This is a genomic window from Gilliamella sp. HK2, assembly GCF_001690265.1.
In the GTDB taxonomy this organism is placed as follows: Bacteria; Pseudomonadota; Gammaproteobacteria; order Enterobacterales; family Orbaceae; genus Gilliamella; species Gilliamella apicola_C.
In genome coordinates this window covers 1-57,671 of record NZ_LZGV01000099.1, presented here as the reverse complement: position 1 = coordinate 57,671, position 57,671 = coordinate 1, and the positions used below count along the sequence as shown (strand labels likewise).

Annotated in this window: 56 protein-coding genes and 1 riboswitch (1 of these 57 running past the window's edge); of the genes, 24 read left to right on the top strand and 32 right to left on the bottom strand. The window is 35.1% G+C overall.

Annotated features, from left to right (window positions below; genetic code table 11):
• From A9G45_RS12160 to coaA, 10 genes are all read right to left on the bottom strand, one after another.
• On the bottom strand, positions 1-381 hold the beginning of the coding sequence (locus A9G45_RS12160; protein ID WP_065567966.1) for an alpha-2-macroglobulin family protein. 4,773 nt of this gene lie to the left of the window's left edge; only the first 381 of its 5,154 coding nucleotides appear in the window; the start codon lies at positions 379-381; the stop codon falls past the left edge of the window.
• 281 nt (positions 382-662) lie between these two features.
• Positions 663-1,313 (bottom strand): 7-cyano-7-deazaguanine/7-aminomethyl-7-deazaguanine transporter, encoded by a 651-nt coding sequence (locus tag A9G45_RS12155; RefSeq protein ID WP_141673684.1) that lies wholly within the window; start codon positions 1,311-1,313, stop codon positions 663-665.
• 71 nt (positions 1,314-1,384) lie between these two features.
• Entirely contained in the window at positions 1,385-2,041 is a 657-nt protein-coding gene (queC, locus tag A9G45_RS12150) for a 7-cyano-7-deazaguanine synthase QueC (protein WP_065567964.1), read from the bottom strand.
• Positions 2,042-2,069: 28 nt separating this feature from the next.
• Complete coding sequence (queF, locus tag A9G45_RS12145) at positions 2,070-2,543, bottom strand: preQ(1) synthase (RefSeq protein ID WP_065567963.1); 474 nt, start codon at positions 2,541-2,543, stop codon at positions 2,070-2,072.
• 2 nt (positions 2,544-2,545) lie between these two features.
• A riboswitch (PreQ1 riboswitch) is annotated at positions 2,546-2,590 on the bottom strand.
• 84 nt (positions 2,591-2,674) lie between these two features.
• A complete protein-coding gene (locus A9G45_RS12140) occupies positions 2,675-5,632 on the bottom strand; it encodes a bpX6 domain-containing protein (protein ID WP_065567962.1) in 2,958 nt (985 codons plus the stop codon).
• Between the two features lie 3 nt (positions 5,633-5,635).
• Positions 5,636-7,402, bottom strand: a complete 1,767-nt coding sequence (locus A9G45_RS12135; RefSeq protein ID WP_065567961.1) for a hypothetical protein — start codon at positions 7,400-7,402, stop codon at positions 5,636-5,638.
• On the bottom strand, positions 7,392-7,814 hold the full coding sequence (locus tag A9G45_RS13930; protein ID WP_081297920.1) for a bpX5 domain-containing protein: 423 nt from the start codon (positions 7,812-7,814) through the stop codon (positions 7,392-7,394). The genes A9G45_RS12135 and A9G45_RS13930 overlap by 11 nt, the downstream gene beginning before the upstream one ends.
• Positions 7,807-8,901: an AAA family ATPase gene (locus A9G45_RS12125; RefSeq protein WP_065567960.1), complete on the bottom strand. Its 1,095-nt coding sequence runs from the start codon at positions 8,899-8,901 to the stop codon at positions 7,807-7,809. Before A9G45_RS12125 ends, A9G45_RS13930 begins: the two co-directional genes overlap by 8 nt.
• 88 nt (positions 8,902-8,989) lie before the next feature.
• Entirely contained in the window at positions 8,990-9,427 is a 438-nt protein-coding gene (locus tag A9G45_RS12120) for a DUF1090 domain-containing protein (protein WP_065567959.1), read from the bottom strand.
• Between the two features lie 25 nt (positions 9,428-9,452).
• Positions 9,453-10,388 carry a type I pantothenate kinase gene (gene coaA / locus A9G45_RS12115; protein ID WP_065567958.1) on the bottom strand — a complete coding sequence of 312 codons (936 nt, stop codon included), beginning with the start codon at positions 10,386-10,388 and terminating at the stop codon, positions 9,453-9,455.
• Positions 10,389-10,557: 169 nt separating this feature from the next.
• Here coaA and yihI point away from each other — a divergent pair, with 169 nt between their 5' ends.
• The 3 genes from yihI to A9G45_RS12100 all read left to right on the top strand — a co-directional run bounded on the left by yihI (position 10,558) and on the right by A9G45_RS12100 (position 13,781).
• Positions 10,558-11,070, top strand: a complete 513-nt coding sequence (yihI, locus tag A9G45_RS12110) for a Der GTPase-activating protein YihI (protein WP_065567957.1) — start codon at positions 10,558-10,560, stop codon at positions 11,068-11,070.
• A 327-nt stretch (positions 11,071-11,397) separates the two neighbouring features.
• Positions 11,398-12,768 carry an oxygen-independent coproporphyrinogen III oxidase gene (gene hemN / locus A9G45_RS12105; RefSeq protein WP_065567956.1) on the top strand — a complete coding sequence of 457 codons (1,371 nt, stop codon included), beginning with the start codon at positions 11,398-11,400 and terminating at the stop codon, positions 12,766-12,768.
• A 200-nt stretch (positions 12,769-12,968) separates the two neighbouring features.
• Positions 12,969-13,781 carry a hypothetical protein gene (locus A9G45_RS12100; protein ID WP_065567955.1) on the top strand — a complete coding sequence of 271 codons (813 nt, stop codon included), beginning with the start codon at positions 12,969-12,971 and terminating at the stop codon, positions 13,779-13,781.
• Positions 13,782-13,945: 164 nt separating this feature from the next.
• On the opposite strand, the gene rsmC is transcribed toward A9G45_RS12100, so the two are convergent.
• The gene (rsmC, locus tag A9G45_RS12095; protein ID WP_065567976.1) at positions 13,946-14,980 is read right to left on the bottom strand and encodes a 16S rRNA (guanine(1207)-N(2))-methyltransferase RsmC; all 1,035 of its coding nucleotides are present in this window, start codon (positions 14,978-14,980) and stop codon (positions 13,946-13,948) included.
• Positions 14,981-15,073: 93 nt separating this feature from the next.
• Here rsmC and A9G45_RS12090 point away from each other — a divergent pair, with 93 nt between their 5' ends.
• From A9G45_RS12090 to cyaY, 6 genes are all read left to right on the top strand, one after another.
• Complete coding sequence (locus tag A9G45_RS12090; protein ID WP_065567954.1) at positions 15,074-15,481, top strand: DNA polymerase III subunit psi; 408 nt, start codon at positions 15,074-15,076, stop codon at positions 15,479-15,481.
• Positions 15,450-15,911 (top strand): ribosomal protein S18-alanine N-acetyltransferase, encoded by a 462-nt coding sequence (rimI, locus tag A9G45_RS12085; RefSeq protein ID WP_065567953.1) that lies wholly within the window; start codon positions 15,450-15,452, stop codon positions 15,909-15,911. The genes A9G45_RS12090 and rimI overlap by 32 nt, the downstream gene beginning before the upstream one ends.
• Positions 15,912-16,031: 120 nt before the next feature.
• Positions 16,032-16,667: a thiamine diphosphokinase gene (locus A9G45_RS12080; RefSeq protein WP_065567952.1), complete on the top strand. Its 636-nt coding sequence runs from the start codon at positions 16,032-16,034 to the stop codon at positions 16,665-16,667.
• Positions 16,668-16,742: 75 nt separating this feature from the next.
• Positions 16,743-17,552 (top strand): hypothetical protein, encoded by an 810-nt coding sequence (locus A9G45_RS12075; protein WP_065567951.1) that lies wholly within the window; start codon positions 16,743-16,745, stop codon positions 17,550-17,552.
• Complete coding sequence (locus A9G45_RS12070; RefSeq protein WP_065567950.1) at positions 17,553-18,065, top strand: surface-adhesin E family protein; 513 nt, start codon at positions 17,553-17,555, stop codon at positions 18,063-18,065.
• Positions 18,066-18,168: 103 nt separating this feature from the next.
• Entirely contained in the window at positions 18,169-18,480 is a 312-nt protein-coding gene (gene cyaY, locus A9G45_RS12065) for an iron donor protein CyaY (protein WP_065567949.1), read from the top strand.
• Between the two features lie 81 nt (positions 18,481-18,561).
• Here cyaY and uvrD read toward each other — a convergent pair whose 3' ends face one another.
• The 12 genes from uvrD to A9G45_RS12010 form a co-directional block, all read right to left on the bottom strand.
• Positions 18,562-20,793 (bottom strand): DNA helicase II, encoded by a 2,232-nt coding sequence (uvrD, locus tag A9G45_RS12060; protein WP_218057124.1) that lies wholly within the window; start codon positions 20,791-20,793, stop codon positions 18,562-18,564.
• A gap of 204 nt (positions 20,794-20,997) precedes the next feature.
• A complete protein-coding gene (gene yigB / locus A9G45_RS12055; protein WP_065567947.1) occupies positions 20,998-21,711 on the bottom strand; it encodes a 5-amino-6-(5-phospho-D-ribitylamino)uracil phosphatase YigB in 714 nt (237 codons plus the stop codon).
• 2 nt (positions 21,712-21,713) lie between these two features.
• The gene (gene xerC / locus A9G45_RS12050; RefSeq protein WP_065567946.1) at positions 21,714-22,634 is read right to left on the bottom strand and encodes a tyrosine recombinase XerC; all 921 of its coding nucleotides are present in this window, start codon (positions 22,632-22,634) and stop codon (positions 21,714-21,716) included.
• A gap of 9 nt (positions 22,635-22,643) precedes the next feature.
• Complete coding sequence (locus A9G45_RS12045) at positions 22,644-23,378, bottom strand: DUF484 family protein (RefSeq protein ID WP_065567945.1); 735 nt, start codon at positions 23,376-23,378, stop codon at positions 22,644-22,646.
• A 167-nt stretch (positions 23,379-23,545) separates the two neighbouring features.
• Positions 23,546-24,370 (bottom strand): diaminopimelate epimerase, encoded by an 825-nt coding sequence (gene dapF, locus A9G45_RS12040; RefSeq protein WP_065567944.1) that lies wholly within the window; start codon positions 24,368-24,370, stop codon positions 23,546-23,548.
• A gap of 124 nt (positions 24,371-24,494) precedes the next feature.
• Positions 24,495-25,748: a diaminopimelate decarboxylase gene (gene lysA / locus A9G45_RS12035; RefSeq protein ID WP_065567943.1), complete on the bottom strand. Its 1,254-nt coding sequence runs from the start codon at positions 25,746-25,748 to the stop codon at positions 24,495-24,497.
• A 12-nt stretch (positions 25,749-25,760) separates the two neighbouring features.
• Positions 25,761-25,928 carry an LPS translocon maturation chaperone LptM gene (gene lptM, locus A9G45_RS14190; protein ID WP_141673682.1) on the bottom strand — a complete coding sequence of 56 codons (168 nt, stop codon included), beginning with the start codon at positions 25,926-25,928 and terminating at the stop codon, positions 25,761-25,763.
• Between the two features lie 317 nt (positions 25,929-26,245).
• On the bottom strand, positions 26,246-27,154 hold the full coding sequence (locus A9G45_RS12030; protein WP_065567975.1) for an L-ribulose-5-phosphate 3-epimerase: 909 nt from the start codon (positions 27,152-27,154) through the stop codon (positions 26,246-26,248).
• 64 nt (positions 27,155-27,218) lie between these two features.
• The gene (locus A9G45_RS12025; protein WP_065567942.1) at positions 27,219-27,863 is read right to left on the bottom strand and encodes a 3-keto-L-gulonate-6-phosphate decarboxylase UlaD; all 645 of its coding nucleotides are present in this window, start codon (positions 27,861-27,863) and stop codon (positions 27,219-27,221) included.
• A gap of 16 nt (positions 27,864-27,879) precedes the next feature.
• Positions 27,880-28,572 (bottom strand): L-ribulose-5-phosphate 4-epimerase, encoded by a 693-nt coding sequence (locus A9G45_RS12020; protein WP_065567941.1) that lies wholly within the window; start codon positions 28,570-28,572, stop codon positions 27,880-27,882.
• A gap of 3 nt (positions 28,573-28,575) precedes the next feature.
• Positions 28,576-29,049 (bottom strand): PTS sugar transporter subunit IIA, encoded by a 474-nt coding sequence (locus tag A9G45_RS12015; RefSeq protein ID WP_065567940.1) that lies wholly within the window; start codon positions 29,047-29,049, stop codon positions 28,576-28,578.
• A gap of 23 nt (positions 29,050-29,072) precedes the next feature.
• Positions 29,073-30,794: a PTS ascorbate-specific subunit IIBC gene (locus A9G45_RS12010; protein ID WP_442903040.1), complete on the bottom strand. Its 1,722-nt coding sequence runs from the start codon at positions 30,792-30,794 to the stop codon at positions 29,073-29,075.
• Between the two features lie 470 nt (positions 30,795-31,264).
• Between A9G45_RS12010 and ulaR the strand changes: the two genes are divergently transcribed.
• Both ulaR and ulaG read left to right on the top strand, forming a co-directional pair.
• Entirely contained in the window at positions 31,265-32,026 is a 762-nt protein-coding gene (gene ulaR / locus A9G45_RS12005) for an HTH-type transcriptional regulator UlaR (protein WP_065567938.1), read from the top strand.
• Between the two features lie 26 nt (positions 32,027-32,052).
• Complete coding sequence (gene ulaG / locus A9G45_RS12000) at positions 32,053-33,120, top strand: L-ascorbate 6-phosphate lactonase (RefSeq protein WP_065567937.1); 1,068 nt, start codon at positions 32,053-32,055, stop codon at positions 33,118-33,120.
• Positions 33,121-33,221: 101 nt separating this feature from the next.
• Here the strand turns inward: ulaG and recG are convergent, their stop codons facing one another.
• From recG to pmbA, 5 genes are all read right to left on the bottom strand, one after another.
• Positions 33,222-35,315 (bottom strand): ATP-dependent DNA helicase RecG, encoded by a 2,094-nt coding sequence (gene recG / locus A9G45_RS11995; protein ID WP_065567936.1) that lies wholly within the window; start codon positions 35,313-35,315, stop codon positions 33,222-33,224.
• 5 nt (positions 35,316-35,320) lie between these two features.
• On the bottom strand, positions 35,321-37,429 hold the full coding sequence (gene spoT, locus A9G45_RS11990) for a bifunctional GTP diphosphokinase/guanosine-3',5'-bis pyrophosphate 3'-pyrophosphohydrolase (protein ID WP_065572416.1): 2,109 nt from the start codon (positions 37,427-37,429) through the stop codon (positions 35,321-35,323).
• A gap of 18 nt (positions 37,430-37,447) precedes the next feature.
• Positions 37,448-37,738 (bottom strand): DNA-directed RNA polymerase subunit omega, encoded by a 291-nt coding sequence (rpoZ, locus tag A9G45_RS11985; RefSeq protein ID WP_065567934.1) that lies wholly within the window; start codon positions 37,736-37,738, stop codon positions 37,448-37,450.
• A 150-nt stretch (positions 37,739-37,888) separates the two neighbouring features.
• Positions 37,889-39,631, bottom strand: a complete 1,743-nt coding sequence (locus tag A9G45_RS11980; protein WP_141673681.1) for a SulP family inorganic anion transporter — start codon at positions 39,629-39,631, stop codon at positions 37,889-37,891.
• Between the two features lie 8 nt (positions 39,632-39,639).
• Positions 39,640-40,992 (bottom strand): metalloprotease PmbA, encoded by a 1,353-nt coding sequence (pmbA, locus tag A9G45_RS11975; protein ID WP_065567933.1) that lies wholly within the window; start codon positions 40,990-40,992, stop codon positions 39,640-39,642.
• A 77-nt stretch (positions 40,993-41,069) separates the two neighbouring features.
• Here pmbA and yjgA point away from each other — a divergent pair, with 77 nt between their 5' ends.
• The 3 genes from yjgA to cspE all read left to right on the top strand — a co-directional run bounded on the left by yjgA (position 41,070) and on the right by cspE (position 42,801).
• Positions 41,070-41,606, top strand: a complete 537-nt coding sequence (gene yjgA, locus A9G45_RS11970) for a ribosome biogenesis factor YjgA (protein ID WP_065567932.1) — start codon at positions 41,070-41,072, stop codon at positions 41,604-41,606.
• A gap of 64 nt (positions 41,607-41,670) precedes the next feature.
• A complete protein-coding gene (gene ppa / locus A9G45_RS11965) occupies positions 41,671-42,201 on the top strand; it encodes an inorganic diphosphatase (protein ID WP_065567931.1) in 531 nt (176 codons plus the stop codon).
• Between the two features lie 390 nt (positions 42,202-42,591).
• Positions 42,592-42,801 (top strand): transcription antiterminator/RNA stability regulator CspE, encoded by a 210-nt coding sequence (gene cspE / locus A9G45_RS11960; RefSeq protein WP_025315032.1) that lies wholly within the window; start codon positions 42,592-42,594, stop codon positions 42,799-42,801.
• Between the two features lie 145 nt (positions 42,802-42,946).
• Here cspE and gapA read toward each other — a convergent pair whose 3' ends face one another.
• Positions 42,947-43,942: a glyceraldehyde-3-phosphate dehydrogenase gene (gene gapA, locus A9G45_RS11955; RefSeq protein ID WP_065567930.1), complete on the bottom strand. Its 996-nt coding sequence runs from the start codon at positions 43,940-43,942 to the stop codon at positions 42,947-42,949.
• A gap of 905 nt (positions 43,943-44,847) precedes the next feature.
• The gene (locus A9G45_RS11950) at positions 44,848-45,216 is read right to left on the bottom strand and encodes a hypothetical protein (protein ID WP_065567929.1); all 369 of its coding nucleotides are present in this window, start codon (positions 45,214-45,216) and stop codon (positions 44,848-44,850) included.
• Between the two features lie 154 nt (positions 45,217-45,370).
• On the opposite strand from A9G45_RS11950, the gene A9G45_RS11945 reads away from it, so the two are divergent.
• The 10 genes from A9G45_RS11945 to A9G45_RS11900 all read left to right on the top strand — a co-directional run bounded on the left by A9G45_RS11945 (position 45,371) and on the right by A9G45_RS11900 (position 54,012).
• Positions 45,371-46,456, top strand: a complete 1,086-nt coding sequence (locus A9G45_RS11945) for an ankyrin repeat domain-containing protein (protein WP_065567928.1) — start codon at positions 45,371-45,373, stop codon at positions 46,454-46,456.
• A 368-nt stretch (positions 46,457-46,824) separates the two neighbouring features.
• Positions 46,825-47,172, top strand: coding sequence for a ribosome silencing factor (rsfS, locus tag A9G45_RS11940; protein WP_065567927.1), 348 nt, complete (start codon positions 46,825-46,827; stop codon positions 47,170-47,172).
• A 4-nt stretch (positions 47,173-47,176) separates the two neighbouring features.
• Entirely contained in the window at positions 47,177-47,647 is a 471-nt protein-coding gene (gene rlmH, locus A9G45_RS11935; protein ID WP_065567926.1) for a 23S rRNA (pseudouridine(1915)-N(3))-methyltransferase RlmH, read from the top strand.
• Between the two features lie 23 nt (positions 47,648-47,670).
• Positions 47,671-48,138, top strand: coding sequence for an rRNA maturation RNase YbeY (gene ybeY / locus A9G45_RS11930; protein ID WP_065567925.1), 468 nt, complete (start codon positions 47,671-47,673; stop codon positions 48,136-48,138).
• Positions 48,139-48,238: 100 nt separating this feature from the next.
• Complete coding sequence (gene corC, locus A9G45_RS11925) at positions 48,239-49,111, top strand: CNNM family magnesium/cobalt transport protein CorC (RefSeq protein ID WP_065567924.1); 873 nt, start codon at positions 48,239-48,241, stop codon at positions 49,109-49,111.
• Positions 49,104-50,645: an apolipoprotein N-acyltransferase gene (gene lnt, locus A9G45_RS11920; protein ID WP_065567923.1), complete on the top strand. Its 1,542-nt coding sequence runs from the start codon at positions 49,104-49,106 to the stop codon at positions 50,643-50,645. Before corC ends, lnt begins: the two co-directional genes overlap by 8 nt.
• A 228-nt stretch (positions 50,646-50,873) precedes the next feature.
• A complete protein-coding gene (locus A9G45_RS11915; protein WP_065567922.1) occupies positions 50,874-51,782 on the top strand; it encodes a glutamate/aspartate ABC transporter substrate-binding protein in 909 nt (302 codons plus the stop codon).
• A 90-nt stretch (positions 51,783-51,872) separates the two neighbouring features.
• Positions 51,873-52,613 (top strand): amino acid ABC transporter permease, encoded by a 741-nt coding sequence (locus A9G45_RS11910; protein WP_065567921.1) that lies wholly within the window; start codon positions 51,873-51,875, stop codon positions 52,611-52,613.
• The gene (gene gltK / locus A9G45_RS11905; RefSeq protein WP_065567920.1) at positions 52,610-53,290 is read left to right on the top strand and encodes a glutamate/aspartate ABC transporter permease GltK; all 681 of its coding nucleotides are present in this window, start codon (positions 52,610-52,612) and stop codon (positions 53,288-53,290) included. The genes A9G45_RS11910 and gltK overlap by 4 nt, the downstream gene beginning before the upstream one ends.
• Positions 53,287-54,012 carry an amino acid ABC transporter ATP-binding protein gene (locus A9G45_RS11900; protein ID WP_065567919.1) on the top strand — a complete coding sequence of 242 codons (726 nt, stop codon included), beginning with the start codon at positions 53,287-53,289 and terminating at the stop codon, positions 54,010-54,012. Before gltK ends, A9G45_RS11900 begins: the two co-directional genes overlap by 4 nt.
• A gap of 107 nt (positions 54,013-54,119) precedes the next feature.
• On the opposite strand, the gene recD is transcribed toward A9G45_RS11900, so the two are convergent.
• Together recD and A9G45_RS11890 are read right to left on the bottom strand one after the other, a co-directional pair.
• Positions 54,120-55,970, bottom strand: coding sequence for an exodeoxyribonuclease V subunit alpha (gene recD, locus A9G45_RS11895; RefSeq protein ID WP_065567918.1), 1,851 nt, complete (start codon positions 55,968-55,970; stop codon positions 54,120-54,122).
• A 24-nt stretch (positions 55,971-55,994) separates the two neighbouring features.
• A complete protein-coding gene (locus A9G45_RS11890) occupies positions 55,995-57,572 on the bottom strand; it encodes a DUF4139 domain-containing protein (protein WP_065567917.1) in 1,578 nt (525 codons plus the stop codon).
• Positions 57,573-57,671 lie beyond the last annotated feature (99 nt).

The window sequence follows — 57,671 nt, the reverse complement described above, 5'->3', positions numbered from 1 at the left end:
ATTACCCATTTTTTTATCAACTAAACGAAGCAAATTAGAAAAATTAAGATTAGGATTTAAAGGAACAGAAAAGGTTACAACCAACGTGCTAGAACCATCCAGAATGGTTTCGGAACTATCTATGACCGTTAAGGCCTTACCATGATATTTTTCGATTAATTCTGGTGTGGGATTAAAAACCGTTGTTGGTGATTGATCTTGCGCTATTTTATTATTTTCATTAGGCTCACCAATTTTGGTCGTGTTGCTGTTATCAATAACTTCTGTTGCTAATTGCGGTGATGATTGCTCTGCATTTACTGTTTGTTCTATTTCTTTATTGTCACACCCCGCTAAAGCTAACAATAGGCTAAATATAGCTAAATGTTTTACTAATGCCATACTTTGTCCACCTCCCACCTCATATTTTATTATTATTGATATTGATTATATTTTATATATATATTATGCACAGTTCTTCGCTTTTTAGCAAAGCGTGTAGCAACAGATTGAGCAATTTTATTGCAAATACCAGAAAGAAAAACCCAAATAAAATCAATGACTTTTCTGAACGTTTTTTATAATCTTTATTGCATGCATTGAAAATAGAATTAAAACTCATCAAAAATAATTAATGAGTTTTAGTTTATTAAGATAAGTCAATGGAATTTAGGTTATAACGATTAATTAGTTTTGGAGACAAACATTAATTTTTTTAGGATAAAATTTAAAATCACACCATAAAGAGGCAAAAAGAATAAGCCACAAATGATAATTTTAAAACTGTAATCCATTAAAGAAATTTCGACCCAATGATTTGCCATAAATTCATCGCTACTTTGATAAAAGGCAATAGCAAAAAAGACAATAGTATCAATACCATTACCAAAGATAGCCGATGCTGTTGGTGCAACCCACCACGATTTATTTTTTCTTAAATAGTTAAAGACAGTAATATCCATCAATTGTCCAACTAAATAAGCGGCAAAACTTGCTAATGCAATTCGAAAAACAAAACTATTAAATTCCGTCAATGCCGATAAACCAACCCAATGTGTTTCAAAAAATAGTACAGAAATCACATATGAAAATAGCAATGCGGGGAGCATCACCACAAAAATTATCTTCCTAGCTAAACTCGCTCCAAATACCCGAATAGTTAAATCGGTGGTAAGAAAGATAAATGGAAAAGTAAACGCCCCCCAAGTGGTTTGAAAACCAAAAATATCAAATGGAATTTGTACTAAATAATTGCTGGAAGCGATAACCAAAATATGAAAAAACGAAAGCCAGCTTAGAGCCTTGATTTGCTGTGCGTGAGTAAATTGGTTTATATGTTCTGAATTAGCGTTCAGGTGCATAAATTTGTCCTTTTTTAATGGGGTAAGTGAACCCAGTGTTTCAATTAATTTGAATGATTAAGGTATTGTGTTAATCCTTTATCTCGAAGAATACAGCTCGGGCATTTGCCGCATCCACCATCAACTCCGTAATAACAAGTATGAGTATGGTCGCGGACATAATCCAAATAACCTAGTTTATCAGCCATTTCCCATGTTTGAGCTTTAGTCAAATACATCAAAGGGGTGATGAGATTGAAATTATAATCCATAGCAAGATTCATCGATACATTCATTGATTTAATAAAAATATCACGACAATCAGGGTAGCCACTAAAATCGGTTTCACAAACGCCAATAATAATGTCACTAATACCGTGTTGCTTGGCATGGCAACCAGCTAAAAGCAAAAACAGCATATTACGTCCATCCACAAAAGTATTAGGGTAATCGCCTTCTTTGGCTGCGGTGATTTGTTGTGAATCATCAATCAAAGCATTATTGGTCGTCTGTTTAATCACCGAGGTATCCACCACGGTTTGCTTAACGCCAAGATCTTCAACAATCCACTTGGCTTTTTCAAGTTCAATAGCATGACGTTGACCATATTGAAAGCTGATGGTTTCGACGTTTTCACGACCATAATCAGCAATGGCTTGCAGTAAACAGGTAGTAGAATCCTGCCCACCAGAAAATATCACTAGTGCTTTACGAGTTTGCATTGAGAGTTTCCTGTTAGGGTAAATTGAATTAGCGATTATCGACTTTTTCAGGATAAAGATCGTGATTAGCCAAACGGCTCATCGCTATTTGTTCCCAATTAGTGCCGGCTTTACCATAATTTGCATAAGGATCGATAGAGATTCCACCGCGAGGGGTAAACTTTCCCCAGACTTCAATATATTTAGGATCCATTAGTTTAATAAGATCTTTCATAATAATATTGATGCAATCTTCGTGGTAATCGCCATGATTACGAAAGCTAAAGAGATATAGCTTGAGCGACTTACTTTCAACCATTTTAATATTAGGTACGTATGAAATATAAATCGTCGCAAAATCAGGCTGCCCAGTGATAGGACAAAGGCTAGTAAATTCTGGGCAATTGAACTTAACAAAATAATCGTTAGTTGGGTGTTTATTATCGAACGTTTCGAGTATTTCAGGACAATAGGTTGTAGGATAGCGAACAGATTGATCGCCAAGTAGTGTAACTTTATTCATAATTTTCCTTAGTTTTTTAGCGTGGGAGGTTCACGAACCACGTAACAAAGCGCACACCATACTCTTTTTAAATAAAAATGTCTAGTACCATTAAGACGCCATTAATTTACCCAAATTCTCACCTATTTATGTTAGATCGAAAACGAGGTTACTTTATTTTCCTTAACATTAACGTGTAATACTCGACCTTGTTTATCAAAGAAACAATATTCACCATCAATGCACAAACCAGAAACAGGCATTGATGAATGCCAATCAATGATCATTTTTATCTGGTTGCTATCAGGGTGATATAAATGAATATTATAACCAATACTATCTTCTTGATTCACACACAGCGCTATTATCTGACCAATTGCTAAAACATGAAGATTCTTAAATTGTTTCTCACTCATCGTTAATGGAATTACTTCATAGTTAAATTTATTAAAAACATGTGATAATTGATTGGTTATATAATCATATTTTAAATATGATATTCTTAACTCATCACTTAACAATACGTTATCACCATCATTTTCAATATCTCGTCTATTTATTAGTCTACGTTCAGGAATACTATAGTAAAATGCTTCACAACAATTCTCAGGATTAACTGTTAATATTGCCTCTTGATGATCTTTTATTGCTATTTGTAACACAGAATTAGGCGATAAATCGACTCGCCAAACAACCGCTAGTGTATTGCCTATATTAATCACTTCAATACAGTTATTATTAACAATTGTCCAATTGATACCATCAAATGTCCAATGACATTGCTGAAATTGGACAACACCTAAATCAATGAATTTGCCAGTACTTAAATCAAGTTTATGAATACGGTAATAGTTATTTCTTTTTACCAATGCCAAAACCTGTAAACGATTATGAGATATCACTAATCTTTCAGCTGGAATCATAAAATGAGCAAGTTGTTTACCTTGCCTATCAACTTTAATGATGCCTGCTTCACCTAACGCCAATAAATAATTATTATCAGTCAAGACAGCCATATGATAAATTGAACGGTAACCTGCTTCTGGGCAAATATAAAGAAGAAGCCGATTAGATTCTAATAAAGGCTTATGTCTTGCTAAAGTTAACGAAGAATTGGGCATATCAATTTTTAAAGATTTATCTTGAGTGAGCTCAATCAACTTTGCTATATCTACTTTGGTAAATTCATTTGGATAAGTGACTACATCAGCTAGAATATTGTTAATCAATACACGTAACAAACTTCGTAAATTTTCAATATATTGTTGTTGTTCTAATATTTGTTGAGCAATACCTAATCTTTTTTGATAAAAATCTGGGTTATTTTTTATCTCCGTCAAGCGATCTTCAAGTTTATCAATCGACTCAGGCATTAATATTAAACGTTTAACTATTGCTTTTGCATCTATTGCCTGTGCATCTAGTTTATCAATGTTATTAAACCATTCTTCAGCAAGATAACGATATTTTGGTAATGGCCAAATAACATCTATCGCTGCTAACCATTCCGCTCGATCAGCCAATGCATTTGCCCATTCTAATCTTAACCTATCCACTATTTCTGGTTGATCTTTTTCAAGCATCAAAATAGCATTAGCAAAAGCATTATCACGCCTTGCTATCATCACTGCTTTATTCCAATCATTTGCTAAACAGCAAAGTTTTATGATTAATTCAGGTTTTGCATCACGCGCAATAGCTAATTCCATGGCTTGTTTGTAACGCTTTCTTTGCATTAAAAATTCTAAGCCTTCATCCAAATTATTTAACAATTCAACCAAAACAAAAACCGCCTCTTCCACTCGATCTTGTTTGGCTAATTTTTCAAAACTCTGCTGATACAAAACTTGCAAATGCTTTTGTAATTTCTCCTCAAGATAGATTGATGATGAATTACCATAAACCGACTCGCTCAAAGATAATTTATTACGCGGTTTAGGGACACCAAAAGCTTGCCCTTTTGAAGGGCTATTGTTATTAATCGGAATTGCATAGCGTAAAGCGTCTTCTAAGTTGCCTTGCTCAAACTTTTTTAACATGGTTTCGATATAATTACCTTGCCGAAGCGCAATCAAATGGCTTAGTTTAGAAACTATTGAAAATAATGATAAATAATTACGCCATCGGCTTGGTTTTTGTTTTTCGCGATTCTGACGAGCAGGCAAAGGAGAACTATTAGGATTATAAGTTTGCGGCAAATCACTACTCTTTATCTTGTAAGTAAATGTTTTTACTTTAATTTTATTAGAAATCTCTCCTCGTTTAATTGCTTTAGCATATTTGACAGTTTTGATTATCATGCTAATAACCATAGCAAATAAGATAACTCCCCCCAAAGTTAACAATAAAGTAGCTAAAATTTGATAATTATTATTAATAGGGGAGTCTTGCAAAGCCGAAACAGTATCTGAATTTTTATATCTAAAAATCGCCAATAATCTTAACAATATAAATATAAATATAAATGTAAATACAAAATAAATCCATAAGGGAAAAGGCTTTCTTTTTTCCGCTGCATTAGTAGCGCTAGAGTTAGTCTGTTGATCAAAATTTTTTTGCTGGCTTTTTTCCCTTTGCTCATTAATATATCTCATCATTTTAGGGCTTGGAGAGGGTATTTTACCATCAAATATTTGGCCAATGGGTTTACCATCTTCTGTAAAGTCAAGCAAATCATCATAAACAACTTCAATAGTATAATCTTCTGTTTCAAATAATTGATATTTATCTAAATCTACCCACTGAGCAGGATCGATTTTAATTGCATCGTCATAACTGTATGAAGTAATTGCATTACCCGAAACTAACACTAAATCATAATACGCTACTTTTGATTCAAATTTGTCAGGCAAAAAGGTGGAGCACAAAATGCCATTTTGAAAAATTAGTGGCCAACCTTCCAAGCCATCACAATTAAGCATTTTTGTTGTTGAAAATTTCAGTAAATCACCTTGTTTAAATTGATAAATTGAACACCCTAAAAACCAATATTTTATTAATAACCGTCGTCGTTGTACGTTATCAAACCATTGAGCAGGAAACCATATACCAGCAATATTTTGTGTCCCCTTTAAAGTCGGGGTTCGTATGAAGTTAACCGTATTTGTCATATATTAATCAATTTTACTTAATTTTAATCGCATAGATTGTGTTATAAATGAATATAATATTAATTCACCTGCGTCAGTAGTGACTGTAAATGATTTAGCTAATGAGTTATAACTATAACTTACGATCTTATGTGGTGAACGCAAACAAATATTTATGCTATTAGTGACATAATCAAATAGCGCAACTTGCTTTTTATCATGATTTATCACTAAAAAGTGGGTTCTACCATCATACGAGTCATAAAACAATCCAAATACAAGCCATTCATTAGGTACAATAACATGCATCGACTCTTTTTCAGCGGTAAATACACGCCACAGTTGCTCATCACCAATCGCTAAACGACCAAAACCTTTTAGCCATAATTGTTCAGCCGTAAGAAGGTACTGCAAATTAGACTTATGTTTAATTCCAACCAAACGATAAGTATAAGTACCTGCATTATAACCTGTTAAACAGAGTCTATTTTGATCATCAAAATAAAAATAATAAGCAGCACTATCATGCAATTTAAATAGTGCCACAACATTTTTATTAATAGTTTGAAGTGAAATTACTTCATTCTTTTTAGGTAAAAAATATAAAGAACACAACAAACTATTCGAATCAATAAACAAAAAAGTGGACCCATGTACATTATATAATCCCAAAAAGGCAATTAATGGTTTGTCTTTATCTATATTCAGGTTTTCGACTAGCTCAAACTTTTCACTATTGGCCTGCCATAAAAATAGCCTTTGCTGATCGTGAAGCAGTGCCACAATTCGCTTTCCTTTTAAATCCATCCCTAATACAGAGCCACTTAAGTGGTGATATTGAATCCGACAATTTTTTTTAGGCGAATGGATCCCTGTAATGTTAATACAATAAGCCATTGTACTATCAAGGTTTAATGTCAAAATACATTTACCATTTGCCGAAATAATTGGATTAAATCCAATATTTATTGGAACAACAGACTGCTGTATTATTTCTGCATAGTCACTATTGCTAGCAAATTGCCCCGCTAACATTTTTTCACAAAATATTGGAGCGGGTAAGCTTAAACAACAGTGTTTTGACATTATTTTGCTATTTATTGTTACCGATAGCTTTTCAGGTGATTTAATTAATCGTTCAATATTAACTTGGTGTGTTGAAAAAGTTGTAAAAGGCGGATTCGCACCAATTAACCAACATTCATCGTAAAGTTGTTCCGACTGTTCAAAATAATTAGCCCAATGACGATACATTTTATCCGTTGCAAGCGTTGTAGTCCGCTTGTTTAGTAAACATTTTAGATCGCCAATATCTTTAAATAATCTTAAATTAGGCCGATTTTGAATAATGCCCCAATAAAACTGACTTTGGTGATTATGAGAACGAATCTCTAACAATAACATCAAAATTAGGTGAACAAGGCGAGATACACCTACTTGTAGAATACCACAATCAAATAAAGCAATAATAACGCCATTCGCCTTGGACTTTTCTTGCATAGGGGTAAAAAAAAGATGCTCATAACTCACTGCTCGGCGAATAAATTCATCAGGTTCTTCTTCCGCTATTAACCATTCACTTGTCAATAAATGATCATAGCTGCCACGTTTTTTTAAATCCCCTAAACCTGATAAAAATTGTTGATCTTTCCATCGGCTTTCTTTTGTTGGTCCTAACAGGTTATTAAGTTGTAAAAGTAGATCCGCTACTATCGGTTGCAAATTTTCATCGAACCATGATAACCAAGGTTGCCAAGCTCGAAACGGTTTGGGTAATGGATTATTTGACATATTCAAGAAACTCTTTGGTTAATGGCCACTTTTTAGCTAAAGGAATAACTGCTTTAGGCTGATCCCATAAAAGCATCTGCTCACATTTAAACTTATAACCAATAGCTTCAGCCAATAAAAACAAAGATATCGACGGTTTAGCATGGCATGGTAACCAAAGTCGTGGTTCTTGGCTATCAATCATCGCATATTGCACACCATTTACCCATGGTAATAATGAGGATTCACCAATAATCACAACAAAATTATCACCTTTAACAAATTGATATTTAGATAAATCATATTTACTTAAGTTTTGTCTAAGATGATTAAACAAGCGTGGGACAACATCATTCCAAGCGACCACAGCGACAGGTACTACTGGATCATTATTAAGTTGCCAATGCCATTGAATATAAGTATCACTACACATTCTGGGCTATCAATTCAATTAATTGCGTTCTTAACTGCTTTAGTTGCTCTGGAATGGTATCAACGGAATAATTGGCATCAATTTCACGTAAGACACTTTCTATTTGTTGAGCATCATTATTTACACAATGTGTAGCAAGCTCTATCAATCTTTCTAAACGAGCGTTGGGTTGTTGAGCTGCTGACTCCGTAGCATAAAAAAGTTGAGAATTATTAGATAATGTAAAGACATCTTTTAATATCTCTTGCCCTCTCTGCTGCGTATCAATGGTAGGTAAAACATAAAACAGTGGCCATAAATCTTGTTTTTCAGCCTCAAGCCTTCCATTAACCAAAGCTGCTGCTGCAATAAGCTTTAGTGTTTTAACTACACGCCTATCCGATAAGCTAATGCCATTTTGTCGGAGTAATCTAATTGCATCCGCAAACGGCGAAAAAATTTTATCAAGATTAACATTTTTGACTTGCTCACTTAGCTCAGCAAGTTCATCTAAAGATAAGGAAGAATCTATTTCAGCATATTCGGCTTGCCAACCACCAGCAAGCATATCTTCGATGAAGTTATCTGCAACAGGTTCAACAAAAAGATGGAGTAAAAAGCGATCTGCAAAAGCAGCCAAACCATCATCATCAGGCAAGCTATTTGATGCGGCAATACAAATTTTTAACGGGCAGGTGATTTTCGTGTGACCTCGCCGAAATTGGCGTTCATTTAAAATACCTAATAATGTATTTAAAATTGCAGTTGAACCTAAAAAAACTTCATCTAAAAAAACAATTTCTGCCTCTGGTAACATACCACTAGTATCTGTTTCAACCTTTCCTTCACGAAGTTTTTTAAGATCAACGGTTCCAAAAAGTTCTGAAGGTTCGGTAAATCGACCTAACAAATATTCAAAATACTGACCATTCATCGTTTTAGCTATACGCCTTACTACCGCACTTTTCGCTGTACCAGGTGCTCCAATGACTAATAAATGCTCTTTAGCAATTGCAGCAAGGATGATAAGTTCAGCTAGTTGTTCTCGACCAATAAAACCTTGAGTGGCAACCTTAATACATTGCCTAATTTTAGATACGTTTTCCATTATATTTCTTTATATTTTTTAGATTAAAATAATTCAAATCTTATTTTGGTCAATTATAATACAACTATTTTTCAAAATAATACAATTGTTATTTAGCTTTAATTTCTTCATAAAATTCAGCTAATTTAGTTTTAGCTTCGCTCAATTCTTTTTGAGTTTCACTTAATTTTAGCTTTTGTTTAGCTATTTTTTGGGCGTCTCCTTTTGCTTGCGCTTTAGCTAAAGCTTGCTCTTTTTCGGCAACTTTTTTAGTCTTTTCAATTACTTTTTCGGTGTATTTAGCTTTTAAATCATCATCATTACAATATGTATTGATATCATGTAATGCTTTTTCAAGCCCTTGAGCTTGGCGCAAGTTACCCGCCTTTTTTGCCTCATCAATTTGTTTTTCCATAATGTGTTTTTTGCTAAAACAAGTTACACCTTGATATTCGTCATGATTTGCAGCATAAATATTAGGTATAAAAGCGATAGCTGTTAATACTAAAAAAATTAACTTACAAATTGATCTTATTGTTAATTTCATATCGATCTTCTCCCCCCTTTTTAAATTATTTTCTTAATTGAACACAATCAACTTTATGATCTTTGCCTTTGGTTAGGATAAGGCTGGCTCTTTCCCTTGTTGGTAGGATGTTTTCTATTAAATTCAATTCATTAATTTCATGCCAAAGACGGTTTGCGATGTTAAGCGCTTCTTGCTCTGGCAATTTTGAGTAGTGATTAAAATAAGAATTGGGATCGCTAAATGCTCCTGCTCTAAATTTTAAAAAACGATTGACATACCAATTGTGTAATAACGATACATCGGCATCAACATAAATTGAGAAATCAACATAATCAGAAACAAAAACACGATTATTGGCTTGTGCATAATTTACAGCGCCTTGTAACACATTTAATCCTTCAAGAATTAAAATATCAGGGCTATCGAGAATAATTTGTTCATCTTGAACAATATCATAAACTAAATGAGAATAAACGGGTGCTTTAACCTGTGCTTGACCAGACTTAATATCAGCAACAAAATTGATCAGTTTTTTAATATCATAAGATTGCGGAAAGCCTTTTTTATTCATTATTCCACGTTCTTCAAGGCATTTGTTGGGGTATAAAAAACCATCAGTTGTCACCAAAGCCACTTTGCGATGCTCAGGCCAACGAGATAATAATGCTTGCAATACACGAGCTGTAGTACTTTTCCCCACAGCAACGCTTCCTGCTATACCAATGATATAAGGAATTTTTTGGCTTTTGCCTAAAAATTTAGATAAAACAGCCTGCCGACTAAAACTATTGCTAATGTAATAATTAAGCAATCTAGATAAAGGTAGATAGATATCACTTACTTCATCCATTGACAGATCTTCATTAATGCCTTGTAGCGAGACTAACTCATCACAAGTTAATGTCATTGGCTCTGCATTACGTAAACTAGCCCACTCTTTACGACTAAATTGCATATAAGGGCTTAAATGATTGTTCATGTTTTATGTTTCTCTATTGCAATTAATTCTCAAATAGTTGGCTCAGATTATACATAAATCTCATTTTTTACAATCACAAATTAGCATTGATGCTTCATCATAGCTATCTGGTCAAGTTACTGTTAAAATACTAGCTAAATCTTTAACTCTGGTATTAAATTGAGATTGTATGTTAAAAAATAAATCGAAACAAAAAACTAAGAAAAGCCGTCAAGAGATCAATGAAGAATCTCGTGAACTAAAGCGTAAACGCAAACATAAAGGTTTGCCAAGTGGTTCCCGCTTTAATAATCAAGAAAATAACAAGAATAAAAATTCGACAAAAACAGTCAAAGATCCACGTGTGGGTAGCAAAAAGCCCATTTCCTTAATTACGGAAACTTCAAGTAATGTCACACAAGCTAAACAACCTACTAAACCAACTAAAATGGTTTTATCATCAAATTTATCTCCACAACAAGAGTTAGAACAACTAGAAAATGATCCAAAATTAGATAAGTTACTGGATTTAGTCGAGCAAAATAGCAAACTAACTAAAGAGCAACAAACTTATCTTGATAGTAAATTAAATCGAATTGATGAGTTAATGCAACAGCTCGGTTATACTGACGACGATTTTGATGATATTGAAGATCAAGACGACAAGAAAGAAGATATTGTTAGTTTGTTAAAACGAAACTAATGGTAGGAAAATATAATTAATACTCATGATTGTATATTTCTGATATGCGAGCTGGAATGCCATTGTAATAGTTAAGTTTCGGCTCGTGATTTAATGTCACAACCTTTATTTTTTATGCCTCTAATTAATAACTTAAAAGCGAGCGAATCATAATGCCAATATTAATTATGCTAAGTTTATATTTTGGGTTATTAATTTGCACATTGTTATATTTAAATAAAACCAATCAAATAAAAATTAAAACAAAAATTAGAAATCATCGAAAACTGATAGGAAAATTCGATAAAAATAACAGCACTAAACAGAGATTTAAACGGAAGTAACAGCATGACTGATATGCAATTATGGGATCAGGCGTTAATTGAAAAATATAACTATTCTGGTCCAAGATATACCTCTTATCCTACTGCACTTGAATTTAATGAAGAATTTAGCAAGCAGGACTTTTTATCGGCCGCCACACGTTACCCTACAAAGCCATTATCGCTTTATGTACATATCCCGTTTTGCCATAAACTTTGTTACTTTTGTGGTTGTAATAAACTCATTACTCGCCAAACAAAAAAAGTCACCAAATACCTCGATATTTTGGATATTGAAATTGCCGCACGGGCAAAATTATTCAAACAACGCACAGTAACACAAATGCACTGGGGCGGGGGTACACCGACTTTTTTAACTGATGATGAAATTACTCGGCTGATTACTTCGCTAAAAACGCACTTCAATTTTGCGGATAATGCCGAACTGTCGATCGAAATCGATCCTCGTGAAATTACGCCACAAACCATCGACCACTTAGCGAGTGTTGGTTTTAATAGGTTGAGTATGGGGATTCAAGATTTTAACCACGAAATCCAAAATCTAATTAATCGCAAACAAGATGAAGCACTAATACGTTCTCTTATCAATCAGGCACGAAAAAATCGTTTTCACTCTATTAGTCTAGATCTAATTTATGGTTTACCCAAGCAGACCGTAGAAAGCTTTACCGAAACACTCAATAAAGTGATAGATATTTCACCCGATCGTTTAAGTGTATTTAATTATGCTCATTTACCAGATCGTTTTGCCGCGCAACGTAAAATTAAAGATGATGATTTACCAAATGCCAACCAAAAATTGCAAATTTTACAAACCAGCATCCAAAAATTAACCGATGCTGGTTACCACTTTATTGGTATGGATCATTTCGCCAAACCCGCCGATGAGCTGGCTATTGCTCAGCGAGAAAATAAATTACACCGCAATTTCCAAGGTTATACAACACAAGGGGACGCGGATTTACTTGGGCTGGGCGTGTCAGCCATTAGTATGTTAGGTGATAGTTATGCGCAAAATCAAAAAGATCTGAGTAGCTATCAAAGTCAAGTTGAACAAAAAGGTCATGGATTATGGAAAGGATTTGATTTGAATCAGGATGATATCATTCGTCGTGATGTAATCAAGCAACTCATTTGCCACTTTTATCTAGATAAAAAAGCAGTAGAAGAACAATTTCATATCCAGTTCGATAACTATTTTGCTGAAGACTTAAAACTACTCGCGCCATTGCAACAAGATGGATTAGTCACCGTAAATGATCAGATAATTAAAGTTCAACCTAAAGGACATTTATTGATACGCAATATTTGCATGTGCTTTGATATTTATATGCGAAAAATGGCAAGGCAACAGCAGTTTTCTAGAGTTATTTAATTTGAAGTCGTTTTTTAAATTACGGCAAAACGCGTGAGTGATTTCTATAAAATAAATATTATGATAAGATTTAGTCTAATTTAATAAAAGAAAGTAATAACTTATTCATTTTATCGTGTTATTAAAAGTTAGCCTTTAATAACACAATTTTAACCTTTAGACATGAAATATTTATTTTTAATAAGGAGTATATTTATAAAATGGGATTGATGAATAAATTAGTAGAAGTATTTCCAACTCGCCCTTTAAAAGTTGTGAAGCTAAAGCAAGAGGGCTCATTACATCAAATAAGAAGAATATTTGCGGCAATATTTTTCTTTGGGTTAGCAATGTTTATAGCCCTGAAAAATTATCCTGGATTAATTACTGATTATAAAATATCACGTAATCCCGTTGTGGTTGATTATGATGTAGAAGGAAAATGCCGTGCAAAGCGTATGATTGATAATTGTTCAGTGAAAATTACCACAGATAAAGGACAAGTTATTACGCGTGATTACGTTTTCCTTGGTGGAGCAAAAGAAAATTATAAAGTAGTAGCTGTAGCTTCTGCCGATGATCCATCACTAGTAACAATCGATTTAGCTATTAGTAATATGCGGAATCTATTTTGGACTACGACTGTTCTTACTCTTTTGTTATTGGTGGTTACGTGGATGAGTTTAGTCCTTTTTTTAAGAACACATAAAATGATAAAAGTTATCGATGAAATTAACGGACAAAAATTAACCCCTGTTATTGTCCCGATTAAATTAACATCTTATGGTAAAACGATAACCGCTTTATATCGTGCAAACAATGCGCAAGGAAAAAATGTTAAATGTATAGCTCATTTTAATAAACACGTAGACGGCGGTGGACCAATCATTATAGGTGATATGATTAAAAATAAATGTAATGCCTTGGCCGTAGTCGGTGAAAGCAACACTATTCCTATTCTTCTTGATCAAGACTTTACACGCTGTGATTTTACTGATAATGAAATTCAAGTATTAACAGAAGCCCTCTCTTAATCTAGATATGATATCAATAATAGTGAAATCAGCTTAAATCTAGCTATTTACATTTTAAAATAAAGGGGCGATAAAATCGCCCCTTTATTTATAAAACTTGATAAAACTTTGTGATATGTATTGCAACGCATCCTTTTCTTTAAAAAATAAACAAACCTCACTTATTAATGGCTTGCTAAATAAACTTTAAATTTAGTCGTTTGGGCTATCACTTCAACACATTTGAATGTTTCATCTAAAATGGCTTGATACGGTAAAAATGAATTTGCCACAATGCACAAATAACCATTTAATTTTAAATGTTTTTTAGCTTCCTTAATTAAGGAATTAACCGCAGTGTAACTGGTTTGTTTACCATCATGAAAAGGGGGATTCGAAACAATAAGATGATATTTACCATTTAAATGAGAAAAAACATCACTGGCCACAACAGCCCCATTTACACTATTACTGGCTAACGTCATTTTGCTCGACTCAATTGCTGCGCTACTAACATCGGATAACGTCAGTTCTATATCAGGGCATAATTTACCAAGCACTGTAGATAATATACCCGAGCCACAGCCCACATCCAATACATTGCCTTTTATAATATCAGCATGATCTATTAATGCATTTAATAATAACTCACTGCCTGCATCTAACCCTTTTTGGCTAAATACACCTGGCAAACTTTTAATTTCGATATCTTGATTTTCAATAGTTAAATGATAACTTAACCACCACTCATTAAGATCAAACGCTAAACGGCTTTCTGCCTGAAAATGATATAACCCACAACGTCTTGCGCTATCTATTTTTTGAATTGTTCCAAAATCGCCTAATAAAGATTCAACACTTTTTACGCCTGTGCGATTTTCACCAATAATAAAAATATCACTCCCTTTAGGCATATTATGTAATAAATACGATAGCTGAAACTGCGCTTCACTTTTCGTTTTGGGCCAATAGTAAATCAGTGTGTTCATTCCAACGTAAAAATCCGCTTCTGGTAACAACGAAAAATAGGTATGATTGCCTCGTGCGCTATTTTTTAAACGTAAATACGTATGAAATTGTGTGCAATGAATCTTAACTTGATTTGCTGACATAACCGATGGATAACTATCTTGGATATCACCTGCTATCACCACATTTTTATCGTTAAAAAATGCTTGGTGGCGCTCAAGAACCTGACTTGCAGGAGTAAAAGTGGATATGACCATATTTCCTCGATGAAAAACCTTTATAAATTGATGCGTTGATTATACAATTAACCACCTTTAATCTCTAATAAAAAACGTAAGTCGATAATGACGCAACAAGATTGGTACCTAAAGCAATGCAATATAACGCAGTATGTTTTGCGCAGACCAGCCGCATTGAAAGGTGAAGTATCCACACACATTAGTGACGAGATTCGTTTAATCGTTGTGGCCGAACAAAAACCAACGCAAAAAATCTATTTTGATATTTTAAATGCTATTCGCCTTACCGAAGAGCAAGTACTGGTCTTAACGCCTTCACAGCTTATTATACCTGCTAGTGAGATTAAAACTGTTGTTTGGTTTATTGATATTAAACCTGATGAGCATTGGGAGCATTCACTCACAATTCAAACCATAAGTTTAGACTTACTTGCAAATGCATCACAACAAAAACGCCAACTTTGGCAACAATTATGTCAATATGAAAACGATTTCCACCCTAACAAAAAATGATTTAACTAAAGCCTTTAAATTAGAACAGATCTGCCATGCGATACCGTGGTCAAAACAGACATTCTTTTCAAACCACGGGAATGGGTATTTAAATTTTAAAATAACTGTCGATAATCAGCTAGTAGGATTTTGTATCTGCCACCAAGCATTTGATGAAGCTGAGTTATTTAATATCGCTATCCATCCCAATTTTAGAAAACAAGGGCTGGCTAGAGATCTACTCAACCACTTGATAGAGAAATTAATAACCATAACATCGCCAAGCCCAATTACAACACTTTGGCTTGAAGTAAGGCAATCAAATTCGCCTGCAATGAGGCTATATCAATCATTGGGTTTTAACCAAATAACAGTTCGAAAAGGCTATTACCCAACAACTGATGGTAAACGAGAAGATGCAATTATTATGGCTTATACATTAGCTTTTTGACATCCTTCACACACTAAATAATGGGTGAATGACTACCACCACCGTCGTTTACCCTTTACATTTCATCCCTGAAAGCAAGATGTTACGGCTTAACGGATAAAGACATCTGAGAGAGTAATCATGCAAAGTAATACAGCCCTACTATTTGTCAATGGTGAGCCACCGAAGTTTTACCCCAACAATTCAGATAGTTATACCTATATTGCAGCAACTGACGGCGCTTATCATAACTATTTGATAAACTCACCGATTATACCCAATTTTATTATTGGTGATTTAGATAGTTTCAATAATAACCTTACCATTCCAAAGCAAACTGAAATTATCCACACTCCCGATCAAAATAAAACGGATTTTGAAAAGGCAATCTTGTTTTTAGCAGATAAAGGCGTAACCACATTCGATATTTATGGCGCTTGCGGTCATGCTAGCGATCACTTTTTAGGTAATATTTCTGTTGCAATGAGATATTATCATCGATTTCAAATAACATTTTATGATAATTATTGCTATTTCTTTTTTGCCAAACGTTATCAAAAGATGACTAATGTAAAAAATCGTATTATTTCGCTAATGCCACTTACAAAAGTGACTGGTTTAACTATCACAGGTTTTCAGTATCCATTAACAAAGCAAACGCTATCATTGGGTGGATGTGTAAGTTTAAGAAACAAAATTATTAGTGATTTGGCTAAAATATCATTTAAAAACGGTGATTTAATCGTCTTTGTTGAGGATTTACGTAATGTTAATTGACACGCATATTTACATTACTTTACAATAATTTTCCCCAAAAAAATAAGTATAATTTATTGGTCAAGGAAACTCACCATGCTTCTAAAAAAACTTTCTGTGCTTGTTTGTGCTTCATTTATTTCTTGTATGTCTTTTGCACAGACCAATACCGAGCAACGTGAAACAGACAAAGTAATCGATACATTTCTTCAATGTGATAATCAGTTTTTTGAACAACTTGCTAAACACCAAGAATCAATCAACCAATATGTTGATTTAGCAACTACACCTGAACAGGTCACCTATATTCCTGTTAAGGCTATTCAAAATCTTGATGAAAACCAAGTCATGCTAAAAAAACCACTTGAATATCATGATTTGAAGATTATTGGCTATCGTAATATTTATATTCCAACCTCCTTGTATGGTTATTTTTTATATTGGGGTTTTATCTTTGATAATAATGAAATTGAGGTTAAAAATGCTTTAAATAATATTAATTGGTTGCCATACAATACCAATATTTACATAGCAAATTCCCAAATTTATGATCACAAATTGAATCCTGCAACATGGCAAGACGATCCTTATACTATTGATGGCGTTATACCAAGGATCGGAACCATTAATAAAGCACTTTACTTAGAACAAATTGCCAATAACCAAAGTAGTGTTTTTTGTTCTATCCAAGGTGATATAGAGAAAAAAGAGCTATTTGTTATTCGACCAGATCTAAAACCAATTATTGAAAAACAAGAAGCTGAGCTTCAAGAAAAAATCAAAGCATATAAAGAAAAGATGCAAAAGAAAAAAGAAAAACAGGAACAGGAACAGGAACAGGAACAACAACCTCAAACGCACATTAATCCTATAGAAACTACCTCAAAAGATGGAGATAATATTTAGATGAAAAAGGTCAGTTTATTTTTAATTCTCTTTTCTTTTGCCACATTTAGTCATGCTGCTGAAGAAAAAATCGATAATGACGCTAAAAAAAATGAAAATACAGCAGCTGAGAGCTTGAAAGATCCTAGAGTTGGTGAACAATTTATTCCCATATCGAAATCGAACGAAGATAATATTGTTGGTTATTCTTTTTTAGATAGAAAATCGATTAAACTTCACCCTTTTAATACTAAAATTCGTGTATTTAGTGAAGTGACTAACTACAGTCCAGCATTAGTTCAAAAAAATAATGATGGCACTGAAACGCCTTATCATTCCATTAAAATTGATTACTATGCTAATTGCGATAAAATGGAATTAGCAAAAGGCAAACTCAGAACAATTGAAAACAACTTTGGCGATGGAACATTAGTCAATACAATTGAAATGCCAAATCGCTGGGTAAATACAAACCAAGGTAGTGGGCAATATAAGTTACTTGTTATTGGTTGTTCATTACCGCTAGCACCTTAATAATAAATCTGTACCTATTTTACTCTTGCCACCTTGTTGTGTGGCAGAGCATATCTATTTATGCTAATATCACGCCATTATTTACCTAACCGATTATACTTTTATGAATACCGCACAATTCCATGCACTTACTGATGAGCTATTTAATAAAATTGAATTGTATTTGGATGATTATGCAGATAAGCATGATATCGATTTGGACTATGAAGCAAATGGTAATGTCATTACTGTTAGTTTTCCCAATGGCAGTAAAATCATCGTTAATACCCAAGAGCCTCTTTTTCAGGTCTGGTTAGCCACTCGTATACAAGGTTATCATTTTGAATATATAAATGATAATTGGATTTGTAATCGAACTAACCATCCATTTGACCAGATTTTTTCGGAATCTGTAAGAGAACAAGCAGATCAATAAGGTAGATTAAAATCGGGGATTAATTTAACGCTCAATCCCCCGTTTCATCAAATAATTATAGAAGCTTACTTAAAATGAAGTTTACAGTAAGGTAAGATTAGCTAGTTTCACTACCAACCATTTAATGCCCTCATCAACAAAAGCAATTTGTACTCGCTTATGATCGCCGTCTCCATCAAGGTTAACAATCGTGCCTTCGCCGAAACGGTTATGTAACACTTTACGACCTAGTGTGTAACCATCGCTTTGGCAAGTTTTCTTAATATAAGATTTTTGTCGATCACGATAAGGTTGTCTATCTTCATTTGAATCGTAATATTTTTCTTTTCCTGATAAGGTAATATCGCCTCGATAACTAATTTCATTTAATTTATCAACAGGCAATTCCGCCAAAAAGCGGGAAGGCAAATTACGTTCTTCACGTCCATATAAACGCCTTAGCTCAGCTAATGAAAGGGTCAAAAATTTACGAGCTCGAGTAATACCAACATAAGCAAGGCGCCTTTCTTCCTCTATTTTTTCAGGCTCTTGGGAAGAGCGTAGAGCAGGAAATAACCCATCTTCTAATCCAACAATAAATACATTATCAAATTCAAGACCTTTGGCTGAATGCAGGGTCATCAATTGAACTAAATCTTGTTCGCGATTTGCATCACGGCTTTCTAGCGACGTATAAGCTAAAAAAGACTCTAAAACAGTCAATGTTTTACCCGTTTCACTGTCTTCAATAACCGTGTTTTCATTAGAAAGATAAAACTGCTCAGCTGCGGATACTAATTCTTCAAGATTTTCTAATCTGGATTGACCTTTAATGCCCGGTTCTTGCTCATACATTTGCAATACACCAGATAATTTAATAATCGCGTCGAGTTGCTTATAAAATGGCTGTGTACCTACTTCATTAAAAATAGATTCTATCAACTCCAAAAAACGACTAATTCCTGAACGCTGCCTTTCTGTCAATGCATTAGCTTGGATTAGCATTATACACGCTTGCCACAATGAAATATTATGTTGCTTTGCAGCCAATCTAACTTTATCTAGCGTAACATGACCAATACCTCGTGGCGGAGTATTGACTGTAGCTTCAAACGCCATATCATTATGGTGGTCGTGCAATAATCGTAAATAAGCCAGTGCTAATTTTACCTCTTGCCGTTCATAAAAACGTATAGAGCCATAAATCTGATAAGGTAATCCAGCTTGTAACAAGGTATCTTCAAAGATGCGTGATTGCGCATTATTTCGGTACAAAATTGCACAACTTGCATAATTTTCGCCTTCTTGATGCAGTTTTTTTATTTGACCAATAACAAATCTGGCTTCATCAACATCATTAAAGCCAACATAAAGCGAAATCAGCTCACCATTGCCTCTATCTGTCCATAAGTTTTTTCCCAACCGATTTTTATTTTGTGCAATTAATTTATTTGCTACATCAAGAATATTACCTGTCGAACGGTAATTTTGCTCTAATCGAATTATTTCAGTTTCAGGATAATCATTAATAAATAATTGAAGATTATCTGCATTCGCACCACGCCAACTATAGATAGATTGATCATCATCCCCGACTATCATTACATTGGCAGTTCCACCTGCTAACTTTTGTACAAAGCGGTATTGAATATGATTTGTGTCTTGAAATTCATCAATGAGAATATTGCAAAAACGGTGATGACAATAAGCTAATACTTCATTATCACGGCAAAGCAGTTCATAAGCTCTTAGGATTAATTCAGAAAAATCAACATAACCAACTCTATCACAAATAGCTTGGTAATCGCGATAAATCGTTTGCCACATAACTTGTTTAGGATCTTCTGGAACAATATCATCAGCACGTAACCCCTTTTCTTTTTGAGTAGAAATAAAAGCAGCACATTGTTTAGGTGACCATTGTTTTTCATCTATTTTTAGTTCTCGAAAAATCCGTTTGATGAGCCGAACTTGGTCTTCAGAATCAATAAGCTGAAAATTAGGTGGCAACTTAGCTTGTTCAGGAAACATGCGTAATAAACGGTGAGTCAACCCATGAAATGTCCCTACCCACATCCCATTAAAATAACTTTCGCCTACTAATGTTTGAATTCGCTCTTGCATTTCTGCAGCAGATTTATTGGTAAAAGTAACCGCAAAAATTGATCCTGGTGAATAATGTTTCTCAATACAAAGCCAAGCAATACGGTGAACTAAAACTCGCGTTTTACCACTCCCTGCTCCAGCAAGGACAATGGTATATTGATTATCGGTGGTGACTGCATTTTGTTGTTCTGTATTCAGGTCGTCTAATAATGATTTATTATTTTGCATTACGTTCATAACCTATTTTAGTAATCGAAAACATTAGCCAGCATTAATGTCGAGTGTATTGTTAATATTGTTATCATATCTTGAGCCACTATTGTCGACTTGTAGCTAAGAAAAAATAAAATTTATTAAGAAAATGTATCGCTGGTATTAACATAATTTATCTTCACTTAATTTTACTGTTTATTTATACAGACACAATAAAGATTATAGCAGATTCTCTAATTCTGACAATTGAGTTATTTCCATGTGGGGCAAACATCTTGCCTCCTCAAGTTGTAAAATATCGCGATTATAAATATTGATAAAGCAAGCTAAGAAACCACTATCAATAGCACCAGCAACATCCGTTAATAAATTATCCCCTACATGTAAAATATGGTGCGATGGAATAGCCAATTTATGAGCGGCTAAATTAAAAATTTCTGGAAAAGGTTTTGAACGCGTACATTCACCACCTCGTAAGGAAAATTGGAAATAATCCCCCAAACCAATTTGATTAATATCGACATTACCATTAGTGATCACCGCTAAAGGATAGTTAGCAGCCAATTGAGTTAATAATAAGTGTGTTGATTCAGGTACTTTCATCTTATGTCGCCAAAAATTAAAACAGGCAACGGATTCATCAATTATGTCGGTAAATTTTGATTTTGGAATATTGGTTTTACTTAATAACGATTTAATCGTTTGAGCTCGCCAAACATTAACATCATGATAGATTTCGGGATTATCGGCAAGCACGGCATACTTTTCAGTAAAATACTCAGATAGAGTTAAAGTATGCAACGGTTCATAACGCTTAAGCGTATTAATCATTTCGTCTTCTGCTTTTTCAACGATCATACTGTTATCATATAAAGTATCATCCAGATCGAAAGTCAGCGCTTTAATCGTAGTAATAGAGCGATAAAAGTGCATCTTTATTTTCCTCTTTTAGCTCGTGGGTGAGCTGAATCATAAACTTCAGACAGATGTGAAAAGTCCAAATGCGTATAAACTTGAGTCGTAGATAAATCAGCATGCCCAAGCAACTCTTGCACTGCTCGCAAATCACCACTTGATTCGAGCATATGAGTTGCAAATGAATGACGTAATTTATGCGGATGGACATGACTACTTAAGCCCTGCTTAACGCCCCATTCGGCAAATCGCTTTTCAACATTACGTGGTGAAATTCGTTTACCTAACTTTGAAATAAATAGCGCATCATCCTGTGGGATAAAAAAATCTCGCATTGACAACCAGCGTTTAATCCATTTGATAGATTCTCGACCTAATGGTAGTTTTCGCTCTTTATTTCCTTTACCCATTACACGGACTTCACCATCAATCAGATTTAATTCTCGACAGTTAAGCGTAACTAATTCAGAAAGACGTAACCCCGAACCATACATAACTTCAAGCATCGCTCTATCACGAACAGAAAGAGGATCATTATGATCAATTTCAAGTAGCTGATTAATTTCGTCAATATCAATATTTTTTGGTAGATGCTGACCTAATTTGGGATTTAGCACGCCTCGAGCTGGGTTGGCGTTAAGATATTCATTTTTTACCATCCAATCACAAAAGCTGCGCAACGCAGATAATCTTAATGATAAGCTTCTAGCTTGTAACCCTGTTTGTCTGCTACGACTAATTAACAATCTTACTGCTGAAGAGTCTAAATCTTGCCAAGTTGAAATTTCGGCATCTTTTGCCAATGACATAAGCGCATAAAGTTGACGCCGATAATTGATTTGTGTGTTTAAGCTAAGCTGTTTTTCTGACTTTAAATAATTTAAAAACTGATCAACAGGCAAAGTTAATCGAGCATCGACATTTTGATTAGGCTGAGCCATGATCTTTCCTTAATTTATTCGCATGATCCATCTACTAATTAAAATAGGTAAAATTTCACTCATTTTTTCAAGTAATAATGTCCCTTGCCCTGCTTGGTAATGTTCTGGATTAGTGCTAGTAAACATTAACAGACCCAGATCACCAAATCGTCCTAATAATGATAAAGCTACCGAACCAACATAACCATGTTCTGGTAGTAAAAAATCAATTTCCGTTGAATTCAATGTCCCTAAATATTGTTGGCTATACTGTAAATGCCTAACACGAATAAAATCAAACTGTAACGTATTTAAAGCTAAATAATAATAATTTGACGGCGCACTAAGTAACCATTTGTCGTCAAAAAGATATAAGTAAGCACCACTGAGACCTAACGATTTTGCCCATGTGTTTAATATGACTATTAATTGGTTTAAATCTTGTGCTTTGAACAATTCAATTTGCAAATCCATCATTTGGTTAAAAAGTAGCTCGTTAGCGCTAGCATGTTCCATTAACAACGTAATTTCGGATTCTAATTGCTTAATTTTATTGCGCTGGCGTGCCATATACCATTCAGGTAATGAAATCCCCCCACGAACAGGATGAGGCACTTGAACACTCTCTACACATCGTGCATTTCGTATAAAAAAATCAGGGTTATCAATAATATATTGACTGACAATTTCATCATTCAATTGTACAGAAGATGGTTTTTTCTGGGATTTTCTTGCTCGTCTATTCCTAGTAGTTTTTGCAACCATAATTCATTTCTATCATATTATATGTCTAACGTTTTTGGGGGATTAAAGTCACCCTTTTAAAACAAACAAAAAAAATTGAATAAAATCAATGGGTTTTCTGAACGATTTTTACCCGTCGAAATTTTTCGATAACAAAGCCTTGTGGTTAAACAGCGATAATATCAAAATTAAATGGCAATAAAGCCATCATACACATGTGTAGCCGGTCCTGTCATATAAAGTGGTTGATGCCCACCGTTCCATTCAATCAATAATTTACCACCTGGTAAATTAACATTAACACGCGGGTTTAATAATCCTTGATTAATACCTACTGCCACTGCTGCACAAGCACCTGTACCACAAGCCTGAGTTTCACCAACCCCTCGTTCAAATACCCGTAAGTTAATATTATCGCGATCGATAATATGCATAAAGCCAATATTAGCATGTTCGGGAAAGCGTTCATGTTGCTCTAATACCGCTCCCAACCTTGTAACTTCTGCTGTTACAATATTATCGACTTGAATAACACAATGAGGATTCCCCATAGATGCAACGCCACATAACACGGTCTGTTCTTGTGCTCGAATTATATAAGTTTTTTCTTCTTTAATAGCCTTGAAAGGAATCTTATTGGGTTCAAAAATAGGCTCCCCCATATTAACGCGTACTGTCTCATCATCATTTACAGTTAAAATAATATTGCCTTTCATGGTGCTAACTTTTAATACACGTTTTCGAGTTAACCCTTTTAAACGAACAAAACGAGCAAAACAGCGAGCACCATTACCGCATTGCTCAACTTCAGAACCATCAGAATTAAAGATACGATAATGAAAATCGCTATCGGGCACATAAGGTGGCTCAACAATAAGAAGTTGATCAAAGCCAATGCCAGTATATCTATCAGCCATACGCTTAATCATTTCAGTTGACAGATGAACATTTTGCGTCACTGCATCAATAACCATAAAATCATTTCCGAGTCCATGCATTTTTGAAAAGTTCATCGTAAATTTACCTTTTGTTGTCAAACATATTAGTTCTTTATTTTTTTATTTTGGCTGTTAACTCGTATCCACGCAAAGAAGAATATAGTATGGAGATTATTAACCCTTCTACTATTTATAAATGCTATAAAACCACTTCACCTCGCCATAAATCATCCAAAGACTCACGTTGGCGAATTAATTTATGCTGTTGTTCATTAATTAGCATCACTTCAGCAGGTCTTGGGTGGCTATTGTAATTAGATGCCATAGAAAACCCATAAGCACCAGCACTACAAATTACCAACAAATCGTTCTGCTTAACCGAAAGCGCACGCTGATAGGCTAGAACATCACTAGATTCACAAATAGGACCAACAACATTGTATATGAATGGCTCATCGCTAGCTTGCGGTTGTTTTTCAGGTAATACGTTCATCCAAGCTTCATACAGTGCTGGACGAATTAAATCATTCATTCCCGCATCGACAATCGCAAAGTGGTTGCTATCTTGGTGTTTGGTATATTCAACTTTAGTAATTAACAAACCTGAATTAGCAACAATAGATCGCCCAGGTTCAAACAGAATTTCAATATCAGGATAATTAACTAATTTATTCTTTAACTCGGTGACGAGTTGCAATGCTGTCGGAGGTTGCTCGTTGTCATAACAAACGCCTAAACCACCACCAAAATCGATATGTTTAATAAAGATACCATTGGATTGTAATTTATCAACTAAAGCAAGAATGCGATCAGCAGCATCAAGAAATGGTGACAATTGGGTTAATTGCGAACCAATATGGCAATCAATACCTACAATATTAATATGCGCTAATGATCGTGCTTTTTCATAAATATCCAACGCTAACTGATAACTAATACCAAATTTATTCTCGCGCAGGCCTGTTGATATATAAGGATGTGTTTTAGCATCCACATCAGGATTAATCCTCAATGAAATCGGTGCGATTTTACCTAATCTTTTTGCAACTTCATCAATTCGATATAATTCAGGCTCAGACTCAACATTAAAGCATTTAATGTCAACTTCAAGCGCGCGTTCAATTTCAACGATTGATTTAGCCACGCCAGAAAACACGATCTTTTTAGGATCAGCGCCTGCTTTTAATACTCGTTCTAATTCACCTTGTGAAACAATATCAAAGCCCGATCCCAATTTTGCCAATAAACTTAAAACAGCTAAATTGCTATTCGCTTTAACAGCGTAACAAACTAAATGTTTATTAGCAGCCAATTCCTGTTCATAGGCTAAAAACTGTTTGCTTATGTGATCTGCTGAATAAACATACAATGGAGTACCATACTGTTTTGCAAGATCCGCTATAGCTATTTGATTAGCAAATAAGTGACCCTGCTGATAATGCAAAAAATCCATCCCTTTATTCCTTTATATTTTTCTAATCAATGAATCAGATTGAATTGAGGCTGTTGTTGTAGTTTTAAACTGTACTATTGATGCGGTTTCAACTGGACGATAAAGTGGCCCTTTTAATCCACACCCCATTAAAACTAACGTAATCCAAAAGATAGAGAGTAATTTTATAGTTAATTTCATATCGTATTCAAGATTATTTCGATTTTTTATGATGCTATCTATATTACACGATACCCATAGCAGTGCAAAGTGTAATTAATCAAGTCTAGATAAACCGATAGATAAAATTAGTAAGTCGATGGCGTATTGCAATAAGTAAAATGCCAAAACGGTTAATTGTGTTCTTGTTGTGGTCTTGTTGTTATTGATTCATATACCTTAACACACGTTAAACAATTTCATATTAAGCTCTACCGCTGAATTACTTTGGTAGAACTTAATACTGTGTAGTCATAGCACAAGAACTGATTCTAACTGTGGATTAAAAAAAGGTTAGTTTACTTGTCAAAAATAGGAAAATTGGTTTTATCACCTATTAGCTTTAATCTTTTTTGCGCAGTAATAATATTGGTTTCCCAATTATCATCGTTCGCCCACATTTCGATAACTAGGGGAGCCACATAATTCATGGCTCTAAGCGTTTTGAAGATAGCGGTAAAATCAACCTCACCTTCACCAATAACAAGATCCCTAAACTGACCAAGATAATTCGACTTAACTTTATAGGTATCTTTTAAATGAATCTGCACAATATGATCACGACTTAACATAAGTTCGGTACAAGTATCGTAATTCCATCCGGTAATATTGCCTACATCAGGGTAAGCCATAAAATAAGGCGAGTTGATTTCTTTTTTTAAAATTTCAAACTTGCTTAAACTATTAAGATATTGTGTATCCATAATTTCAACCGCCAGCATCACCCCAGCTCGCTCAGCTTGCTTAACGGCCCACTGCATACCTTTAATAAAACGTTGATGAGTTTGCAAGTCAGCGGGTTCATAATAGACATCATAACCCGCTAGCTGGATCACTCTTATCCCTAATTTGTAAGCTAGTGTAATCGCTTTATCCATAATGATTTTAGCTTCATTGCGGGTATCATGATTAGCTGAACCAAATGGATATTTACGATGCGCACTTAAGCACATGGAATGTAGTGGAATGCCGATTTTTTCACATTGATGCCTAAGTGAATAGATCTCATCGTCAGACCAATCTAATCGTGCGCGGCGCTCATCTGATTCATCGACCGACATTTCGATAAAATCAAATCCTAAGTTTTTGGCTATTTGTAATTTCTCTTGCCATAATAGTTGATTAGGTAAGGCTTTTTCGTAAATGCCTATTCGAGGCGTGTTTTTGGTTTGATACCGTTTTTCAAATATATCGTTACTTTGTGGCATTGTGATAACCCATTTTTTATATGAAAAAATACCATGCAGCTGATTTTTCAACTGCATGCTGTTGTTACCAATATTTTGCGATCTGCGTTCTTAATGCTTGCGCAGTTTGTTGACCGTTTTCATTAGCAAGCGCACGACCAGCAATAAACGCTTTAGTTTTTATGCCTGCAAATAAATGAATATCTTCTGGCACAATGCCACCGGTGATTGAAAGTTCAAGTCCTAAATCAGATAATTGGCGCATTTTTGCTATATCATCTTCACCCCAACCAATACCAGCAAGTTCAGCATCACGAGATCGATGGTATATTGCTTGCTTAATGCCAAGGTTACGCCAAGCTTTAGCATCTTCTAATGTCCAATGCCCGTATAATTCGATCTGAATTTCACCTTTAAACTCATCAGCCACTTTTTTACAAGCTTCGACAGTAGCAATGTGCGCAGCGGCTGAAACCGTTAACCAGTTTGCACCTGCGGAAAAAGCCATTTTTGCCAATATTGCACCACCATCAGTGGTTTTTAAATCGCATACTAAAATATGATTAGGATAAAGTTCTCTTAACCGTTTTACACTTTGCATACCTGCACCAAAAGCAAGAATGGTTCCCACTTCAATGATATCGACAAAACCCGCTACATTTTTTGCCACATCTAATGCTGGCGCTAATTCAGTTTGATCTAATGCGATTTGTAATTTAGGTGCTGCCATGTTGTTCTCCTATTTGCTATTTTTGACCATAGTAAGCATTCGCACCGTGTTTGCGAAAATAGTGCTTATCAGATAACGTTTGTTGAATTTTGATTGCTTGATTAAGTTGCCGAGTGGCAAGAGCCATCATAGCTACTTCTTCAAGTACGACCGCATTATGCACTGCATCTAACGCATTTTTACCCCAACAAAATGGAGCATGACCAGAGATAATTGCCCCTGGCATTGCGACGGGATCTAGACCTCGGCGTTTAAACTCTTCTACAATGACTAATCCTGTATTTTTTTCATAATCAATTGCAATTTCACTATCGGTTAGTTCACGCGTACAAGGCACATCACCATAAAAATAATCGGCATGCGTCGTACCTAGTGCAGGGATATCTAATTCCGCTTGTGCCCAAATAGTGGCATAACGAGAATGGGTATGCACAATACCACCAATTTGTGGAAATGCTTTATACAATTCAATATGCGTTGCGGTATCGCTTGAAGGATTTAATTTTCCTTCCACAATATCTCCCATTAGCGAAACAACCACAATATCATCCAGTTTCATATTGCTATATTCAACACCAGAAGGCTTGATGGCGATAACGCCTTTTTCACGATCGATTTCAGAGACATTACCCCAAGTAAAAGTCACTAAATGATATTTAGGTAACAATAAATTAGCATTCAATACCCGTTCTTTTAATGCTTGATACATGATTTAACCTCCATTTAAGGCACGATCAATAACGGCATAAACATCTTCTTTGGTGTTACAACGCCTTAATTTATCTAGATCAACCCCTGTTTCACTGTTTTCATCATCTAAAATTTGAGTGACCTCCATTAATCCTTCCATATGCTGATCCGATGTGCTACCTGCTAATGTCACTAAAACATCGACAGGCTCAGCTTCACCATCAAAATAGACAGGTTTTTCTAAGGTAACTAAAGCAAAAGCTGTACGATTTACCCCATCTTCAGGTCTTGCATGAGGCATGGCAAAGTTTGGTGCAATAATAATATAAGGTCCCATTGTTTTGACACAGCGAACAATAGCATCGTAGTACGACGGCTCTATTGCTTTAGAGGCGACTAGCATATCAGTGCCTAGCTTGATGGCATCTTGCCAAGTTGCAGCATTTGCTTTGAGTAAAATAGCGTTATTTTCAATTAGTGATTCTTTTAAAGCCATGGTGCACTCCTTAGTATTTAAGATCATTTAGAAAACACTTGTTCAATCAACTTTATCAGCTCATCGCCAAAAGTTTGTGGATTTAACATATTTTGTACGCCTAACGCATGTTGACCTTCATTCACCTCAATTTCATGAATAAGATGTTTAGATGCAACAATGATATCGACATTGGGTAAACGTGATTTATAATCAGTCACAGCACAAGAATCCATTTCGTTTGGGATGCCTTTTTTATTTAAATAATTAGCAATCTTCATTTTCATCATCATTGAAGAGCCTTGACCACTCCCACATACTGCCAAGATACGAATTGGACGACCTTCACTCACGGCGACTTCATCCATTTTTTCAAGTACTGATTCATTGACATCTTGGTTTTTATCGTTGATTTCAGGCTGATTTGTAGAAATAGCCTCTTCTTGGCGAAGCTGTTTAGCAGCAAAAAACATATAAATCAGGGCTAGAACAATAAGAACATAGATAAACAAGTGTGAAATAGATAAAGCCTGTAAAATCGGTGGAAATAAAATCGCCCAATCGGCCATTCCCATCCATGAGTCAATCGGCGTACCATTTTGAGCAAAGATATGAATTACCCAAGCAGAGCCTAATACCTCTATCATTCCCATGGCAAAACAGATCTTCATTACGGCTTTCCAACCACCAAAATGGTTGGCAAATACACCAATGGTTGCATTCGAAAAAAACATTGGTATAAAGCCAGGAATAATCATAATTGGCGATTTAAAGATGAGTAATAATGCAATCGCTAAGAATTGCCCTAAAGCCCCCCAAATAAAACCAAACACCATCGCATTAGGTGAAAAAGCATAAATTGCCGCACAGTCAATAGCTAATACCGCATTTGGAATTAGCTTTTCTGAAATGCCTTTGAAAGCTTCGGACAATTCAGCAACAAACATACGCACCCCACCAACAATAACTTGAATTGCGACGGCAAATTTAAGCCCTGTTTCAAAGATGTAAATGGTCCAATGGGTGGATCCTGCCATTGTTTGTAAATTATCTAACCCAAATGACAGCAAGATAATACCAAAGAAAATTGTCATCACAATTGTAGTTGCGGCAATACTATCATGAAAGATATGCAACCATTTTGGCAACTTTAGATTATCAACTGTATCGTTTTTATCCCCCAATTTTGGCGCTAACTTAACCGCAATCCAAGAACCGAATTGTTGTTGGTGGCCTATGGAAAAACCAGCTCCCCCAGTAACAGCCTCGGTCGGCTTAAACATCATATTCGAAAATATTCCCCAATAAAGCGCAGTGATAATGGCCGAATAGATGATCGTTTCCCACATGCTGTAACCAAAAAGGAAATAAAACAGCGCAATTAAACCAACCTGTTGGAACATAATATGACCAGTTAACATAATGGTTCGAATTCCGGTTAAACGTCGAAATACCACCAAAATAATATTAATCGCTAATGCAAGCAAAACAGAATAGCCAACCCATGAATAGTATTCGCCCATACCCGTTTCGACGGCGACCATTGATGCATAAGTATCAATGATAGAGCCTTTAATGCCATGGTACTCTGCCAATTTAGCAATAACAGGTTTGAATGTTGATACCAAAACACCAGATCCAACCTGTAATAACATAAATCCAACAATGGTCTTAATCGTGCCTTTTAGCACAGTGGTTATATCTTTACGTAATAGACAATAACCAAGCATTGTCACCAAGCCAAGTAATAAAGGTGCTTTTGTCATCACTTGACTATAAAAAATATAAAATACGTTATAAATTACTTCCATATGTTCCTCTCATCGGTTATTGACATTTTTACTGCTCAAACAACACTCACCTCTGATATTGAGTTTCATTTAATTGCCTTTCATCAAGTTTCTTATAATCCGTAAAGTAAATGAATGGAACCGCTGATTACTTTATTTATCATCGCTCATTAAAAACACTTGTTATATTCCACAATCAAAATAAATCATTCAATGATTATTTATGATTGTTTTGACAAGGATCACTTTTCTCAACAAACTATAATTTCATATGTGATCAGCATCACAACTTAAATAAAATATAAAGACAAAAAAAATTAAAATTATTATTATCAATTAATTAAAAAATATTAGTATTAATAAATAAAATTATAGCAATTGACAACAATACAAATAAAAATTACGATAAAATAATCATATTTAATCACAATGAAATGTAAGAAAAAATGAACGAAATTGCACGACATAATGAAATAGTAGCGTTAGTAAACGAAAAAGGTATGGTTAGAGTGTCCGAATTAATCGCAAAATTTGCTATATCACCAGCAACAGCAAGGCGCGATATTACTAAGCTAGATCAGGAAGGGCGCGTTAAAAAAGTCCGCAATGGTATTATGCGATTAGAAGAAATAAAACCAATTTGGGCACCGATTGACAGTAATAATACCGATCACTATCACGAAAAAGCCCGTATTGCAATTCGAGCTGCACAATTATGCAACAGTGACGAAAATATTGTTATAAATTGCGGTTCTACGGCTTTTTTACTTGGCCGTGAATTGTGTGGTAAAAATGTTTCAATTATTACTAATTATTTTCCATTAGCTTGTTACTTAATTGAGCATGATCATGAAAATGTCATCATTATGGGAGGATTATATAACAAAACACAAAATATTATTCTTAATCCTATTGCTAACATAACCGATTCTTATGCTGGCAAGTGGATGTTTACCAGTGGTAAAACATTAACACCAACAGGTCTTTATAAAAACGAAATATTAGGCGCTGTAGCTGAACAACAAATATTGGAAAAAACCGAGAAATTAGTTGTTGTAGTTGATAGCTCCAAAATTGATACCAAAGCCAATTCAGGCATGCTTTTTTGCCCTGTTAATAAAATAGATATTTTAATCACAGGAAAACAAGCTAATAAGGACGTAATTGAATGCATTAAGGAGCAAGGCGTTGAGGTTATTTTAGTTTAACAATAAAATTGTAGAAGGAACAGAGTATGAGTAAAGTAAATGAAATTAGCCGTGAATCGTGGATATTAAATACATTTCCTGAATGGGGAACGTGGCTTAATGAGGAGATCGAAACAACCGAGGTCAAACCCAATACATTTACTATGTGGTGGCTTGCTTGTACGGGGATTTGGCTAAAATCAGCGGGTAATACCAATATTTCTGTTGATTTTTGGTGTGGTACAGGTAAAAAAACTCACGCAAATCCATTAATGAACAAACAGCATCAAATGATGCGAATGGGCGGAGTTCGTGAATTGCAACCAAACTTAAGAACTAGCCCATTTGTTCTTGATCCTTTTGCAATTAAAGAAATCGATGCAGTGATGGCAACTCATGATCATGCCGATCATATTGATGTCAATGTTGCTGCAGCAGTTATTCAAAACTGTTCACCAAAAGTAAAATTTATTGGCCCGAAAGCTTGTGTAGAATTGTGGAAAAGCTGGGGCGTGCCAGATGATCGTTGTATTGTTGCCAAAGTGGGGGAAACGATTGAGGTTGGTGATATTACAATTCGCGTATTAGACTCTTTTGATAGAACATCGTTAGTTACTTTGCCAAAAGGCGTTTCATCTACCGATAAATCTATTTTAGATGGCATGAATGATAGAGCAGTTAATTATCTATTTGAGACATCAGGAGGTTCATTGTACCACTCGGGTGATTCCCACTATTCTAACTATTATGCCAAACATGGCAATGACTACAAAATTGACGTGGCATTGCTATCTTACGGTGAAAACCCACGAGGAGTGACCGATAAAATGACATCAGCCGATATTTTACGTGCTGCTGAATCGCTTAATACTCAAGTTGTGATCCCTTTCCATCATGATATTTGGGCAAACTTCCAAAGTGATCCACGCGAAATTGAAGTATTATGGCAAATGAAGAAAGATCGTCTTGATTATCAATTTACACCTTTCTTCTGGCAAGTTGGCGGTAGATACACTTATCCAACCGATAAACATAAAATGCACTATCAGCATTACCGTGGCTTTAGAGATATTTTTACCGATGAACCAGAATTGCCATATCGATCATTCTTATAATTGGCTAATATAATTATTAAGCCTCTATTAGGCTTCAATGTGTGGACTGATTCAAACAACACTTTCTACCGTCCACACATCAATCTCTTTACCCCAATTAATTAAACATTAATGTATCTTTCACGATCTGGCAGCCAGCAATCAATTAGTTGAGTGGCACTTTGTGGGTAGTTCTTTTGAATGTCGTAAGAGGCTTGTTGCACTTGGCTAATCAAATGTTGATCACGAACCAAATCAACAACCTTAAAATTAGCGATACCCATTTGCCGGGTACCTAAGATTTCGCCACTACCACGAAGTTCAAGATCTTTTTGTGCAATAACAAAACCATCATTACTTTCACGCATCACCTTCATGCGTGCTTGAGCAACTTTACTTAGGGGGGCTTGATACATCAATACACAATGCGATACGGCTGATCCTCGCCCAACTCGTCCACGTAATTGATGCAATTGAGCTAAACCCAATCGCTCAGCATTTTCAATGATCATTAAGCTCGCATTAGGCACATCAACACCAACCTCAATAACTGTTGTTGCAACAAGTAATTGGATGTTCCCAGCTTTAAAATCTTGCATGACTGATTGTTTTAAATCCGATTTCATTTTGCCATGCACTAACGCAATACTTAAATGGGGTAAACGGGCTTGTAATTCGGTAACCAGCATTTCGGCCGCTTGCGCATCAAGTGTTTCGGACTCTTCAACTAAAGTACACACCCAATAAACTTGGCGATTTGCTAAACAAGCTTGGTTTACCCGTTCAATAATTTCATCTCGACGAGTATTCGGTATTACTACCGTAGTAATTGGTGTTCGCCCTGGTGGTAATTCATCAATGGCTGAAACATCTAAATCAGCATAAACGGTCATTGCTAGTGTTCGAGGAATAGGTGTTGCGGTCATAATTAATTGATGAGGGAAGAAATTATCTTTAATACCTTTTTCCCACAAGCTTAGACGTTGGTTTACACCAAAGCGATGCTGTTCATCAATAATGACTAATCCTAACGAGTTAAACTCTACTTTATCAACAAACACCGCATGAGTACCAATTAATAACGTGCTGTCACCATTTTGAATACGTTCATAACACTGTCGTTTATGTTTAGCCGTTAATCGCCCCGACAACAGATCAACACTAATCCCCAACGGTGCAAACCAAGTACTAAAATTGTTATAATGTTGCTCTGCTAATATTTCTGTCGGCGCCATTAATACTACCTGACAACCATTTTCAATAGCATTTAATGCAGCTAATGCAGCAACTAATGTTTTGCCTGAACCAACATCCCCCTGAATTAATCGCATCATAGGTACTGGTTTTGCCATGTCTTGATAAATCTCTTGCACAACACGTTGCTGAGCACAAGTGGGTGTAAAAGGCAATGATGATAAAAACGGTTTAATCAAACATTGATTTGGAGAAAACAGATGTGCTTGCTGTTTTTGATTATGCTTTTTTAGCATCAACATACTTAAATGATAAGCAATCAATTCTTCAAAAATAAATCGTTTAATAGCAGGGTGTTCGCCCGACATTAATTGTTCAATATGAGTATCAATAGGCGGGTTATGTACAATATTTAAAGAATCCAATACTGGCAAAAAGTGGCATGCTAGCTTTGCTGGTAAAATTTCATTAGGTGGATTATTTTTTAACAACAAAAGTGCTGCCATGATTGACCGTCGAATCAATGCTTGAGATAGTCCATAGGTCGTTGAATAAATAGGTGTATATTTTTCTTGAGTATCATCTAACCTGACTGATGACTCGTTTCCATTGGCTTTAAATTTAAATTGTGGATGGATAATTTCAATATAATTTTTGCCACGTTTTATCTCGCCATACGCACTCACCCATTTTCCTTTAATCAACGAAGCTTTCATGCTGGGTGTAAAATGCATGAATCTTAATACGGCAATGCCTGAATCATCTTGAATATAGCAAATTAACATTTGTCGACGCTTAAAGGCAACTTCACTTTTGATTATAGCGCCTTCAATTGTAGTGAACTCACCAATAACCGCATCACCAATGGAACAAGACGACGTACGATCTTCGTAACGCAAAGGAAAATGCAATAACAGATCTTTGACGGTATAAATACCTAATGTATTAAATTTTTTTTCTAAACTTGCACCAATCCCCGTTAATTTTATCAACGGCAAATGATCAAAAAATCGCTTTATCATAATGACTAATTTATATTTCGTGTCACGCTCACTACATCGGGCTGTAGCGATATTTTCCGCATTAATTCATTAAGTTGCTGAGTGTTTTTCACTTCTATTTGCAAAATGATGGTATAAATTTGTCTGTCTTTTTCTTCGGTATTTAACCACTGCAAGTGGGTATTTTCACCATTAATAATTGAAAGGAGATTCGCTAAAGCGCCTTGAACATTTAAAATATCAACCCAAATTTCAACAACAAAGCGTTGAGAAATATCTGGCGCCCATTTAAGCGGAATATATCTTTCTGGATTATTTTGATAGTCTGAAATATTTCGGCAAGATTCGTGATGCACTATCAGCCCCTTTTCTGGGCTGACATGTCCCACGATAGGATCGTTTGGAATAGGATGGCAACATTTAGAAAACGTAACCAAAACGCCTTCACTACCCGTGATAACTAGTGTTTTATTGGGTTCTGTTTTATTTTGTAATAGCGATTTATGTTCTAATCCTTTAGCTATAAAATGGCTCATAATATTGCCTAGCCCAATTTCGGACAAAACATCATCAAAAGTTGGCAATTTAGCTAACTCAGCTGCACGAGCTTTTTGGCTTGATGATAACTCACTAATACCGCCAGATTTAACTAACGAAAGATCGAGCAAACGCCGTCCCAATTTAATTGCATCTTCACGTTTAAGTGTTCTAAGCGCATGACGAATTCGAGACTTCGCTTTAGCACTAACTACAAAGCTTAACCAATTAGCATTAGGTCGCCCTTCTGATGAAGTAATAATTTCAACGGTTTGACCACTACTTAATGGTTGCGATAAAGGATAAGGTTTACGATCAACAATTGCACCAATGCACTGATAACCAATATCAGAATGGACTGCATAGGCAAGATCAACTGCTGTTGCACCTTCAGGTAGCTGAACAATACGCCCTTTAGGGGTAAAAACGTAAATTTCTTTAGGAAACAGATCAGACTTTACATTTTCGATAAATTCGAAAGAATTACCCACACTTTGTTGTAATTCTAATAAACTTTGCATCCAACGCTGAGCTTTAATTTGCGTGGTAGTATTGTTCATTTCATCGGTTTCGTTATATGCCCAATGCGCAGCAACACCCATTTCAGCCATTTGATCCATATCTTCAGTGCGGATTTGTACTTCAACAGGTGTTCCATGAGGCCCAATTAATGATGAATGTAACGACTGATAACCATTCGCTTTGGGGATCGCAATATAGTCTTTAAAACGATTAAGTCGTGGCTTATAAAGATTATGCACTAACCCAAGAGCGCGATAACAAGCATCAACGTCCTTTACTACAATTCTAAACGTATAAATATCCATAATGGAATGAAATTGCTGCTCACGCAATTTCATCTTTTGATAAATCGCATAAATATTTTTTTCGATACCAGTAACTTCCGCGTCAATATGAGCATCTAATAACCGGTTACGTATTTCAGACAAAATTTGTTGTATAAGCTCTTTTCGTGTATTTCGCGCCGTTTTAATTACTTTTTCAATCACTTGGGCACGATTTGGATGCATTGCAGTAAAGCTCAAAATCTCAAGCTCTGTTTTAATATGATTAATGCCCAAACGATGAGCTAAAGGGGCATAAATTTCTAAAGTCTCTTTGGCAATGCGACGGCGTTTTTCTGGTCTTAAAGCACCAAGTGTACGCATGTTATGGGTGCGATCAGCAAGCTTAATTAAAATAACGCGCACATCTTCGGTCATGGCAAGCACCATTTTCCGAAAATTTTCAGCTTGAGCCTCTTGTCTATTACGAAATTTTAATTTGTCTAATTTCGACACGCCCTCAACTAAAATGGCAACATGTTGACCAAATTTGATTGTAATATCTTGAAAAGTGACAGGAGTGTCTTCGATGGTGTCGTGTAAAAGTGCGGCAATAATTGTTTCATAATCAAGCCGCATCTCGGCTAAATTTGTTGCAACTGCAACCGGGTGGATGATGTAAGGCTCACCACTACATCGGAATTGCCCTTCATGTGCATTTTTAGCAAAAAGATAAGCATCTTGTATCAATTCTACTTTTTTAGCAGGAAGATAAGATGCTACAACCTCTTTTAAGCTATCAAAATATTGCATAAGCAATTCCTGTAAAGCTTATTCGTATGATGGTGTGTTTTCGAGAAGAATCGACTCATGAAGTGTTGCACGTGCTTCTGCTTCTTCATCTTGACGCGCTTGGAAATCAGCAATATCAAGAATTTGTTTATTAACAAGCCCTTCTTCAATTTCGCGTAAAGCAACAACCGTTTCTTTGTCGTTTTCTTCTGGAACAAGCGGTGATTTATTTTCAACTTGTAATTGACGAGCGCGTCTTGCTGCTACAATAACGAGATCAAAGCGATTACCAATTTTTTCTACTGCATCTTGAACAGTTACACGTGCCATTTTTACCTCTAAATTGTTTACTAAAATGCTTCATTTGAAAGATCTGATATTCTACTTAAATTTGTAGTGATTTGTCTATATTAATATTGTTTTATACATTGAAATAAAGGGATCTTAGATAATAAAAAATTGCTAGGTTCTTATCATTGATTACGATAACTTTTCATATTCATCATCAATTTTATTATCCATATGCTCTTTACTTTGCACTAATCTCACAGCAAAATAAAGATCATAAGCAAAATCAATATGATCGTTATCAAGCTTAATATTCATTTGTTTAAACCAATTTTTGAGTGTTTTACGCCGACCGGATAAGATTAACATGGTGTTTCTTACTTTTAAGGATCTTACTAATTCATCAATTCCTGACAACACACTCACGTCTTTATAAGTAAAACAAGGAATTGCATCAACAATCACATAGTTTATTGGCTCTTTTGCTTCATCAATATAACTAATAATTCTCCGTTTAAAATAGGCAATATTAAAATAAGTTAGTGGAGAGTTAAATCGATAAATCAGAGTATTATTGATTGGTTTAACACCTTGGCTTATTGAATGAATTCGACCACTTGCATCAACACCTAACAATTGATCTTTCGGCCTAAAGACACGGCGCAAAAATAAAAATATCCCAAGTAACACCGACAGGGCCATACCGGGAATAATACCTATCACAAGAACTGAAATCAGTGTTGTTAAACTTAAATAAAACGCATCTCGATCAAATTTAAAAAAGCGGATGATTGTTTGAAAATTAATTAACGAAATGGATGAATAAATCAAAATTATGCCTAATACACAAGTGGGAATATATTGTAAAGGCGAAAGAAAAAACAACACGACAATACCAATTAATATAGCAGCAATAATTGAAACTAACTGAGTTTTACCACCATTGGCATCATTAACAGCAGTTCTTGATGAGGTGCCACTAACAACAAAACCTTGTGATAACCCCGCTACAATATTAGCCATACCTAGCGCTTTAAATTCGATATCAGCGTTGGTTTCATAGTTATTTTTGGATGCGAAACTGCGCACGGTTATCATCATACTGACAAAACAAATGATAGCAATATTCAGTGAGGGAACAACTAAATCACGCATCAACCCTTTATCAAAATCAAGCCATGATTTGGCAGGGATAAACTCTCCACTCACATTACCAATAATACGGATATTAAAATACTCAAAATTAAATAACCATGAAAAAAATGTCATCACAATGACGGCTAATAATGGCGCTGGATATAACGGTTTTAATCGCTTTAAAGCAATTAATATAAACAAAGTAAAAAATGAAACCAGTGCCGTGGCTATATGGATTTGCGATATTTTAAAAGGTAAATAAACAATTCGCTCAATCAGATAAGAATAATCATAACTAAAACCAAGTGTTTTTGCTAACTGATCAACCATAATGGTGATTGAAATGCCATTAAGCAAACCAATTAAAATAGGCTGGCTAAGCAAGTCAGCCAAAGCGCCAAGATGTAGCTTTCCTGCGATAATACACCAAATACCAATCATTATTGTTAATATCATGACTAATTGCCAACGTAATATGGGATCATTAGCTGCTAACGGCAACACAACAGCCGCAACGACAGCACATGTTGCCGTATCAGGTCCGACAATCAGTTGTTTCGAAGATCCAAAAAGCGCATAGACAATTAAAGGCAAAATGGTCGAATATAGTCCTGCTATCGCACCAACACCTGTCAATTCAGCATAAGCAATTGACACTGGTAACGAAACTGCCGCAACCGATAACCCCGCCTTAATGTCAAAATTAAGATATTCTCGCTTATACTGTAATAGGCTACTTAATCCTGGCATCCACAAAGCTAATTTTTGAAAAAAAGCATTGTTAAAAAAACGACCCATACTAATCCTTATTTTCCAGCTATGCTCATATCATCAATCAAAATCGAACCACATTGAATATTAGTTCTCGTTTCGATATCATTACCTATTGCCACAATGTTTTTATACATATCTTTAAGATTGCCGGCAATCGTAATTTCGCTAACAGGATATTGGATTTGCCCATTTTCAACCCAAAATCCAGTGGCTCCGCGTGAATAATCGCCAGTTACACTATTAACACCTTGTCCCATTAACGAAGTAACGACAACGCCTTTATCCAGTTTTTTAAGCATATCATCAAAGCTAGCATGAGTTTGGCTAGGCGAGATAAGCCAATTATGAATCCCACCGGCATGACCTGTTGATGTTAAACCCAATTTACGCGCTGAATAATTACTTAATAAATAAGTTTGCAACACGCCTTGCTCAACAATATTACGCTTAACTGTTTTTGTACCCTCACTATCAAAAGGCGAAGAGCCAATACCTTTTAAAATATAAGGATCTTCATAAATAGTCAGCCATTTAGGAAAAATAGCCTGCCCAACAGAGTCTAATAAAAATGAGGATTTACGATAGATTGCGCCACCACTGATGGCACTGACTAAATGCCTAATAAGCCCAACAGCAACTTCAGCACTAAACAGTACTGGAGCTTGCATGGTTGCGATTTGCTTAGCACCTAAATGCGATATTGCTCTGTCAGCTGCTTGCGTACCCACCCAACTTGCTGATTTTAATTCACTGAAATCACGTGATGAGGTATAAGCATAATTGCTTTCCATCTGTCCTGCTTGTTCGGCAATAACTGAACATGAAAGCGAATGTGAACTTGCACAATAACCTTGTAGCATTCCTAAACTATTACCATAAACATAAACACCATATCGGCTACTAAAATAACCACCATCAGTGCTAATTAGTTTTGAATGATTGAGCGCGGTTAATTCAGCTTGCTTTGCCTGTTCAATGGCATTATCGACATTTAAATCACTTGGATAAAATAAATCCAAATCAGGAGGATTAAATGCCATTTGGCTTACATCGCCCAAACCAGAACAAGGATCGGGCGATGTATATTGCATAATATTAATCGCCATATCCACCGTTTGCAAAATCGCCGAAGGGGATAAATCATTGGTTGATGCACTGCCTTTACGTTGGTTTTGATAAACAGTAATGGATAAAGCTCCATCACTATTAAATTCAACATTTTCGGTATCCCCCATTCGGGTGCTAACACTAATACCCGTTGATTGATTAATCGATACTTCAACGGCATCCACTCGTGACTTTGCTTGCTTAATAGCATTAGCGACAATAGCTGATAAATTTTCTTTCTGGTTTATCGCTTCTTTTTTAATTTGTTCAATACTCATTTTATTATTTTCTACAATTCTGCTAGTGATACGTTATAATAAGCTAGAATTGAATATTAGTTAACAAAAGAAATAACATGAATCATAATCAAGAGACAAATTTAGAACCCAACTTTGCTATTGACACCCAAGACGATGAAATCATTTACGTTAGTAAAAGCGAAATCAAACGTGATGCGGAAGCGCTAAAAAAATTAGGTGTTGAGCTTGTTAATTTAAGCAAAAACGAACTGGAAAAAATTCCTCTCGATGAAGATCTTATTTATGCTATTGAACTTGCTCAGAAAATAAAAAAAGAAGGGTATCGCAGACAAATCCAATACATTGGCAAGCTACTACGTAGCCGAGATATTGATCCCATTAGCCAAGCCCTTGATAAGCTCAAAAATCGTCACAATCAACAAATTTCTTTATTTCATAAACTCGAAAAACTACGAGATGACCTGATTGCGACAGGCGATGCGGAAACTATCATGAGCTTATATCCAACAGCCAATCGCCAGCAACTACGCACCTTAGCGCGTTTAGCCAAAAAAGAGCAAGAAGCCAATAAACCTACCAAAACGGCAAGGCAAATTTTTCAATATTTAAAAGAATTGAGCGATACAGAATAATCTTTATAATGTGCGCTTACTGTTATTAACAAACACTATACTAACTTAGATAGAGGATACAAAAATGGGACTTTTAAATGTACCTGCTGGTAAAGAATTACCTGATGATATTTACGTTGTGATTGAAATTCCGGCTAATGCTGATCCAATAAAATATGAAGTCGATAAAGATACTGGTGCTGTATTTGTTGACCGTTTTATGGCAACAGCAATGTTTTACCCATGCAACTATGGTTATATCAATAATACATTATCATTAGATGGTGATCCTGTTGATGTCTTAGTCCCAACGCCATATCCATTACAACCAGGCTCAGTGATTCGTTGTCGACCTGTTGGTGTATTAAAAATGACAGACGAAGCAGGCCAAGATGCAAAACTTGTTGCTGTACCTCATACTAAACTGTCAAAAGAATATGATCACATTAAAGATGTTGATGATTTACCTGAACTACTTAAATCACAAATTAAACACTTTTTTGAGCAATACAAAGCGTTAGAAAAAGGTAAATGGGTAAAAGTTGACGGTTGGGACAATGCCGACGCTGCTCGTAAAGAAATACTTGAGTCATTTGAACGAGCAAAAAACAAATAAAATTGAATAACAAAAAAGTCACTGTTAATCCAAAGCCATAAAATAATATTTTATGGCTTTTTATTTTATAATACGCCAACTTTTGAAGTAACTTCAGCGCTTGAATCATGCAATAATTTGCCTTTTATCAATTTCTAAGTAATTATCTAAAAATTTAAGAAAAAACTATGTCCTAAGAAAAAAAAATTATTATTAACATCTTGCTTTTGATTATAATTTATGCGGTAATAGCACTGGGTAAACAACAACGTTGAAATTATGAAATCAATTAACTTTAATAATGTAATTTTGATAGCTTTATCATGGTTTTGAGTTACATAATTAATACAGTGTTAAAGCCCATACGAGCCTAAAAGGCTAATTATTAATTATTGTTAGGATGTCTAGTAAATGAATAAAAAAACAGGCCAAGTAAAATGGTTTAACGAAAGTAAGGGTTTTGGTTTTATAACTCCTGCGGATGGAAGCAAAGATGTATTCGTTCATTTTTCTGCTATTTCAGGTGATGGCTTTAAAACCTTAGCTGAAGGGCAACAAGTTGAATTTGCGATCCAAGATAGCCCTCGTGGACCAGCAGCAGCTGAAGTTGTTGTTATTTAGTTTATCTAACTAATTTATTTCCATACTAGCAAAACGCTCACCTTAAAAGGTGGGCGTTTTTTATGCCAAGTAAACCTAAAATTACTCAAAATTTAGCATAAAAAAAGCGACCCAAAAGTCGCTTTTTAACCAAGTTAAATGCTAATTATTTAGAAACAACAGCAATTAAATCTAATACTTTGTTTGAATAACCAACTTCATTATCATACCAAGATACTAATTTAACGAAGTTATCGCTTAATTGGATACCTGCTTTAGCATCAAATACAGATGTACAAACTTCACCTAAGAAATCGGTAGACACAACGTCATCTTCAGTATAGCCAAGCACGCCTTTCATTGGGCCTTCAGCAGCCGCTTTGATTGCTTTACAGATATCTTCGTATTTAGCTGGTTTTTCTAAACGAGCAGTTAAGTCAACAACAGAAACGTCTGGTGTTGGAACGCGGAAAGCCATACCTGTTAATTTACCGTTTAACTCAGGAATAACTTTACCTACCGCTTTAGCCGCACCAGTTGATGAAGGGATGATGTTTTGAGCCGCACCACGACCACCACGCCAATCTTTATGAGATGGACCATCAACTGTTTTTTGAGTTGCAGTTGTTGCATGAACGGTTGTCATTAATGCTTCAACAATACCAAAGTTATCATTAATAACTTTAGCTAAAGGCGCTAAACAGTTAGTCGTACATGACGCATTAGAAACGATATCTTGACCAGCATATTCTTTATCATTAACACCAATAACGAACATTGGCGTGTTGTCTTTTGAAGGACCAGTTAAAACAACTTTCTTGGCACCAGCTTGGATATGTTTGCGAGCAGTTTCGTCAGTTAAGAATAAACCAGTTGCTTCAGCAACAACATCAACACCCACTTCGTCCCATTTTAAGTTTGCAGGATCACGTTCTGCAGTAACACGGATTGTTTTACCGTTAACCACTAATTTACCGTCTTTAACTTCAACAGTACCATCAAAACGACCATGAGTTGAATCATATTTAAGCATGTAAGCCATATATTCAACATCTAATAAGTCATTGATAGCAACGATTTCGATGTCTGAACGTTTTTGAGCAGCGCGGAAAACAATACGACCGATACGGCCGAAACCATTAATACCTACTTTAATAGTCATAACAATTACCTTCTTTTTAGTGTTTTTAATGTTAAAAATCTTTCCTGTAAACTATCAAATTTTAAAGACTTATTCAAGAAGATTCCTAATAATTAAACACGATTTGATTAAATAGATTAAAGCACGCGCAAACTTTATTGAATTAATACAAATAAAATCATTATGTTATTAAATAATCTTGAATAAAATTATAAACACGAAAGAGCGTGAAAAATGGGGCATTTTTGCACTTAAAAATAAGTCAGAAAACCCATTGATTTTATTGAAGTTTTTATTTTTTGTTTTTTATAAAAATCACCGATTTTTACCCAACAAACCTAACGCCATACTTACTCAGCCCCAGAATATGCCACCAACAGGTAAGGTGCTATTTGTCGTAATTCAACCTTTTTCGGCCTTTTATCCATTTAAGATCTCTGCATAAAAAGAGGTGTCTTCATAAGAAAAAATGATTTTATTTTTATTGTTATTAAAAGAATGCTTGTTTCATCACTAGGGTAGAAAAAGTCTTTCTAGAATCTTATAAAAATATTCGCTGGAACAATGGCGCTTGCTTGTTTGCCGAAAAAATTAATGCGGTATCGGTGAGTTTGTTGTTAAAAAATAACGAGTTTTTTGGGGGCATTAAAGTCTAAATTCGTTTTTTCTATAACAGAACAAAAGGATGGGGTATTGGGGTTAAATGGGAATGTTGCGTTCCAAAAGTGATTGGATTCTTCTAAGCTGATTCTCCTAAATGAAGGTAAGTAATTTTTCTCTTTTCATCAAGCGATAGCAAGCAATCTTTAGCGTTAAATCACCATGCGATTGGGTATTTTTGTTCATCAATAATTAATTGTTTCTTGCCCATAAAAATATGCCTATTATCGTTTTGTTTTTGTTTGTTTTGTTACGCGTTGGGCTATTTATACTGGAAATTCTTTGTTTTTATAAGCCGACCATAAGTGCGTAATTGCCCAGTTATTATATTCTTGAGCAAGAAAACTTTTCGCTATTAGTTCTATATCGTCAGATATTTGAGACGCAATTTCAAAATGATTAATTAGTTGAAAAGACAGTTTGAATGCTTTTTCTCTTAATATATTAATAAGTTCGATTTCGTCCTTTTTAAAACTTTTTTTGTTTAAGCTATTAAAGCTATTCATCCATTGATTATCAAACTCAGGTTCATCTCTTAGATCTAATGCTTGGTCTGCATTTAATGCTTTTAAAAAATCAAAGTTGATTGGATCCGATAAATAATGGTTGATTTCATTAAGTTTGTTATTATTCATTTGGGAAAATTCCTTAAAAAATCTGGCACTATAATGTGTTCTAAAAGTACAGTAAAAAATAGAATGTTTTGTTTAATTTACTTTTTTTAATTTAGCTAAATTCAGAAAATATATATAATAATAAGTATTTTTACAATATGAAACAGGATTATAAATGTACAACATAAAACACATTGGCAACTTTGAAACGATGCCTGAACCAGCTGTTGCCATATATGAAACAAATATCGAAAAAATGCAAAGTTTATATGATGCCAACTGGGATATAAATGAAAAAATCCACCTTGGTGAATATACAGATATAACGCCTTTGGAGCTTGCTGTTGTCACAAATAATTTTACTGTTTTTAAGTGGTTATTAGAAAATAAAGTGTCTTTGGATGTTGGTCGTTTTACCATTATCGAAAAGGCAGCACAATATAGCGATGGTAAAATTATAGATCTTTTGCTAAAAAATAATGCGCTTGATTTTCTTCCCCTAAAAAAATATTCGGAAATATTAATCCGCATTCATTACGGGAAAAATTATGAAAATATAGCGTTATTTGAGCAATACGGAGTAACGGTAAAACAATATGGCGGTGCTGCGCTTAGGTCCAGCGCATCAAATGGAAACATGGAAGAAACAAAAATGTGGATAGAAATGGGAGCCGATGTTAATTATCACCAACCCGATATGGTTTTCCCTTATTCTCCAACACCGTTGATAGAAGCGGTCAGACACGATCACACCGAACTTGCCGAATATCTTATAAAATGTGGAGCCGATATTACCATTACTGATAAATATGGTGATCGCCCATATTCTCTTGCTGCAACGAATAAAAATACAAATTTGATGCAATTGCTAAAATCATTAGAGCCAATTGAATGGCATAATGAGCAAGAAAAACTAAAGCGCCTAAAAAGCTATAAAATGCCTGCGGATATGTTGACATATCTTAAAACATCGCCAGGTAAAATTCATTTTTCAGGAAAAGATTGTTATTCAAAATACATGACTTTTTATCATTTTATCGATTTGCTGGAGATGAAATGGAAAAGGAAAAAACTAATTTCTTTGATAGAAGAAGTTGACGGTTATGAGCTATACATTGTTTGGTCTCCAGCAGAAAAAGCAATTTGCTATATCGATCCTGAGCATCAAATATTTGCTAAAATTTGTTCTTGGAAAGAATTTATTAAGCACCCAGAAAAACATATCAATAATATAATAGATGGGGTATATGATGATATGTAAAGCAATGATCAGATGTTCAAATTTTTTTCATAAGAATTTGCGTCGCCATTGTCGCTAATTTTCCCCAGATAAAATAGTACCTCAAACTGTTGGGGGCAGATGCTAGCACCAAGCAAGGCATAGCATGAGTCTTTTGGGGTAAAAAAGGAATTATTTTTTATAAAATAAAAAACTAATAAAATCAATGGTTTTTCTGAATAATTTTTTAGCGTAAGAATGTCTGCTTTTGTAGAGAAGACAATAGTGTTTTTATGTGTAGACTAGGTTGCGAACTTTTTACTGAAATGCATAGATTATCTGAAACTGTTTGACAAACTATTTCTCGCCAAATTTTATCATCACCGTTATTTTTAATAATATATGTTATAATGACGCTTTATTTTTTAATAAGAGAGATTATTTTGCAACAGTCGTTACAAGATTTTATTATTGATAAAATTGATGATTTAAAAGGTAAAGATATTGTTACCCTTGATGTCCGTGGTAAATCAAGCATTACTGATTATATGATTATTTGTACGGGGACGTCTAACCGTCATGTTTCGTCTATCGCCAACCATTTGCTTGATGAAGCAAAAAAACAAGGCCATTTGGTATTAGGCAGTGAAGGAAAAAGTGATGCAGATTGGGTTGTAGTTGATATGGATTCAGTGATTGTACATATCATGCAAGAAGAAAGCCGCCAGCTTTACGAACTTGAGAAACTTTGGAGTTAATTACGTGAAAATACAGCTTATTGCTGTTGGCAATAAAATGCCAAACTGGGTTACCACTGCTTTTGGTGATTATCAGTCACGATTCCCTAAAGATATGCCTTTAGAACTTATTGAAATCCCCGCTGGCAAACGCACCAAAAATGCAGATATTGTCCGAATTTTAGATAAAGAAGGCGAGGCAATGCTAGGTGCTTGCGGTAAAAGCAATCGTATTGTAACGCTTGATATTCCAGGTAAGCCTTATACCACGCACCATTTAGCCGATCAGTTAGAACGCTGGAAAGTCGATGGGCGTGATGTGAGTTTATTAATTGGTGGGCCAGAAGGCTTGTCCCCAGCTTGCAAAGCAGCGGCAGAACAGAGTTGGTCACTGTCGCCCTTGACACTTCCCCACCCTTTAGTGCGTGTTATTGTGGCTGAAAGCCTCTACCGAGCTTGGAGCTTAACCGCTAATCATCCTTATCACCGTGAATAATAACGTAAGGTCAACAAAATAAGATGAGCGCCATTATTTTAGATTTACAAATTGCTACAAAAGAGCAACAGAATTTACCCAGCGAAGCACAAATTTTGCAATGGTTAGACGTTATTTTACCTCAGTTTATGGATAACGCCGAGCTGACTATCCGTATTGTTGATGAACAAGAAAGCCAGCAGTTAAATTATACTTATCGCCATAAAGATAAACCAACTAATGTTTTATCTTTTCCGTTTGAATCTCCCGTTGAGATTGAGGTTCCTTTATTGGGCGACCTCATTATTTGTAAGCAAGTTGTGGAAACTGAAGCTGTACAACAACATAAATCACTAACCTCACACTGGGCGCATATGATTGTGCATGGTTGTTTACATTTGCTGGGTTATGATCATATTCTTGACGAAGAAGCCGAAGAAATGGAAAATATCGAAATTGATATCATGCAGCAGCTAGGATTTAAAGATCCTTATCAGCCTATTGACGAATAAAAGCACACAATTAACCGTTTAACTCAATAGCAATTGAATGAGTTAAACACAAATATAAAATAAGCAACATTAATAACAAAGCAAGAAAGGAAAAGAGCAAATGAGTGATGATAATCACCGGAGACCTAAAAAAGGGTTTACATTATGGTTAAGTCAGTTGTTTAATTCGGAGCCCAAAGATAAAGAAGAACTGATTGAAGTGATTCGTGAAGCGGAAGAAAACGAACTTATCGATCCCGATACGCTCGATATGATTGAAGGTGTTATGGATATAGCCGAACAGCGCATTCGTGATATTATGATACCCCGTTCACAAATTATCACAATTAAAGACAATTATACCCTCGATGAATGTTTAGATATTATTTCTGAACATGGGCACTCCCGTTATCCTGTTATTAGTGAAGATAGAGATCACATAGAAGGCATTTTATTAGCTAAAGATCTTTTGATTTTTATTCGCCAAGGTGTTGATAATTTTGATCTCAAAAAAATCCTTAGACCAACCGTTGTTGTACCAGAAAGCAAACGCGTTGATCATATGTTAAAAGAATTTCGGATGCAACGCTATCATATGGCGATGGCAATAGATGAGTTTGGTGGTGTTTCTGGCCTTGTGACAATTGAAGATATTTTAGAGCTTATCGTAGGCGATATTGAAGATGAATATGATGAGGTTGAAGATCGTGATATTCGCCGTTTAACAACCTCAGTCTACACAGTGCGAGCACTAACTCCCGTTGAAGATTTTAATGATATTTTTGCAACTCATTTTAGTGATGAAGAAATGGACACCATTGGAGGGCTGGTCATGCAACATTTTGGTCGATTACCTTTACGTGGTGAAAGCATTACCATTGATGGTTATCAATTTAAAGTCGCCATTGCAGACAGACGGCGAATCATTCAATTACATGTCACCATTCCTGATGGTGCAACCGTGCCCAATTTAGAGTTACCTGAAAATGCTTAAACAGATATTATTAAGTATATTTCTTGGTGCAATAGCCGTTTTTAGTTATGCACCTTTTCATATTTGGCCGTTAGCTTTCGTCTCGTTTGCGGGTTTTTTATGGCTTATTGCTGATAAATCTAAAAAACAAGCCATGCTATTGGGATTAACTTGGGGTATCGGCTATTTTACATCTGGCGTGCATTGGGTTTATATCAGCATAAAACAATATGGAGAATTACCTCTACCCGTTGCCATTATTATTTTAGGCTTTTTAATCCTGTATTTATCGCTTTATCCTATGCTTTTTGCTTTTCTATTAAGAATGGTAAATCGTTTTGCTGGACAATTTTCATTTAAGCAACTAGTACTTGCAGCACCAATGCTTTGGCAAATAACTGAGTTTTTACGTGGTTATATATTGACTGGATTTGCTTGGTTACAGCTCGGTTATAGTCAACTTGATAGCCCACTGCGAGCCTATTTCCCTATAGGGGGAATAGATTGTGTTACTTTATTGCTTACTATTTTGTGTGGGTTATTTATTTATAGTATTAAGTCAATAACCATCAGAACATCCCGAAAGCACGCAATTGGTTCGATTATTGCACTGTTTACGCTCTTTATTGCACCAATTTCATTCAGCAATATTAATTGGACTACTGTAGACAAAACGCGCTCGGCTCATTTTGCGTTAATTCAAGGAAATATTTCGCAGTCAATCCGCTGGACAAAAGAACAGCTCAATAACACGTTACAAACCTATACTAAACTTACCTTAGACAATCTAAATAAAAATGAAATTATCATCTGGTCAGAAGCCAGTATCACCGATTACGAAATCAATCAGCAAACTTTTTTGCAATATTTAGATAACCAAGCTAGAGCTCATGATGCTGAAATTGCCGTGGGCATTCTTGATTATCGTTTTGGTGAAGAAGGATATCAATCCAATGGAGATATCTATAATACCCTGTTAGTGCTTGGTGAAAAAGAACCTTATCAATACCCAACAACCAATCGTTATAGAAAACATCATTTGGTGCCTTTTGGTGAGTTTACACCGCTAGAGTCAATACTTGAACCGATTGCTGCCATTCTCGATATTCCAATGTCATCAATGAAGCCTGGCGAAACAATACAACCTCAATTACAAATAAAAGGCTTTAAATTTACCCCCGCTATTTGTTATGAAGTGATTTTATCGAATTTAATCCATCAAAACTTTGCTTCTGATACCGATTTTTTACTTACTGTTTCAAATGATGCTTGGTTTGGCGATAGCATTGGTCCTAAACAACATTTACAGATGGCACAAGCTAGGGCGCTGGAATTTGGCAGACCTTTAATTCGCAGTACCAATACGGGAATTACTGCAATTATTGATGAGCATGGTAATATCGTTAAACAATTACCACAATTTGAAACAGGTGTTTTATCAGCATCTGTATCGCCCACAATAGGTTTAACACCTTATGCAAAATGGGGCAATCTACCCTATTTTGTCATTATGATATTAATGTTTATCTCACTTTTTATAAAACGACGTTCATAATTTACAATACTGGCATAATTATTGCTTATTATATAATTGGATTTAAATAAGTATTGGTGTAATTCGTAGCCATAATATTATGCGAATTATTGATTACACCTAGTTTCAATGATAAACAAATAAACAGTAAAAAGTACTTTTATGATAAAAAATAAGTTATAATATACCCCCTTTGTAAAAATATTAAAATTATTTAATATGATACAAACTAAACAGTAGGAGATGAGTATGAACAGAAAGACAAAATTAACCAAACTAGTGTTATCATTTGCAATGTTAGGTCTAGTGAATAGTGCCGCATTTGCCGATGAATTAACTGGTACACTAGCTAAAGTAAAAGAAAATGGTGTGATTGTCGTAGGACATAGAGAATCATCAGTCCCGTTCTCATATTATGGTGATAACCAAACAGTTGTTGGTTATTCTCAAGATTACTCTGATCTTATTATTAATGCAGTAAAAAAAGAGTTAAACATGCCTAACTTGCAAGTTAAATACTTACCGCTGACTTCTCAAAACCGTATTCCACTGTTACAAAACGGTTCTTACGATTTTGAATGTGGTTCAACAACCAATAATCTTTCTCGTCAACAACAAGTTGATTTTTCAAATACGATCTTTATTGTTGGCACTCGCTTTTTAGTTAAAACTAGTAGCAATATTAAAGATATTGACGATCTGAAAGGTAAAAATGTGGTCGTAACTTCAGGTACAACATCCGAAGTTATGCTCAACAAAATCAATACTGAAAAAGGGTTAAATATTCGTATTATTGCGACCAAAGATCATGGCGATGCATTTCGCACACTTGAAAGTGGACGAGCAGCAGCATTTCTTATTGATGATGCATTATTAGCTGGTGAGCGCTCGAAAGCAAAAAAACCTGAACAATGGGAAATTGTAGGTACACCATTATCTTATGAAGCCTATGGTTGTATGTTGCGTAAACAAGACCCACAATTTAAAGCTTTAGTCGATAAAACTATTTCAGAAGCGCAAACATCAGGTGTCGCCGAAAAGTCATACAACCGCTGGTTTAAACAACCTATTCCACCAAAAGGGTTAAATATGAACTTTGATATGTCTCCTGAGATGAAAGAGCTTTTCGCTCATCCTAATGATAAAGCATTAGATTAATACGCAGATATTTTCCCATAAGGACGTAGGCAACTGCGTCCATCATCTTATTTAGTACTATTTACAATTTTTTTACATGTTGGAGTATTTATGACAACAAGTTGGAATTGGGGAATTTTTCTTCAACCAGCACCATTTGGGGATACAACGTATCTAGGCTGGTTGTGGTTAGGTTTCCAAATGACCATATTGCTAGTTATTACATCAGGAACGGTTGCCTTTTTGGTTGGTTCGCTATTTGGTGTGCTGAGAACATTACCTAACCGCTTTTTATCTGGCTTAGGTACATGTTATGTTGAGGTTTTTAGGAATATCCCGTTAATCATTCACTTATTCTTTTGGATTGAAGTTGTACCAGCACTGGTACCAGAATCTATCCGTGACTGGTTATATAGTCTTGACCCTATGATATTTACTTTATTAATGTCAACCATAGGATTAGGATTATTCACAGGTGCACGTATTTGTGAACAAGTGAGAGCTGCTATTCAATCAATCCCTGCTGGTCAGAAAAGCGCAGGAATTGCATTAGGATTAACTCTGAAACAAACCTATTTATATATTTTATTGCCAAACGCTTATCGACGTGTGTTACCACCGTTAACATCTGAAATATTAAATATGGTTAAAAACTCGGCTGTTGCCTCAACTGTTGGTTATGTCGAATTAACCAAACAAGCAAACCAATTGCTTGAACATGCAGGCCAACCTTATGAATCATTCATTGCTATTACATTTGGATATGTAATTATCAATGTCGCTATCATGTTTGCCATGCAATATATTGAGAAAAAAGTGCGACTTCCTGGCGTATTAGGAGGTAAATCATGATCGATTTAGAATGGGGTCAAATCCTGCCTAATTTACCTTATATCATGCGTGGTATGCTATTAACCTTAGAGATAACCATTACCGCTGTAATTTTTGGTATCGTTTGGGGAACGCTACTTGCCATTATGCGACTTTCATCAATTAAAGTACTACATTGGTTTGCTTCATGCTATGTAAATATATTCCGTTCAATTCCATTAATGATGGTTTTGCTCTGGTTTTATTTGCTAGTGCCTCAACTATTAGAAAAGATTTTAAATCTTCCACCCACAACAGATATACGTTTTGTGTCGGCATTAATCGCTTTTGCTTTGTTTGAAGCGGCTTACTATTCGGAAATTATTCGAGCTGGTATTCAAAGTGTATCTAAAGGTCAAATCAGTGCATCACTAGCACTCGGTATGACTAAAGGTCAGGCATTACGAATGGTGGTTTTACCACAAGCATTTCGTATTATGACACCATTATTATTAACACAAGGTATTATCTTATTCCAAGATACGACGCTTATTTACACCTTAAATTTAGCTGATTTCTTCTATCGTGCGGTTAATATTGTGGGTAATAGAGATGGTTTAATCGTTGAGATGGTATTATTTACAGGAGCAATTTATTTTGTTATTTGCTTCACCGTTTCACGTCTAGTTAATTATTTTAAGAAAAGGATTACTCGATGATCTCCTTAGAAAATATATCAAAATGGTATGGACAATTTCAGGTATTAAAAAACTGCACAACAAGAGTCGGTAAAGGCGAGGTTGTGGTTGTTTGTGGTCCTTCGGGTTCAGGAAAATCAACCCTAATAAAAACCGTAAACGCCTTAGAGCCTATTCAACAGGGTAAAATTATTATTAATGGGACAGAAATAACTAGCAAATCAACCAATTTAGCCAAATTACGTTCTAAAGTAGGCATGGTGTTTCAACATTTTGAGTTATTCCCACACTTAACTATTTTAAAAAATCTAACACTTGCACAAATTAAAGTGTTAGGTCGAACAGACGAAGAAGCTCAAGAAAAAGCACTTAACCTTCTAGAACGTGTTGGGTTACTGGCTCATGCCAATAAATACCCTGCTCAGCTTTCTGGTGGTCAACAGCAACGCGTGGCTATTGCTCGCGCGTTATGTATGGATCCGATTGTGATGCTGTTTGACGAACCAACCTCAGCACTAGATCCCGAAATGGTAAACGAAGTATTAGATGTTATGGTTGAGCTCGCTTATGAAGGTATGACCATGATGGTCGTTACTCATGAAATGGGCTTTGCCCGTAAAGTGGCGCACCGAGTTATCTTTATGGATGCTGGCGAAATTATTGAAGATACCTCAAAAGAACAGTTCTTTACTAATCCACAATCAGATCGTGCTAAAGACTTTTTAGCTAAAATTATCCATTAATTCAATTATTACAGGGCTTATTGCCCTGTTTTATTACTCCACCCGAAACTTTTACCAACAAACCCGATAAATAACAATTCATTTAACAGTGCTTAAAATACTCAAACTTATGAGTTATTTTGTAATAAATCCACTAAACCACTATGCCTTTGTGTCTGTGATTTAATCGCTTGTATTAAAATTGATTCAACTGCATAAATTGCAACGGTTTTTTTAGCACGGGTAATTGCGGTATAAAGCAAAGAACGATTGAGCAACGGCGAATAATCAATTGGCAGAATCACATTAACATAATCAAACTCTGATCCTTGCGATTTATGGATGGTCATGGCATAAGCAGTCTCATGTTCAGGTAATCGAAATGGTGAAAACCCTTTAATTGAACCATCTGCGAAGGGAAAATACACTCGTAACTTTGAGCTATCATTTTCTGCCATTAATGTAATGCCAATATCGCCATTATACAGCCCTAATGAAGCACTATTACGTAAAATCATAATTGGTCTGCCAACATACCATGTTTCTTTATTTTTTAAATGAATCAATTTATTTTTAGCTAATAATAACTCAATTTGTTTGTTTAAACCTTCTACACCAAAATGACCTTCTCTTACGGCACAAAGTAAACGATATTCGGCGAATTTAGCTAAAACTGCCGCAATATCGTGCGTTCCGCTTTGCTTAATCATATTTAAATAATGTTGATAATGATTAATACTATCTTGTAAAACATCATGATAAGCTTGCTGAGATGAAAGTGCGTGATATTGGATATCACTTAACGACTCATCAAATAGTAATTTCTTAACAACCGTTGAACGTCCCTCTTTTACTGCATTAGCCAATAACCCAATACCAGATGATTCATTGAAGCGATAACTCTTTTGTAATAAGCAAATACTGTCAGTGATTGCAACTGTTTGCTTGCAAGCCGGTACAATATAGCCAGTTAATTGGCTAAGTTCTTTGGCTCGTGGCTCACTATAACCATGTGTAATAAAAGTACAAAGGTCACCAAATACGGCTCCTGCTTCAACTGATGATAGTTGATCTTTATCGCCTAATAAAATTAAACGAGCAGCATTTGGTAGTGCCTCAATAACCCTTGCCATCATATTTAAGTCCACCATTGACGCTTCATCAATCACTAATACATCGACATGCAATCGGTTGTTCTTATCATGCTTGAATGAACGATTATCTGCTTTTGCACCTAATAAGCGGTGTAAAGTGATCGCTTCAGCTTTTATATTTAGTGCTGTCACAGAGAGTTGTTCTATTGCTCGGCTCAATGATTCGGTTAGCCTTGATGCGGCTTTACCCGTTGGCGCTGCGGTAATCAAGCGAGCTTTTGGGTTGGTTTGCATAATTGCGGCTAAAATTTTGGCAACAGTGGTTGTTTTGCCAGTACCAGGTCCCCCCGAAATAATAGCAACTTTACGTGTTAATGCCAAAGCGACGGCTACTTTTTGCCAATCAATTTCAGATTCATTGTAGACAAAAAGCTGATTAAGTATCGCGCTTAAATCAGCATCACCGCTTAACTCTTTATCCAGCGTTGTGTGATTAAAATATTGAGCGACATTTTTTTCATCCAACCACATACGTTGAAAATAGAGTTTATTTTCAATAAAGATAAGCGGAGATAAACTTGCTCCATCGCTCACAACCCGATGATTACCTGCTTGTTCTAGTGTGAGTTTCCAATCATGCTCGCTCGGTGATCCTAAATCTAACCAAAGTTGCGGCTCAATAGTAGATTGAGTTAAGTAAGTAAGATCCAGACAAACATGACCAGATCTTACCTCTTTACTTAACGATAGCACCAAAAAACTAAAACGTTTAGCCGTAATATCATCATTTAGCTTCGCTTTATTGGTTAGAAAATATGCCAAATGAGTATCCAGCAAACTAATTTGGCTGTCTTGTTTAAATTGGCTGAGCCACTGATTTAACATATTTTACGTCTATTATTAAGTTATCTACAATCCAATTATATCGCTAACTTTATCTTTTGGATAAGTAAGTTTAAAGCTTAAATTAAGATTTTTATTTTCGTTTGGATTTAATTTAAATTGCCACATTAATGTGCCAGTCTTTTTATCATAATTTGCATCATCATATTTAGCATCATCAAGCACTACTGTCTTGTTTATAATATTCGGTAGCTGATCATAAACAATAATATCAATTGGTAGCGATTTGGCATTTTTTACATCAATGGTATAAGCATATTTTTGTGAAATATCATTACCAAATAACGAAGGTTTTGATGTTTCATTAATATTACGATTACGCGATATAAAAATGTTTTTATCTTTTCCTAAAGAGATATCCAATGTTTCTTTTAAATCTTTAGTAGTAATAAAACTCTCACCAATATAATTGCCATCAAAAAATACTGTCGATTTTCCAGGCAAAAGGTCTAATTTATCCCAATCAGTAATTTGTGCTTGTAAGTACACGCTACTATCTAATTTAGGAATGGCAATGTAATGATATTTTGCTTCAACTTCTTTGTTCTGTAACGTAAGGATATTACTTTGGGTATTCGATTTAATGGTATAGGGCAATTTAACCTCAAAGCGCGTGTTAATGCCTAAAGTATTGGTTAATGCATTATCATCAGGGCGAACGGATCTTGATACTTTTGCACTTATATCATCATGTTTAGAAAAAAAGAAGCCACCTTTTTCAGAATAGATATCAATATGCCAAGGCAATAAATCAGGCGCCGTTATTCCGTCACTTGGATTAGAAGTCGATAAACTAAAATCGATATTCTGCCAATTCAAGCCACTATTTTGATAAATATCTGCTTTATAAGTTAATTGTAACGGGGAGTTGATATCAGCAACACGCACATCATAAACTGGAACCCAACCAGCTTTATTGGTGACATAAGATAAAGTAACTGGTAATGTCATATCTTTGTCAGAATAAACCTTAACGATAATTGCACTGTTAGGACTGTTTGTTAATGCTTTGCGCTTATCAATTTTATCTTGACATTGCCTTATTTGGACATCTATCTGATCGACTTCTTTTTGACGTTTATTTTGTTCATTTAGTGTTGCGATTAAATTGGTTTTAATGAAATCTAAGGTATTTTTCATTCCACTTAAACTATCATTGTCACTTTTTACTAATAAATCTAAACGATTTCCTTGTAAAAGAGCAACTTGTTCAGATATGGCTTTTAATTGAATATCAGCCGTATCACGTTTTTCATGTAATTGCTGTAACTCTTCAAGTAAAGGCTTAATTTCGTCATTTTGTTTATCATTGTTAGAATAATCTTCATTTAATGACGTTGAGAGTACTTTTACATTAGCATTTTTACCAAATCCCACATTAATTGAATTAGCTCTAACACCATCAGCAATTCCAGTTAATGCAATTTCGCTTTCACCTTTAGTTAACGACACCGTTGACTGCCCTTGCAATTCAGCTCCTTGCAAAAACAGGGTTACTTTATTGAGTGTTACATTATTGCTGGCAAAAACGCTACCAGAAGCGAATGCGATTAAAAAAGCAATTTGTTGAATTTTCATTTTCATTTTTCTCTTTTATAAAAAATTAATTTCACCTATTTTAATATCTCATGTTATCAGTTAATTAAGTTATAGCACAATTATTAATACTCAAAAGAGTATTTA

Bases quoted from the DNA above. Each gene is read 5' to 3' on its own strand.
- hemN (WP_065567956.1), top strand. From the start codon at position 11,398: ATGACTGATATGCAATTATGGGATCAGGCGTTAATTGAAAAATATAAC.
- A9G45_RS12120 (WP_065567959.1), bottom strand. From the start codon at position 9,427: ATGAAATTAACAATAAGATCAATTTGTAAGTTAATTTTTTTAGTATTA.
- lysA (WP_065567943.1), bottom strand. From the start codon at position 25,748: ATGGATTTTTTGCATTATCAGCAGGGTCACTTATTTGCTAATCAAATA.
- dapF (WP_065567944.1), bottom strand. From the start codon at position 24,370: ATGAACTTTTCAAAAATGCATGGACTCGGAAATGATTTTATGGTTATT.
- A9G45_RS11950 (WP_065567929.1), bottom strand. From the start codon at position 45,216: ATGAATAATAACAAACTTAATGAAATCAACCATTATTTATCGGATCCA.
- yihI (WP_065567957.1), top strand. From the start codon at position 10,558: ATGTTAAAAAATAAATCGAAACAAAAAACTAAGAAAAGCCGTCAAGAG.
- cspE (WP_025315032.1), top strand. From the start codon at position 42,592: ATGAATAAAAAAACAGGCCAAGTAAAATGGTTTAACGAAAGTAAGGGT.
- coaA (WP_065567958.1), bottom strand. From the start codon at position 10,388: ATGAACAATCATTTAAGCCCTTATATGCAATTTAGTCGTAAAGAGTGG.
- recG (WP_065567936.1), bottom strand. From the start codon at position 35,315: ATGATAAAGCGATTTTTTGATCATTTGCCGTTGATAAAATTAACGGGG.
- A9G45_RS11945 (WP_065567928.1), top strand. From the start codon at position 45,371: ATGTACAACATAAAACACATTGGCAACTTTGAAACGATGCCTGAACCA.
- recD (WP_065567918.1), bottom strand. From the start codon at position 55,970: ATGTTAAATCAGTGGCTCAGCCAATTTAAACAAGACAGCCAAATTAGT.
- A9G45_RS11980 (WP_141673681.1), bottom strand. From the start codon at position 39,631: ATGGGTCGTTTTTTTAACAATGCTTTTTTTCAAAAATTAGCTTTGTGG.
- pmbA (WP_065567933.1), bottom strand. From the start codon at position 40,992: ATGAGTATTGAACAAATTAAAAAAGAAGCGATAAACCAGAAAGAAAAT.
- uvrD (WP_218057124.1), bottom strand. From the start codon at position 20,793: ATGCAAAATAATAAATCATTATTAGACGACCTGAATACAGAACAACAA.
- A9G45_RS12125 (WP_065567960.1), bottom strand. From the start codon at position 8,901: ATGGAAAACGTATCTAAAATTAGGCAATGTATTAAGGTTGCCACTCAA.
- A9G45_RS12075 (WP_065567951.1), top strand. From the start codon at position 16,743: ATGCTTCTAAAAAAACTTTCTGTGCTTGTTTGTGCTTCATTTATTTCT.
- A9G45_RS12045 (WP_065567945.1), bottom strand. From the start codon at position 23,378: ATGGTTGCAAAAACTACTAGGAATAGACGAGCAAGAAAATCCCAGAAA.
- yjgA (WP_065567932.1), top strand. From the start codon at position 41,070: ATGAATCATAATCAAGAGACAAATTTAGAACCCAACTTTGCTATTGAC.
- xerC (WP_065567946.1), bottom strand. From the start codon at position 22,634: ATGGCTCAGCCTAATCAAAATGTCGATGCTCGATTAACTTTGCCTGTT.
- yigB (WP_065567947.1), bottom strand. From the start codon at position 21,711: ATGCACTTTTATCGCTCTATTACTACGATTAAAGCGCTGACTTTCGAT.
- lptM (WP_141673682.1), bottom strand. From the start codon at position 25,928: ATGAAATTAACTATAAAATTACTCTCTATCTTTTGGATTACGTTAGTT.
- gapA (WP_065567930.1), bottom strand. From the start codon at position 43,942: ATGACTATTAAAGTAGGTATTAATGGTTTCGGCCGTATCGGTCGTATT.
- A9G45_RS11890 (WP_065567917.1), bottom strand. From the start codon at position 57,572: ATGAAAATGAAAATTCAACAAATTGCTTTTTTAATCGCATTCGCTTCT.
- lnt (WP_065567923.1), top strand. From the start codon at position 49,104: ATGCTTAAACAGATATTATTAAGTATATTTCTTGGTGCAATAGCCGTT.
- A9G45_RS12025 (WP_065567942.1), bottom strand. From the start codon at position 27,863: ATGGCAGCACCTAAATTACAAATCGCATTAGATCAAACTGAATTAGCG.
- A9G45_RS12080 (WP_065567952.1), top strand. From the start codon at position 16,032: ATGCAAAGTAATACAGCCCTACTATTTGTCAATGGTGAGCCACCGAAG.
- A9G45_RS11910 (WP_065567921.1), top strand. From the start codon at position 51,873: ATGACAACAAGTTGGAATTGGGGAATTTTTCTTCAACCAGCACCATTT.
- ulaR (WP_065567938.1), top strand. From the start codon at position 31,265: ATGAACGAAATTGCACGACATAATGAAATAGTAGCGTTAGTAAACGAA.
- A9G45_RS13930 (WP_081297920.1), bottom strand. From the start codon at position 7,814: ATGTGTAGTGATACTTATATTCAATGGCATTGGCAACTTAATAATGAT.
- rimI (WP_065567953.1), top strand. From the start codon at position 15,450: ATGAAAACGATTTCCACCCTAACAAAAAATGATTTAACTAAAGCCTTT.
- queC (WP_065567964.1), bottom strand. From the start codon at position 2,041: ATGCAAACTCGTAAAGCACTAGTGATATTTTCTGGTGGGCAGGATTCT.
- A9G45_RS12070 (WP_065567950.1), top strand. From the start codon at position 17,553: ATGAAAAAGGTCAGTTTATTTTTAATTCTCTTTTCTTTTGCCACATTT.
- ppa (WP_065567931.1), top strand. From the start codon at position 41,671: ATGGGACTTTTAAATGTACCTGCTGGTAAAGAATTACCTGATGATATT.
- A9G45_RS11915 (WP_065567922.1), top strand. From the start codon at position 50,874: ATGAACAGAAAGACAAAATTAACCAAACTAGTGTTATCATTTGCAATG.
- A9G45_RS12030 (WP_065567975.1), bottom strand. From the start codon at position 27,154: ATGCCACAAAGTAACGATATATTTGAAAAACGGTATCAAACCAAAAAC.
- A9G45_RS12015 (WP_065567940.1), bottom strand. From the start codon at position 29,049: ATGGCTTTAAAAGAATCACTAATTGAAAATAACGCTATTTTACTCAAA.
- ulaG (WP_065567937.1), top strand. From the start codon at position 32,053: ATGAGTAAAGTAAATGAAATTAGCCGTGAATCGTGGATATTAAATACA.
- spoT (WP_065572416.1), bottom strand. From the start codon at position 37,429: ATGCAATATTTTGATAGCTTAAAAGAGGTTGTAGCATCTTATCTTCCT.
- cyaY (WP_065567949.1), top strand. From the start codon at position 18,169: ATGAATACCGCACAATTCCATGCACTTACTGATGAGCTATTTAATAAA.
- A9G45_RS12090 (WP_065567954.1), top strand. From the start codon at position 15,074: ATGACGCAACAAGATTGGTACCTAAAGCAATGCAATATAACGCAGTAT.
- A9G45_RS12135 (WP_065567961.1), bottom strand. From the start codon at position 7,402: ATGTCAAATAATCCATTACCCAAACCGTTTCGAGCTTGGCAACCTTGG.
- gltK (WP_065567920.1), top strand. From the start codon at position 52,610: ATGATCGATTTAGAATGGGGTCAAATCCTGCCTAATTTACCTTATATC.
- A9G45_RS11900 (WP_065567919.1), top strand. From the start codon at position 53,287: ATGATCTCCTTAGAAAATATATCAAAATGGTATGGACAATTTCAGGTA.
- A9G45_RS12100 (WP_065567955.1), top strand. From the start codon at position 12,969: ATGGGATTGATGAATAAATTAGTAGAAGTATTTCCAACTCGCCCTTTA.
- A9G45_RS12010 (WP_442903040.1), bottom strand. From the start codon at position 30,794: ATGACAAAAGCACCTTTATTACTTGGCTTGGTGACAATGCTTGGTTAT.
- ybeY (WP_065567925.1), top strand. From the start codon at position 47,671: ATGAGCGCCATTATTTTAGATTTACAAATTGCTACAAAAGAGCAACAG.
- corC (WP_065567924.1), top strand. From the start codon at position 48,239: ATGAGTGATGATAATCACCGGAGACCTAAAAAAGGGTTTACATTATGG.
- rpoZ (WP_065567934.1), bottom strand. From the start codon at position 37,738: ATGGCACGTGTAACTGTTCAAGATGCAGTAGAAAAAATTGGTAATCGC.
- queF (WP_065567963.1), bottom strand. From the start codon at position 2,543: ATGAATAAAGTTACACTACTTGGCGATCAATCTGTTCGCTATCCTACA.
- A9G45_RS12020 (WP_065567941.1), bottom strand. From the start codon at position 28,572: ATGTATCAAGCATTAAAAGAACGGGTATTGAATGCTAATTTATTGTTA.
- A9G45_RS12140 (WP_065567962.1), bottom strand. From the start codon at position 5,632: ATGACAAATACGGTTAACTTCATACGAACCCCGACTTTAAAGGGGACA.
- rsfS (WP_065567927.1), top strand. From the start codon at position 46,825: ATGACGCTTTATTTTTTAATAAGAGAGATTATTTTGCAACAGTCGTTA.